Below are 57,671 nucleotides of genomic sequence, written 5' to 3'. Positions count from 1 at the left end.
GGAGGCGTCCGCGGACGGGCACGGCGAGCTGCTCCCCACCGCCTCGACCCGTCGCACCTGGGCCGTGCTCGAAGACGGGGTACGCCGCGCCGGCTGGGGCGCTCCGCTGGCCCTGGCCACCGTGCTCGCGGGCAGCGCCGCCGGGCTGGTCGCCCCCTGGGTGCTGGGCCGGATGGTCGACGACATCTCCTTGGGCAGGGGACTGGAGACCGTGCTGTTCTCGGCCGTCCTGATCGCGGTGACGGGAGCGCTCGGCGGTCTGCTGGTGGGCGTGGGCAGCTGGCTGGTCAGCCGGGTGGGCGAGACCGTCCTGGCCCGCCTGCGCGAGCGCGTCATGGACCGCGTGCTACGCATGCCCGCCGCCCGCTTGGAACGGGTCCGTATCGGTGACCTGCTCTCCCGCGTCGGCGACGACGTCGCCGTGGTCACCACGAGCATCGCCCGCACCGGCCCCGACGTAGTCGTGGCCCTGGCCACCGTGCTGTTGACCGCTGTGGGCATGACCGCCCTGGACTGGCGTCTGGGACTGGCCGGGATGCTCTCCCTGCCGGTGTACGTGCTGGCGGTGCGCTGGTACCTGCCGCGCTCGGGCCCCTACTACGCCCGCGAACGGATCGCCATGGGCGAGCGCTCGCACGCGATGATGGGCGCCCTGCGCGGGCGGGGCACCGTGCGCGCCTACCGGTTGGAGGACGAGCACGAGGGCCGCGTCTCCGACCGGTCCCGCGACGCCATGGACATCACGGTCGCGGTGTTCCGGCTGTTCACCCGGTTCGGCTCCCGGCTCAACGGCGCCGAGTGCGTCGGACTGACCGCGGTGCTGGTGACCGGGTTCTGGCTGGTGCGCGGCGAGCTGGCCACCGTCGGCATGGTCACCGCCGCCGCCCTGTACTTCCACCGCCTGTTCGGCCCGATGATATTCCTGGTCATGAACTTCAACGAGGTGCAGTCGGCCGGTGCGAGCCTGGCCCGCCTGGCAGGGGTGGCCGACCTGCCGGGGGAGGAGGACCCGGAGGCGGAGGAGGGGCCGGCGGGTTCCTCGGTGCGGGTCGAGAGGGTCACCCACTCCTATGGCACCGGCGGCCCGCCCGCCCTGGAGGAGGTGTCGCTGGAGGTCGCCCCGGGTGAGCGCGTGGCCCTGGTCGGGGCCAGCGGCGCGGGCAAGACCACCCTGGCCGCCCTGGTCAGCGGACTGCGCACGCCCACCTCCGGGACCGTGTACCTGGGCGGGATCCCCCTGGACGAGCTGGGGGAGCGTCGGGTGCGCGAACACGTCTTCCTCATCAGCCAGGAGACCCACGTGTTCGCCGGAACCCTGATGGAGGACCTGCGCCTGGCTCGGGCCGGAGCCGCCGTGGCCGAGGCGGAGGCCGCTCTGGAGGCGGTCGGCGCCCTGGAGTGGGTGCGCGCCCTGCCCGGCGGTCTGGAGACGGTGGTCGGCGAGGGCGGGTACGCCCTGACCGCCGAGCAGGCCCAGCACCTGGCCCTGGCCCGGCTGGTACTGGCGGACCCGGACGTGGCCGTCCTGGACGAGGCCACCGCCGAGGCGGGCAGCTCGGGCGCCCGGCGCCTGGAGCGGGCCGCCGCCGCGGCCACGGCCGGACGAACGACCCTGGTGGTGGCGCACCGGCTGACCCAGGCCGAAACGGCCGACCGGGTCGTGGTCATGGACCGGGGTCGGGTCGTCGAGCAGGGCGCGCACGCCGACCTGGTCGCCGCCGGAGGCCGCTACGCGCTCCTGTGGCGCAGTTGGCAGGGCGCGCCGGACGACGACGAACTCGTGCGCTGACCGGCGGGTCCGTCCCGGTTCCAGGAGGGGAGGCCCGTGCCGGAGGGCGACGGGCCCGGGGACGGCTCAGTCCATGGCGGCCCTGCCGTGGCGCCAGTAGCCGATGAAGGCGATGTCGTCCTTGGGTATGCCGTGTTCGCGTACCAGGGTGCGGCGTAGTCCGGTGGGTAGGGCGTTCTCTCCGGCCACGAAGCAGTAGGGGCGTCCCTTGGGCAGTTCGGCCTGGCTCGCGGTCCTCAGGGCCAGTTGTCCGGGTACCGCGTGGGGGTCGGTGCGGGGCAGCCAGCGCACCTCCACCCCGGCAGGGGCCCGCACTGGGCGGACGTCGTCGGCGGAGGGCACTTCCAGAAGCGCCTGTCCCCTCAGGTCCTCGGGGGCCTGTTCGAGGATGGAGAGCAGGGCGGGCACGGCGCTCTCGTCGCCCACCAGCAGCTGCCAGTCGGTGCCCTCGGAGGGCAGGTAGCACACGCCGTCGACGAGCAGTCCGACCTCGTCGCCGGAGACGGCTCGGGAGGCCCAGGCCGAGGCGGGGCCGGCGTCCCCGTGGTCGACGAACTCGATGTCCATCTCCAGCGCGTCGGCGTCGAACCGCCGGATCGAGTAGCTGCGCACGTGCGGCTGACGGCTCGGGGGCATCGCGTAGAGCTGCTCCACCCACCGTTTGTCGGCGTCCGTGGGCATGTGCAGTCGGCCCTGCCCCTCACGGGGGAGGAAGAGGCGCACGAACTGGTCCCGGCCGAGGAAGTCGAAGTCGGCCAGCTCCGCGCCGCCCAGGGTCACGGTGACGAAGTGCTTGCTCAGGCGCTCGGCCCGCACCACGCGGGTACGGATCATCGCGCGGCGGCCGGGCTGTTCGATACGCACGGGACCTCTTTCTTCCTCACCTGGACATACGGGCGGAAAACGCCCTGAGGTGAGGTTAGCCTCACCAACGCCGTTCCGTCGAAGCGGTGACGTGCGGAGCTTGCGCCCCTCCTGGTTTCTCGGGAGATCCCGCTCTGTGCCCGTCGGAAGAAAGCGCGTTCTGATACGCACTGCTTCCAGCGCGTTACCGCGATCGGCTGCGGTGCGTGGGCCGTACGCCGACGGGAGTGGCCCCCGCTCCACGGCCTCACCAATCCCGCCGACTGAGAGGGCCCCGACGAACGCACCGACGGCACCACCCCTCAGAGCCCTGGCGGCCACTGGCGGACCGGTCCTCACGGCGGCTTCCCTGGTCGTCCCTTGGCCGCGCAGGCGTCGCATGCGGATGCCAACGGCCGTCGTGCGTTCCTCGATACCCCAGAAGTAGATCTACACCGTAAAGGCAGTAGTTGTTCTTCTTGTTCCAGAGGGAGGAACGTACCCCCGATGCCATGTGGACCGATACAAGAAGCATCCGGCGAGCGCCCGGAACCAGAACGGCGGTGTCCCCGGGTCGGGGCGGACCCGGATTGTCGTACCCGCGGCGGACGATCGGCGCATGACACAGGGATCACACAGGCACCACGCCATCGACTACCTGGAGCTCACGGTCACCGACCTGGACCAGGCGCGGAGCTTCTACTCCGAGGCCTTCGGATGGCGGTTCAACGACTACGGGCCGCAGTACACGGGGATCCAGAACCCGCGGAGCGCGGACGCACCCGAGGTGGGCGGCCTCGCCCTGGGCGAGCAGGTGCGGCCGGGCGGCCCCTTCGTGCTGCTGTACTCCACCGACCTGGACCGGTCCGCCGAGGCCGTGGAGGCCGCGGGCGGGCGCGTGGTGAAGGGCCCCTACGCCTTCCCGGGCGGGCGCCGCTTCCACTTCACCGACCCCAGCGGCAACGAACTGGGTGTCTGGGCCGAGGACTAGCTGTACTGACCACGGAGGTTAGGAACACCCGCCCCGCCTGACACACGTAAAGAGGGCCTTCGGTATCGGTGTGGATTGCGAGATCTGCACCGACCACCGGAAGGCCCTCGATGGCTCACATTACCCATGCCAACGCCAAACTCACGCCCGCAGGGCACCTGGCCCTGGCCCGCTGCGTGGTCGAGGACGGCTGGCCGTTGCGACGGGCCGCCGAACGCTTCCAGGTAGCGGTCACCACCGCCCATCGGTGGGCCAGCCGCTACCGCGCCCTGGGGCAGGCCGGGATGGTCGACGCCTCCAGCCGCCCGGCCCGCTCACCCCGGCGTACCCCCACCCAACGCGAGCGCCGGGTGGTCAAGCTGCGCTAATTCCTCACCGAGCCTGGTCTGGGCTACCGGTGCCGGCCGGAGGGGGCGGGCGGGGCGGTGGACTCCGGCGGCTGAGCGGGTGGGGGCTGAGCACCGATACCAGGAAGCCCGGCGACCTCGCGTGCCTCACGCGTCCCGGCCCGGGTCAACGCCCCCGTCGACCGGAGACCGCGCGACCTGGTCCGTTGGACCAAACCGCCCCGGCTGACGGTGTGGGCCCTCGCTGCTCCTGGTCGGCGGGGAGGGCCCGCTCCCGGTCAGGGCCGCGGGGCCTCCCCGGGACCACAGCCGCAGGCGGCGTCCTCCTCCGCGGCCGGGCTTCGCCGCTCCAGCAGGACCGTGTCCCGCCACCGGCCGTCCAGGCGGGCGATGCGCTCGCGCACGCCCACGGTCCGGTATCCGGCGGAGTGGTGCAGGGCCAGGCTGGCCTTGTTCTCGGGGAAGACCGAGTTCTGTAGCATCCACAGCCCTCCCGCGTCGGCCTCAGTGACCTGCCGGTGGACCAGAGCCTTGCCCACGCCCCGGCCCCGGGCGTCCTGGGCCACGTGGACCGACGTCTCGGCGACACCGGAGTAGGCCTTGTGGGGGGAGACCGGGGCGGCGGCGGCCCATCCCACCACCCGCCCCTCGTGCTCGGCGACCCACCGGTGCCCGGGAAGCCACCTGGCGAGCAGGTCCTCGGCCTCGGGTACCTCGGTCTCGAAGGCGGCTTCGCCGGTGGCGATGCCCTCGGCGTAGACGCGGCGCACCTCGGGCAGGTCGTCCTCGCCCATGGCGCGCACGGTCACGTCGTCGGGCAGGTCGGTGGGGCAGCACGGACGCGCGGAGAGCAGTCCCATGACGGCGTCGGCGGCGTGCGGCAGGCCCGTGCAGCAGGCCGGGTTGATGGCGACGCGGGTGGAGGTGCCCGCTCGGGTCAGGGTCACGAAGCCGACTTCGGAGAGCTTGCGCAGGTGGTGGGAGGCGGTCGGCTGGCGGATCCCCACCGCTCGGGCGAGTTCGCCCACGCTGATCGCTCCCGGATAGGCGGCGACGGTGTGCAGCAGGCGCACGCGCATCGGCTCGGCCAGGCAGGCGAACCAGGCGGCGTAGGTCTCGGCCTCCCGTGCGGGGAGCGTTTCGGGTACGGGTGCTGGGGCGGAGCTCGTCGTGGCCATGCCCCTATTATCAGCGACGATCTATATCGATGGAAGTCGATGTTGCATTCATCGACCAGTGTCTATATGGTTCTGATTTATAGACGTCAATCGATGAAGGGGTGCGTCATGGTGGAAGAGCGTCCGGTCGTGGTGATCGGAGCCGGCCCTTCGGGGCTGGCCGCGGCGGCGGAGCTGACCGAGCGCGGACTGCCCGCCCTGGTCCTGGAGAGGGGGACCGCCGCGGGGGCGGCCGTCAGCGAATGGGGCCACGTGCGCCTGTTCTCCATGTGGCGCGACCTGGTCGACCCGGCAGCGGAGAAGCTGCTCGCCGCCAGCGGGTGGCGGCGCCCCGCCGACGAGGGCTGTCCGACCGGCCAGGAGTGGGTCGAGTCCTACCTGGCCCCGCTCGCCGAGGCCCTCGGCGAGCGGGTCCGCTTCGACGCAGAGGTCACCGGCGTCAGCCGCCGGGGCCGGGACCGGGTGGTCGACGCCGGGCGCGGCGAACAGCCCCTCACCGTGCGGGTGCGCGGCGCGCACGGGGAGGAGCGGATCCTGGCCCGCGCGGTCGTGGACGCCTCCGGTACCTGGGGCTCGCCCAACCCGGCGGGCGGGGACGGCCTGCCCGCGCTGGGCGAGAGCGCCGCCGGAGAGCGGATCTCCTACCGTGTTCCCGACCTGAGCGTCGAAGGCACCCGTATCCGCTACGCCGGACGCACCACGGCCGTTGCCGGGAGCGGGCACTCGGCTCTGACCGCGCTGGTGGCCCTGGCCGCTCTGGCCGAGGAGGACCCGGGCACCAAGGTGGTGTGGGTACTGCGCCGCGGCGGGATCGGCGACTCCTTCGGCGGGGGAGCGGGTGACCAGCTCGCCGCACGCGGCGCACTCGGGCAGCGCGCCCGCGAGGCCGTCGAGGCTGGCCGCATCCGGGTGGTCACCGGGTTCCGCACCGCTGAGATCCGCTCGGAGGAGGGGCGCCTGGTGTTGGTGGACGAAGCTGGACGCGCGCTGGAGCCGGTGGACGAGGCCGTGGCCCTGACCGGGTTCCGCCCCGACCTGTCCGCGCTGTCGGAGATCCGCCTGGGCCTGGACACCACGTTGCAGGCGCCGGTGGAGCTCGCTCCGCTCATCGACCCCAACGTGCACTCCTGCGGCACCGTCTACCCGCACGGCGCGAAGGAGCTGTCCCACCCCGAGCCCGGTTTCTACCTGGCCGGGATGAAGTCCTACGGGCGCGCCCCGACCTTCCTGGCCCTGACCGGATACGAGCAGGTGCGCAGCATCGCCGCGCACCTGGCCGGCGACCACGAGGGCGCGGCCCGGGTGGAGCTGGTCCTGCCCGAGACCGGTGTCTGTAGCGGCGGGGGCCTGTCCGAGGAGCCGGACACGGCGGCCGGAAGCGGCGGCTGCTGCGACACCGCGCCCGAGCCCGCGGAGGAGTCCGCGGCGGTCGGCTGCTGCGGTGGCCCGGCCGTCTCCGAACCGGCCGAACCGCACCGAGTCTCGTGACACCTCCGCGCAGCCAGGTCTCCGACGCGCCCGCGCCCACTCCCGTGGCCGGTGCGCGCCGGGGCCTGGCGGCACTGTGCGCCACCGTCACCACCAGCTACGGGGTGCTGTTCTACGCGTTCCCCGTCCTGGCGCCGAGCATCACCGCCGATACCGGATGGCCTCTGACAACGGTGACCGCGCTGTTCTCCGCCTCCCAGGTCATGGCGGGGCTGGCGGGAATCCCGGTGGGGCGCTGGGTGCAGGCCCGGGGCCCGCGCCCGGCGATGACGGCGGCCGCCCTGGTCGCGGCTCCCGCCGTGGCGGCCATCGCCCTGGCACCGAACCTGTGGGCCTTCACCGCCACCTGGCTGGTGGCCGGGACGGCGATGTCCGGACTGTTCTACCCTCCGGCCTTCGCCGCCCTGACCCACTGGTACGGGAGGGGGAAGGTGCGTGCCCTGACCGTGCTGACCCTGGCCGCCGGCCTGGCCAGCACCGTCTTCGCTCCCCTGACCGCGGTCCTGGAGGAAGCGTGGGGATGGAGGAGCGCCTATCTGGTGCTCGCGGCCGTACTGCTCGCCGTGGTGGCGCCCCTGCACGCCTTCGCCCTACCTCAGAAACGGGGCCCCGGGAACGGCGGGCACCAGGACCATCGGGAACAGGACGTGCGCACCGTGGTGCACAGCCGCGCTTTCTGGGCTCTGACGACGGCCTTGGCCCTGGGGTCCTTCACCGTCTACGCGGTCGTGGTCAACATCGTCCCCCTGCTGGAGGGCCGGGGCTTCGGCACGACGGAAGCCGCCTGGGTCCTCGGCGTGGGCGGGGTGGGGCAGGTACTCGGTCGCCTGGTCTACGCGCCCCTGGAGCGGTGGACCGGCCCCGTGCTCCGTGCCGTGGCCGTAGTGGGCGCCTGCTCGGCGACCACCCTCCTCCTGACCCTGGTATCCGGCCCCTGGGGCCTGGTCCTGGCGATCGCGGTGCTGGCGGGTATGGCGCGTGGCATCCTCACCCTCCTCCAGGCCACCGCTGTCGCCGACCGGTGGGGGACGGGCCACTACGCGACCCTCAACGGCATCATGCACACCCCGCTCATGCTGGCCGTCGCGCTGGCACCTTGGGCGGGTGCCGCCCTGACCGGCCCGCTGGGCGGATACCCGGCGGCGTTCATGGCGCTGGGAGCGCTGGCGGCGCTCGGCGCGCTGACCGCCGCGGCCACCCGCACCGGGAACGGGCGAGTCCCCTCCGCCGGCCTTCCCTGAACATCTCCCCGGCGCACGTCCCCGTGCGACGGCTCCGCCTCCACACGAACAGAGGACCCCTGCCATGGAAGACGTCCCCCTCGCCGTCATCGGCGCCGGACAGGCCGGCCTGGCCACGGCCTGGGCCGCCAACCGCAGAGGTGTGCGGCCTCTCGTACTGGAGGCGGCCGACCAGCCGGGCGGATCGTGGCCGCACTACTACGACAGCCTGACCCTGTTCTCCCCCGCGCGCTTCTCCGCCCTTCCCGGGCTGGCCCTGCCCGGAGACCCGGACCGCTATCCGGCACGCGAGGAGATCGTGGACCATCTGCGCGACTACGCCTCCCGCCTGGACGCCGACATCCGCTGCGGCCGGCGTGTGGACCGGGTCGAGCGCGACGGGGACGGGTTCGTCCTCACCGTCGCCGACGGGTCCCGGGTCCGGGCCCCGTCGGTGGTCGCCGCCACCGGCGGCTTCGCCCGCCCGCACCGCCCGCCCCTGCCCGGCCTGGAGGACTTCACCGGCACCGTGCTGCACTCCGCCGAGTACCGTTCCCCCGCGCCCTTCGCCGACCAGCGCGTCGTGGTGGTCGGGGGCGGCAACTCCGGGGTGCAGATCGCCGCGGAACTCGCCGGCGGCGCCCGGGTCAGCCTGGCCACCAGAGAGCCCGTGGCCTGGGCGAACCAGCGGCCCCTGGGCCGGGACATCCACTGGTGGTTCGTGCGCAGCGGCCTGGACGCCGCACCGCTGCGCCGGGTGTGGGAGAAGGGGCCCACCCTGGTCAACGACGACGGCCGGTACCGGGCGGCGTTCGCCTCGGGCAACCCCGACCGGAGGGAGGTGTTCACCCGCCTGGAGGAGGACAAGGTCACCTGGGCCGACGGCACGGCGGAGAGGGTGGACACCGTCCTGCTCGCCACCGGCTACCGTCCCGACCTGGGCTACCTCGCCCCCACGGGCGCGCTGGACGCCCACGGCCGCCCGTCGCACCGGGAAGGGGTCTCCACCACAGTCCCCGGACTGGGCTACGTGGGACTGGAGTTCCAGCGCAGCTTCTCCTCGGCCACTCTGCGCGGGGTCGGTCGGGACGCGCGCCGCGTACTGCGGCGGCTCCTCGTCCGCTCCGGCCGATGACCGGCACGGCCCCGCCCCCGTCGGCACGGCACCGAAGGAAGGCGCACCGCGCGCAGCGGACGTGCCCTGGCCCGGCAACGGGCCCTACGCCTCCCGTGCGAGGGCGTCGGCGATCTCGGCGACCGTGGCCTTGGCGGTACGCCCGGCGCCGATGAGGGTGGCCGAGGCGGGGCCGGTCCAGTCGCCGTAGCCCAGCAGGAACAGCCGGGGCTCGCCCACCGCGCGGTTCCCGGCCAGCGCGATCCGGCCGCGGCCGTCCTCCAGGCCCAGCGGGGCGAGGTGGCCCAGCGCCGGCCGGAAGCCCGTGCACCACAGGACCGCGTCACAGTCCAGACCGATGCCGTCCGCCCAGACCACCCCGGTACGGGTGAGGCGGTCGAACATCGGCTCGGCCTTGAGCGCGCCGCGTTCGCGGGCCTCCCGCACGCTCGGCACGACCACGACGTCGCCCAGGTCACTGATGCCCGCCGACGCCTGGTCGCCGTCGCGCTCGGCCCGCTGGCGCCGGGTGGCGATGTCGAACAGGGCACGGCCGTCCACGTCGTCGGGCAGGAAGCGTGGAGGACGCAGCGTGGCCCAGGTGGTCTGCGCCACCAGGGAGAGCTCGGCGAGGATCTGTGCCGCGGAGTTGCCGCCGCCCACGACCACGACCCGCTGCCCGGCGAACTCCTCCGGGGACCGGTAGTCGACGGTGTGCTGCTGCCTGCCCGCGAACTCCTCCTGACCGGTGACCCGCGGGATGTGGGGCGCCCGCCAGGTGCCGGTGGCACTGACGACGTACCGGGCCCGCCACACGCCCCGGTCGGTGACCGCGCGCAGGGCCCCGTCCGCCCGTTCGATCCCCCTGACGCGGACCGGGCGGCGCACGGGTAGTCCGTAGCGGCGTTCGTACTCGGCCAGGTACCAGGCCACGTGCCGTGCGCTGGGGTACTCGTGTCCCTCCTCGGCTGGCATCCACCAGCCTGGCAGCATGCTGTGTCCGGCGGGGGAGAACAGCCGCAGCGAGTCCCAGTACTCCTCCCAGGATCCGCCGGGGCCGGCGCGCTCGTCCAGGATGACGAAGTCCAGGCCGGCCCGGCGCAGGAAGTACCCGGTGGCGAGTCCGGCCTGTCCTCCGCCGACGACCGCGACGTCGACCGTGTGTTCTTCCGTGGCCATCCCTGCTCTTTCCGCCGTGTTCTGGTGGGTCCGCGCACCGGAGCCGTGCGCGGATCCTCGTCCTCGTGTGAAGGCTCCTACCGCAGCTCTGGCGCGAACCGTTTGCGCCAGGCCAAGGAGACGTACACCAGGGCCACCAGTACCGGAACCTCGATCAGCGGTCCCACGACCCCGGCCAGCGCCTGGCCGGAGGTGACCCCGAAGGTGGCGATGGCCACCGCGATGGCGAGTTCGAAGTTGTTGCCCGCCGCGGTGAAGGCCAGCGTGGTGGTGCGGTCGTAGCCCATCCCGACCGCCTTGCCGAACGCGAACGTGCCGAACCACATGATCACGAAGTAGGCCAGCAGCGGGACGGCGATACGCGCCACGTCCAGGGGCTGGCTGGTGATCGTGCCGCCCTGTAGCGCGAACAGCAGGACGATGGTGAACAGCAGCCCGTACAGCGCCCACGGGCCGATCCGGGGCAGGAAGTGCCTCTCGTAGCGCTCGCGGCCCATCCGGCGCTCACCGAGCGTGCGGGTGGCGAACCCCGCGAGGAGCGGGACGCCGAGGAAGATCACCACGTTGAGGGCGATCAGCCACGGTGAGGCGTCCAGGCCGCCGGTGTCCAGACCCAGCCACCCGGGCAGCAGGTCCAGGTAGAACCAGCCCAGCAGGCCGAAGACCAGTACCTGGAAGACCGAGTTCAGCGCGACGAGCACGGCCGCGGCCTCACGGTCGCCGCAGGCCAGGTCGTTCCAGATGATGACCATCGCGATGCACCGGGCCAGGCCGACGATGATCAGCCCGGTGCGGTACTCGGGCAGGTCGGCCAGGAAGATCCAGGCCAGAGCGAACATCACCGCCGGGCCCGCGAGCCAGTTGACCAGCAGCGAGGAGATCAACAGCCGCCGGTCGCGGGTGACGGTGTCCAGCCGGTCGTAGCGGACCTTGGCCAGTACCGGGTACATCATCACCAGCAGGCCCAGGGCGATGGGCAGGGAGATCCCGCCGACCTCCAGTGCGGCCAGGGCCTCGTTCAGGCCGGGGACCAGGCGCCCAAGGCCAAGGCCGAGGGCCATGGCCAGCAGGATCCATACCGCCAGGAACCGGTCCAGCGTGGACAGCTTCGCCACCACGGAGGGGGCGGCGGCCCTGGTCGTCTCGTTGGGGGCGGCCATCAGCAGGGCCTCCTGTTGTCGCGGGCACCGGTGGAGCGGGCGGTACTGGCCAGGTCGGCGAGAGCTGCGGACAGCGACTCCAGGGCCTGGGGACGCAGCCGGTAGTAGGTGAATCGGCCACAGGGCTCGGTCTCCACCACCCCGGCCTCGCGCAGGATGCGCAGGTGGTTGGACAGGTTGGTCTGGCGCGCACCGGTCTCGTTCATCAGGTGCGTCGTACACAGGGTCTCGTGGGCCAGCAGGGTCACGATCCGCAGTCTGAGCGGGTCGGCCACCGCCTTTATCGCATCAGAATCGACTGACATCAGCATGGGCTGATACTATCGCATCATTCTTTGCTGATGTGAAGTGAACGGCCCGCCCCCTGTCGAGGAAGTCCCAGATGACCCCGTTCCGCCCCCGCCCGTCCGGTGACCGGTTCTCCGCGGGGGCCGCCCGTCCGGCCGCACGCCACGCGGGCCGGTTCCGGCCCGAGGACCTGCGCGCGATCCGCGACGAGACCGACACGCACGTCAGCGACCTCCTGGCACCGCTCACCGCACCGACCGTCACCGCCGTCGCATTCGAGGAAGAGTAGAGACCATGACCAGTACAGACAAGCCATCCGTCCTGTTCGTGTGCGTCCACAACGCGGGCCGCTCCCAGATGGCCGCCGCCTGGCTCGCCCACCTGGCCGGGGGCCGCGTCGAGGTCCGCTCCGCCGGATCCGCGCCCGCCGACGCGCTCAACCCCGCCGTGGTCGAGGCCATGGCCGAGGTCGGCATCGACATCACCGACCAGAACCCCAAGATCCTCACCACCGAGGCCGTGGAGGCCTCCGACGTGTGCGTCACCATGGGCTGCGGTGACACCTGCCCCGTCTTCCCCGGCAAGCGCTACCTCGACTGGACCCTGCCGGACCCCGCCGGGCGGGGCGTGGAGGCGGTCCGGCCCGTCCGCGACGAGATCAAGGAGCGGGTCGGGGAACTCCTCACCGAGATCGCCCCCGCCGAGGGGAGCGCCTCTCCACGCTGACACCGAAGCCCGGCCCTGAGCCCGGCGGGAGGATCCACGCTTTAGGGGCCTCAGCAGACGCCGTCACTCGGCTTGGGCACGTTGAGCCCGAACAGGGCCCGGGCCCGCAACCCCGCCCAGGTCCCGGCCAGGGCGAAGCCCGCCCACACCCATCCGTGCAGGCTGCCCGAGCTGATCCCGGCCAGGTAGGCGCCGATGTTGCAGCCTCCCGCCAGGCGGGCGCCCACCCCCATCAGGGCGCCGCCCGCCACTCCGGCGGCGACCAGCCTCCAGTTCAGCCCGGTGTGCAGCTTCCACGCGCCAGCGGCCGCCGCGGCGACCGCCGCGCCGAGGATGATTCCGATGTTGGTCAGGCTGTTCTTGTCCTGGAGCACCGGACCAGCCAGCTGTGCGGCCTGGCCGGGCTGGCTCCAGAAGGCCCAGTCCTCCGGGTGCGCGCCGAGCAGTTGCAGCGCCTTGGCCCCCCACAGGTTGAAGGCGGAGGTGATACCCCAGATCCCGCCGGAGACCACCAGCACCGCCACGCCGAACAGGGACAGCAGCAGGGCACCGGCGGCCAGGGGCCAGCTGCCCCGGACCACGCGCCACAGGCCGGCGGCCGAGGGCGGGGCGCCAGCGGGCGGCGGGACACGGCGGTTCTGTACGGCGCGGCTGCCCAGGACCACGGCCGCCAGCACAGCGACGGTGATGGCCCAGGAGCCGCCCCACCCCACGTGGTCGGAGAGCAGGAAAGGCGGTAGCGAGGGCAGGTCGGCCACCAGCGGCCACGCGGCGCTGTAGAGCACCGACCCCGCGATGAAGCCGAACAGCGTGAGGACGATGGCCGACTGGCCAGAGCCGACCGCGAAGAGGGTGCCCGAGGCGCAGGCGCCGCCGAGCTGCATACCCACACCGAACAGGAACGCCCCCAGGAACAGGGCGATACCGATGGATCCGGCCGCGGGTTCGGGAGTGTTGCCGAACAGCCCGGTTCCGGTGCCGATGACCAGGGCGAACAGGGTCGCGGTGGTGCCCAGCAGGAGGGCGTGCGCCCGCAGGCCGCCGCCGTTGCCCACGGCGATGAGCTGTCGCCAGGCGGAGGTGAAACCGAAGCGGGAGTGGAACAGGGTGAAGCCCAGGCCCGTGCCCAGGAACAGCAGGACGGCGGGCAGTGTGCCGTGGGCGTTCCACACGTGGGCGGCCAGGGCGAGAGCCGCGGCCAGGGCGATACCCAGCGGCCACCAGCGGACGGGCGCGGCCTCGGGCACCCGGGGCGGCGGCGCGGACAGGGCGGGCCGCCAGGCCGGGGCCAAGGAGGGCGAGGCGGACGGGGTGGCGGAGGCGTCAGCCTGGGCGTGCTCGGCACCGGTGGCCGGCGCCGTGGGATGAGCGGTCACGGGAAAGCTGTCCAAACGGTGACGGTGCGGGCGTCGGCCGTGGCCGAGCGAGGGCGCGCAACACCGGTGCCGCGTCGGGGAGGGGCGGACCGCGTAGGCCCGCCGGGGAGGGCGGGACCCGGTCAGCGCATGCTGTCGCGGCACCGGCGGCGACAGAGGCCGTCATCGGTGCTCGTCAGCGACACGGAGATGAGTGCCATGCGCAGAAAGCGGGCTGTACCGGACACGGCACCCAGTATAGGACACGGTGTTCGGAAGGAGGCGCCATCGTGGCGAACCACACGAACGCGCGCCGCGCCCCCCGCGTCCCGCGTCCTGCGCCCCGGGCCCGGAGTCAGCCGGTCGCCTCCGCGTGGCCGGTCGCCTCCGCGTGCCTGGGCAGCACCGCGACGGGCACCGTGGCACTGTGCAGTACGCCCTGGCTGACCGATCCCAGCAGCAGGCCGCGGACACTGCCCCGGCCCCGCGAGCCGATGACGATCAGGTCCGCATCGGCGCCCGCCTCCACCAGCGCGTCCACCGGGTTCAGCTGGGTGCGCACGCCACTGACGTCCACGCCGTCAGTGGCGTCGTCCACGACCTCGGCCAGGACCCCCGACACCAGCTCCTCGGACTGGCGCTCCAGCAGATCGTCGGGCGGAGCCCATCCCGACGCGGTCAGGGACTCGGTGTCGAAGGGCAGCGGAACCTTCCAACTGTGTACGACCACGACCGAGGACCCCTCGTGCGCGGCGGCCCGGTGCATCGCGAAGTCCAGGGCGCGCCGGGAGTCCACCGAGCCGTCCACGCCGACCGCGATCCGCTCCGGCCCCGGGCGCGGGGCGGAGTGCTCCTGGCGGTGGGGGACGACCACGACCGGGCACTCGGCCTTGGCGGACAGCCGCACCCCCGCCGAACCCGCCAGCGCCGAACGCATCAGACCCAGCCCGCGTGAGCCCACGACCACCATGTCCCCCCTCCCGGCGCGGCGCAGCAGCGCCAGCGGCGGCTCCTCCAGGGCCAGCTCCGTCTCCACCCTCGTTCCCGGATGCAGCGACCGCGCGTGCTCGGCGGCCTCCTCCAGGACGCGTCGGCCCTGTTCGGCCATCTCGTGCGAGGGAGGAAAACGGGTGGGGCCGGTGTAGACCGACACCATCAGCGGCATGGACAGGGTATGCACGACGCACAGCGGCAGACCCCTGTGCTCGGCCTCGGCGGCGGCCCACTCCAGGGCGCCGCGTCCCGACGCCGATCCGTCGACGCCCACCGCGACCTTGGGGGAGGATGTCCTCTCGTCAGCCATGCGTCCTCGCCTCTCTTCCGGAAAAGGTGAGCTCCTGGGTACGAGGCCGAGTGGGCCCGCGCCGCCGGGGGCACGTACGGCCCCCGGCGGCGCGACGCGGGAAACACCCTTCCTGCGCTCTCCCCACCCGGTACCCGGTTCGGCCCGGAGACAGTCGTGCCGAGGACTCCCGCCCGTGCTCCGAGCCCTCGTCCGCTCCCGCGGCGGGCGAGGGCCCCGGCCGGAGGCGGGGCCCTGTTCCCGCCGGGGGCCGAGGGGCAGGGCGAGGGTTCCCATGGCCTGCTGGTCCACCTCGCTCACGCCGGCGACCACGGTGCCGTCGGTGCCCACGCGCTCGCCGGGCCGGACCAGGACCGTGGCGCCGACCTGGAGTTCCGAGGTGTCGACGGTCTCCTCGTGTTCGCCGTCGGAGGTGGCGGTCAAGCGCACGGCCCGTTCGGGGCCAGGGTGAGCAGGGAGCTGACGGAGTCGGCGGTGCGCTGGATGACCACGGCCTCCAAGCGCGCCGGAGGTGGCGAAGATGACGATGAGCAGGGCGCCCTGGCCGATGGAGGCGGCGGCGATGGCGGCCACGACCATCAGCAGGTCCACGTCCAGGGAACCCCCTTCGAACCGGGCGACGGCGGATGGGCAGAGGGGCGGACAACGCCTGGAACCGTACGGGTACTTCGAGACGCCTTGATCGAGCTCTGCTCATCAGCTCCGGGACTGAAGCCACGTATAGGAGCGGAAAGCGACCACCAAGTACGTGCGGCACTGGAGGCGGCGCAACCAGGCAGCGGCTCCCACCCCTCCGCGTCCGCGCCCGCTGTAGGCATGCCTGGAGGGCGCGGGGCCGCGGACCCGGATCCCGGATCCCGGATTACGGAAGGCTGCTCACCCGTGGGTGACCGACGAGGCCGCGCATGGTACGTTTATTTGCATGTACATGGAAACTTCGGAGCTGGAGGAGGGGTCCGCGGTCCGCAGCCTGAGCGCGGCGTGGTCCCAGGTGACGGCGTTGGTCACCGCGATGGACGCGACGCTGGGCAAATGGCTGACGGACACATATGGTATCGGCCTCGCCGATTACCGTGCGGTGCTTCACTTGAGCAAGGCTCCGGATCGAGAACTGCGGCTCAACGACCTCGCTCGCAAAGTCGGCCTGAACCAGAGTTCCGTGACCCGGCTGGTAGGGCGGCTGGAAAGCAAGAAGCTGGCCTTCCGTGACACCTGCCCGGATGACGGTCGGGGGGTCTACGCGGTGATCACCGATCAGGGCATGGAAGCCGCCGACGCGATCTGTGAGCCCTACGAGGCGAAGGTCCGCGAACTGCTGCAGAACGCGACCGAGGAATACCCGGAACTCGACCACGGTGGCCTGGGGCGCGCGTTCGAGGCGATCGGTTCACTCATGCGTTGAGCATCCGCACGCGCGCATCGAAACGGGGCCTCCGTGCGTCCAATTAGTTGCATGTACATGCATTTAGTAATGAATCGTCACGGTAGCGAAGGAGAGAGATGACGACCAGAGTCGAAGTCTTCGTGGACTACGTATGCCCGTTCTGCTTCCTCGTGGAGGGAGCCGTCGAGGAACTCCGGCGACGGCGCGACGTGGAGATCGACATACGCCCCTTCGAGCTGAGGCCGGATCCGGTGCCCACGCTCAGGCCCGAGGACAATTACCTGCCCCAGGTGTGGAACGCCTCCGTCTATCCGATGGCGCGGCGGACGGGTGTGGACATATCGCTGCCGACAACCTCCCCGCAGCCGCGCAGCGACAAGGCGTTCATGGTCCTGCAACTGGCCGCGGAACACGGCGTCGCCGAGGCGTACTCCGACGCGATGTTCCGCGCCTTCTTCCAGCAGGACCGGAATATCGGCGAAGACGAGGTCATCATCGACGTCGCCGAGTCCGCGGGACTGGATCGTGCCGACGTCATCGCCGCCCTCGCCGATGAGGACCGGCGCCGGCGCCAGCGTGAGGACCAGGAGTACGCCGTAGGCATCGTCGGGGTCTCCGCGGTCCCCAGCTTCAGGGTCAACGGGCGGCTCGCCCCCGGTGTGCTGGACGCGGATCGCCTCACGCGACTGGTCGACGAGACCGTGTCCCAGGAGGCATGACCGTGGGTTTGACCGTATCGGCGTTGCGGACGCTCATGGAGCAGGCCGTCGACGAATGCATCGCCCATGTCGACGGCGGCGGAATCCCCTTCGTCGGTGTCCTGGCCGACGACACCGGAGCGATCTCCGGATTCTGCGTCAACAAGGTGGCGGAGACCGGAGACCACAGCGCTCACGCCGAGATCGTGGCGATGAGGGACGCGATGGCCTCCCACGGGTTGAACAGCCTGGCCGGAGCCTCGCTTCTGGCCACGGGCGAGCCCTGCGGACTGTGTTATCGGTTCGCCATCGAGCGAGGAGTCGACGCCGTCTACGTCGCGGTCGATCGCGACGCGGTCGCGGAATGGGGATTCGACTACCGCACGAGCTACCCGGCCTCGGGGATCTCCGACGACAAGCTCGACGGCCTCGTACACCAACTCCCCGTCGAGCGGGGCACGGAGCCCTTCGCACGGTATCTGCGAGCCGACACACACCACGGGAGCACACACACGCACCCGTCGAAAGGAACACCATGAGCTGGCTCTACCTGGGAATCGCCGTCATCTTCGAGGTCGCCGTCGGCATCTCCGCGAGCAAGGCACAAGGCTTCACGAAGCTGTGGTGGACGATCGGGACCCTTGCCAGCGGTGTGATCGCCACGTTCTTCCTCAGCTTCGCGCTGCTGAGCTTCGACGTGGGCGTCGGTTACGCGATCTGGACCAGCGTCGCCGGCGTCGGGATCGTCATCGTAGGCGCGCTCTTCCTCAACCAGCAGCTGCACTGGAAGAAGGGCCTCGGCATCGCGGTCGTCATCGGAGGGGTTATCGGGCTCCAGCTCAGCGGAGCCGCATAACCCGTCCCCCTCAACCTGAAAGGACCAACGTGATGGCCGATACCACGATCACCGAGAACACTGATACCGGGAAGAAGGCGGGCCCCTGGCTGATCCTGCTGCTGGCCGGGGTGTTCGAGGTCGGCTATGCGCTCAGCGTGGCCGGCAGCTCCGGGTTCACCGCCCTCGGATGGTCCGTGTCCGCCCTCGTCTTCTTCCTGCTGACCCTGTTCTGCCTCAGCGTGGCCCTCAAGGCGATCGACGTCGGCATCGGCTACGCCGTGTGGGCCGGCATCGGAGCGGTCGGCGCCGCACTCCTCGGGCCGGTCTTCTTCGATGAGATCCTGACCCCGGTCCGTGCCTTCTGGCTGGTCGTCATCATCGGCGGTGTCATCTGGCTCAAGCTCGCCGACAGCCCCAAGCTGCAACGCAACTCAACGGAGGCTTGGGCCACCGAATCCACCCGGTGACGGTCAGGACCGCATCACTCGCCCGCGGCGTGCTCGCCATCGAAGCCGCCGCGGGCGCAGTTCCGCAGCATCCCCTGTTCCTCCGCCGCGGTGCCCGCGGTTTTCGGCCATGCGAGTCCCTCGCCCCTCAGAGGCCACGTTCCGCCGCGTGCCCATCGCCCTGCCTCCGGACGCGCTTCAGGCCACCGCTGGGCTGGAGAAGACCGAGTACGTCTACGACGCTGACGGAGAGCGCCTGCTGCGCCGTGCCAACGGGACCACCACCTTCTATCTTCCGGACATGGAGGTGACCTGGGACCCGGCGGCGGGTAGGAAGGAGGTTACCCGTTACTTCGAGCACGCGGGTGAGACGGTCGCGGTCCGGGAGAACGACGGGAGCCTGCACTGGGTCTTCTCCGACCACCACGGCACGGGGCAGATGACGGTGGACGCGGTCTGGGGCGAGGTGGCCCAGCGGCGGATGACGGTGTTCGGTCAGAACCGCGGGAACACCGGCGAGTGGCCCGGTGAGCGCGGGTTCGTGGACGGCATGGTTGATGCGACCACGGGGCTGACCCAGTTGGGGGCGCGTGCTTATGACGCGGCTCTGGGCCGGTTCGTGTCGGTGGATCCGTTGATGGACCTGACCGATGCGCAGTCGATGAACGGGTACGCCTACGCCAATAACAGCCCGGCCACCTATTGGGACGGAACAGGGTTGTCGGCCTGCACGCATGCTGACGGACTCTGCCTCAGCGGTAACACCGCAGCTGTGGTCTACAAGGAAAAAAGAGTGGAGCAACAAATACTGAAAACTGGCGTTCAGGGGGTAATGGTTGGAGTGAGATATCGTATTCCAAGTATATCCCCGGCCCGGGAGGTGGATAAAATAAAAGGCAATATTCAATCTCCTCGGGGCTGGAGCTGGTGGAAAGCTATTTCCAAGCCGCCTATTCCTCCGAGGGAATTGGAAGGCCATGTGGTAAGTGATACCGTAAAGGCGCTTCAGGATGCTTCTGCGCATACCATCACCAAAGGTTCTGATTGGTATCAGAAGAGTAATGATTGGCTGCATAGCCACGCTTCCGCCGGTGCTACGGGTTGTGTTGGGGGCTGTGTCGGACTGCAGTGTAAGGACGGCGTGTGGAGTCTACAAGCAAGCGCAGTCGGTGTTGGTGGTTGGGGTGGTGGCCTCGGTGTGAACAGCAGGACCCCGGATGAGAAGAATGCGGATTCTCCAGTTGTCTGCCTCGCCTATATTGCCGGTGGTTGTGCGAGTCTCTCTATGCGAAATAGAAAGGGCGGGGGAATGGCCCCAGCGGTGGAGGCGGGTCAGTCAGCCTCGGTAGTGGGCTCCAAGTCGGCTTGAACTACAATGTTCTCGGATTTCGGCCGGATAGGATTTTCGATGGAGAGGGTGGAAATTTGAAGCTCAATAAAACGCCTTTCGATGCACGGGAAAGTCCGTGGTGACTCAAATGTGGATTGCAGCTACGATATTCTTCCTTGTGGCTCTCGCTTTGTTGGGTTTGGCGTGGGCGAATCACAGGTATTTCGATAGAATATTCAATATGATGGATGGGCGTTTTGAGAAGGCTTTTTGGGGGGGCGACGGGGTTCCAGGCTGTATGTGTTGCAGAGAAATATGGCGACACTTTTCCTTGTTGTCTTCGCTGGCTCTTTTCTTTGGTACGCTGCGAAAGCGGTCTTCGTGGCCTTGGAGCGTGCTTGAACAGGGGTAACGGTCTGGGTGATTCGTTCGTACTGCTTCCGTTGGTCCGCGAGCATGGCCCCATGCAACGTTTCCCGATCTACTACTCCAGTTGTAGTTTCGGTTTGCCCTGACCTGGCACCACTTGCCGGAGATGGCAGCACAACAGAACCCTGACCCGGAGCGTTCCCCGGACATGCGGACGGCCACCGCGTGATCATCGATGGTTGTGAAGACAAAGAAGGACCCGGCAGTGGCCGCTGAACTCAGCGTAGCGGCCCAGCGCTGGCCGCATCGGCTGAACGAGTTGATCCAGGCCATCTCCGACCGTCTGGCCCGACCCGAGACCCAACACACCGCCCACGACCTCCTGCGCGGCCTGCTCGCCCCGCTGCCGCGCAAGAACTGCTGGACCCTGGCCGAACACGCCGGCCACCGGACCCCCCACCGCTTCCAGCACCTGCTCTCCCGCGCCCGCATCAACGAAGCAGGGCTGATCGCCGACCTGCACACCTATGCCCGCGCCCACCTGGGAGAACAGGACGTAGTCCTGGTCGTGGACGAGACCGGCGACCTGAAGAAGGGCACCGAAACAGTCGGGGTCCAACGCCAGTCGCCCCCAGCCGCTACGCGGCCGGGAGGTACCCCCGGCACCGCCGGGCGCATCGAGAACGCCCAGGTCGCGGTCTACCTCGCCTACACCACCCCCGCCGGGCACGCTCTGATCGACCATCGCCTCTACCTGCCGCGCTCCTGGACCAACGACTCCCAACGACTTCGAACGGCCGGCGTTCCCGAACAGGCCGCCTTCGCCACCAAGCCCGAACTCGCCCAGCAGATGATCACCGCCGCCCTGGCCGCGCACACACCGGCGACCTGGGTGGCCGCAGACGAGGTCTACGGCCAGAACCCGAACCTGCGCCAAGTCCTGGAGCACCACCGGATCGGTTACGTGATGGCCGTGCCGCGCACCGAGCGCATCGCCTTTCCTCGCGGCCCGGCCACGGTCGCCGAGCTGGCGGTGCTCGCCCCCGCACCCGCCTGGCAGCGCCGCTCCGCAGGCAACGGGGCCAAGGGTCGGCGCTTCTACGACTGGGCGCTCATGGACGCCGAACCCGTTGAAAGGGGATACCGGTGGGTGCTGGTCCATCGCCACCGCACGACGGGTGAGCTGGCGTTCTACCGGTGCTAGGCACCCCAGGCGGTGCCCTTGCAGAGCTTGGTGGCCGTTGCCGGGCGCCGGTGGGCGGTCGAGGAGAGCTTCCAACAGGGCAAGGGCCTGGCCGGGCTGGACGAGCACCAGGTGCACACCTGGTGCTCCTGGCACCGGTGGAGCCTGTTCGCGATGTGGGCCTGTGCCTTCCTGGCGGCCATGGCCGCCATCGAAGCCCGCCAGAGCCCGTCCACGGCCGGGCTGATCGCGTTGACCTGCAACGAGATCGCCCATCTGCTCGATGCCCTGTTCACCACGGATCCCGACATCGAGCACGTGTTGGGCTGGTCGCTGTTCAGACGCGCCCACCAAGCCAACGCCCGCCAGTGCCACTACCGCAGACAAGCGGTCCGTGAATCATGACAAACCGGAACTACAACTGGAGTACTAGTCCTGATGCACTTGCATAAGGGTGAGACGCTCGCGCAGCCTGCACAGGGTTTCGGGATCAGTACCCCGACCGCTTGGCGCTACGTATGTGAGAGCACTCGCCTGCTGGCAGCCCGAGCTCCCACCCTTGAACAAGGGCTACGCCGAGCACGAAGGAAGGGATGGCGGTCATGTGGTCGTGGACGGCACTCTCATCGCCTGCGGCCGCGTCAAAGCCGACCTTCGTTCTATTCAGACAAGCACAAACGCCACGGTATGAACATCCAGGTCGTGGCCGTGGATGGCAAAACGCTGCGCGGATCGTCTATCCCCCGCCCACGCGGCGGTGCACCTGCTCGCCGCCTTGGCTCCCGGCCGGCGCCTGCTCGCCCAGATCCGTGTCCGGGTAGGCGCCAGTTCGATGCGAAGGACGTGTCGGTCGCCGACCCGTCACCGGCTGGGCCCGGCGTCGAGCAGCTCGGGCAGTGGGCCCTTGAAGTCGGGCAGCCGCTCGGCCAGTTCGCGCCAGAAGCCCGGACCGGCTTTGGCAGCAGCCTGTTCGAACAGCTCCGCGCACGCGGCACCCCATGAGACCCGCTCCTGCGTGCTCCGGTGGGAGTCGGCCCCGTAGTCGAGAGCCGCGCTGGCTGGGTGGACGGCCGCCAGTACCTCCCCGTCGGTGAGCACCCCCGCGGCGCGGATCCTTCGGATTGTGTAGCCCAGCTCGAACGAAAGAGTATGCGGACGCTCCAGGTTCGAGCGGCTGGCATGTGCCAGCGCTGCTCGTGCGCTGGCGGGCCCCTGGTCTGCCAGGTAAGACAGGGCAGAGGCGGGCAGCGAGTCAGCCAAGGCGTCGGGGAAACCCGGACGGGCAGCGAGCACACACAGAACCGTCGGCGGCAGGGGCACGGCCGTGTGGGCACCGACCAGGTCCGGCCACGGAGTCCCGGCGTCACCGCAGGCGCTGTTGAGTATGGCCTGTGCCTCGATGGGCCCGGAGCATCCCCGCAGCTCCGTAACCAGGTCCGCGGCCAGGGGCCGTGGACGCCAGCTGGCGGCGATCAGGCGGCGCAGTTCCGCGTCAGTGCGGGCCCGGTCGGTGAGGCCCGCGTCCAGCCGTTCGTCCAGTCCGTACAACCAGGCGCTCACCGCGGTGGGACTGTACCGGTGGGCCCATCGTGCGAATACCTTTCGGCTCGGGACGCCGGCCTGCCGCAGCCGCTCAAGGACGACCGGGAGGAAGGACTCCCGGTTGCGGACGTCGTGCAGGGAGCGGTCGGCCGCGTGCGCGAGGTCCTCGTCGGTGAGTCGTGCGACGGTATCGGCGAGGACCTCGGGCGGAGCCTCGTTGAGGACCCGCAGGTCGGGCGGGCGCTGGTCGGTGTCCGCGGTCGCACGTCCGATTCGGTCGGCCAGGTCCTCCAGGCCGCCACGGTGGTCGGGCAACCGCTGGGCGGCCTTCAGCCAGGCTTCGCGGTCGGAGCCCAGTTCGGCCCGCAGCCCCGCGCCTACCGCCTCCCAGAACGCCTGGCCCTGTCGTTCGTGGTTGTGGTCGTAGCCGTTCACGGCGAGCACGAGCAGGTCGATGCGCGTGGCCGAGCGCAGTACGGCGTGCAGGTTCTGCCCGGTGAGTACGTGCCGCCACAGGGCCGGCCGTGCCTCGCCCATCCGTCGCAGGCCCGGCCACCAGGTCCATTCCGGCAGCTTCCTCCCACGGGCCACCAGACGGTTCGCCACATGGGGGTCCCACGGCGTGAGCAGAGCGGCGGTCACGTCGTCCGGGCAGTCCCTGCGCGCGATCAGGGCCCGCCGCTGGGTTCGTGTGAAGGGCTCACGCTCGTGGGCCGCAGCCAGGGCGGGCCAGTCCACGGGGCCGACGGTGAGTACGGCGTCGCACTCCAGCACCGTGCGGGCTGCTCGCAGTGCGTCGGTGGGATCGACCGTCCCGGTTCTCGGCCGCTCGTTCGCGAGACCCGGTGTATGGCCGCTACGGACGGATCTGACCGCGGCGGCGAAGGCGGTGTCGTCCAGTTCGGAGAACGCATGGTCGCGCTCGGCGGAGGGCATCAGCGACACGGCCCATGCGAGCAGCCGTGCGTAGTACCCGGCACGTCCACGCGTAGCTTCGTCGAGCATCGAGCACCTTGTCCTGCCTCCCGCCGTACGGATCCCCGGCGGATGCTACTCGGCCGGGGCGCCACAGGGGGCGGGAGCTTCACTGTCCTTGTGCCGAGACACGATGGAAGTCGTGGCGGGTGAGGGGATCATCCCCCATCATCCATGCAGGGCGATCCTCCTCTGTGCAAACGTACGGTGGCTCAGCGGTCGTCGCTCCCGCGTGGTGTTCTGGTGTCACCGGCCTGCGCGGAGCAGACGTGGAGCTGGGCTGTGTGTCCGGCTTGGACAATGGTGCCCCATCCGTTCCCGTGGATCGCGTTGCGGCTCGTTCTCTGTCCTGGAGCAGGGTGCTCGGTCCTCTCCAGGCCGTGGGGTGGTTTTCCCGGGCTCAGTCCGGGCCATCGTTGCGTGGCCTTGTGGTTCAGGATCCGCACGAGGATGCCAGCGGTCCCCATAGCGACTTTGCAGGTGAACAAGCCCACGGCGATTACCGGAAAGAGCTGGAGGAGTGTCGCTGGGCTGAGTTGAAGGGCGAGTTTCTGGGCATGCTCCGCTAGATGTGACGGCTCCGGAAAGACGGGGCCAGAGCGCTAAGAGCCAGTGCCTTGATCGTCGCGTATGCCTTTCCGCTCGCCTGATAGCCGACATGAGGTTACAGGAAGGGGATGGCAGCACGCGAGAATGCCTGCGGCCGAGCTTTTGGACGGGGGCCGCCGGGGGCGCCCACGGCGGCCCCGGAACCGGCGGTGGGGGAGAGGGGTGAACCGCGTGATCAGGGACCGGGGCGCCGGTCCGGCAGCCCCGCGGCCCGCCGCAGGCGCGCGAACTCCTCGGTGAGCGGCCCCAGCTGCCAGTGCGCGTTCCTGCCGCTCGGGTTGGGCAGCAGCCACACCCGCGTGCCCCCGAGCTCCATGGCCTGGGGCCCCACCGCCGCGCCGCGGTCGCCGAAGGCGTCCCGGTAGGCGCCGAGGCCGAGGACGGCCAGCCAGCGGGGACGCCACAGCAGGACCTCGCGCCGCAGCCTCCGCCCGCCCTCCACGGTCTCCTCCCGGCTCAGCTCGTTCGCCTGGGCCGTGGTCCGGGCGACGACGTTGGTGATCCCCAGGCCCAGCGCCAGGAGTTCGTCCTCCTGGTCGGGCCGCAGCCGGTGCGGGGTGAGGCCGGATCCGTGCAGGGCGGGCCAGAAGCGCGTTCCCGGGTTGGCGAAGTGGTGACCGAGGGCGCCCGAGGCCAGGCCGGGGTTGATCCCGCAGAAGAGCACGTCGAGGCCCTCCGCCAGGACGTCGGGGACCACCTTGCCCCGGGCCGCCTCCAGTTCCGCCCTGCTCGGGCCGGGCGCCCTCTTCGCACGGGCGCGTACACGCGGGCGCGGGGAACCGGCCTCCGGCGGTGCTTCCCCGGTACGTTCGCTCGCGGAATCCATGGACTCCCCTCTCGTTGCCTGCGGTCGGTGACGCCGAAGCCCCCTCAGGGGAGTGGTTTCGTGTCTCCGGCGTGGTCCTGCGCCCATTCCACCAGCGGCACCAGCAGACCGGTGACCTGCCGCCCCTCCTCGGTGAGGCTGTAGACCACGTGCGGCGGGACGACCGGCCTGGCCTCGCGCAGGACCAGGCCGTCCTCCTCAAGGGTGCGCAGGGTCTGGGCGAGCATCTTCTCGCTGATCCCGCCGATCGTCCGCAGCAGTTCGCTCCAGCGCGACGGGCCCTCGGACAGGGAGATGAGGACGAGGACGCCCCACTTGCTGGTGATGTCGCCCAGCAGCCGGCGGGAGGGGCAGGCGGCGGAGAGCACCTGGCCCCCGACCGGGGAGGCGGGGGCGGACTCGGATGGGAAGGTCATGGGGCCAACTTACCAAAAGGTGGGTACACGACTTTTGGAATGTGCTGATGAGCGGGGAGGTTGCCACTCTCGCACGGCCGGAGAGACCGGCCGAAGGAAAGGAAGTCATGAGCAGCGTCGTCATCACCGGTGCCACCGGCCACCTCGGCCGCCTCGTCGTGGAGGACCTCCTGGCCAAGGGCCACCCCGCCGAGCGGATCACCGCCACCGGGCGCGACACCGACAGGCTGGCCGGTCTGGCCGACCGGGGCGTGCGTACCGCCCGCGCCGACTTCGGGGACCCCGCCTCGCTCAGGGACGCCTTCGAGGGCGCTGACACCCTCCTCCTGGTCTCCGGCAGTGAGGTCGGCAAGCGGGTGGACCAGCACCGCAACGCGATCGAGGCCGCGGGCAAGGCCGGGATCGGACACGTCGTCTACACCAGCGCGTCCAAGGCCACCGACACCACGCTGGTCCTGGCCCCCGAGCACAAGGCCACCGAGGAGATCCTCACCGCCTCCGGCCCGGCGTACACGATCCTGCGCAACGGCTGGTACAACGAGAACTTCGAGCAGCAGCTGAACCAGGCCCGTGAGACCGGCGCCTTCGTCGGCAGCGCGGGCGAGGGGCGGGTCGCCAGCGCTTCGCGCCAGGACTTCGCCGAGGCCGCCGCGGTCGTGCTACGCGACTCCGACGCGCACGCCGGCGCCGTCTACGAGCTCTCCGGCGACACGGCGTGGACCCACGCCGAACTCGCCGCGGCCCTGGGTGAGCTGCTCGGCCGCGAGGTCCTCTACCGCGACCTCACCACCGAGGAGCACGTGGCGGCCCTGACCGGTGCCGGGCTGGACGAGGACACCGCGCGCTTCGTGGCCGCCCTGGACGCCAACATCCGCGACGGCGAGCTGTCCATCGCCACCGGCGAGCTCTCCCGCCTGATCGGCCGTCCGACCACCCCGGTCGCCGAGACCCTGCGCCAGCTGGCCTGACACCGGACACGGGGCCGGGCCGGAGGCCGCCTCACGGGTGGAACCACCCGCCTCAAGGTGCCCAGGCGGTGTGGGCGGCCGCTGAGCCGCCCCGCCGCCCGGGCCCTGCCCCGGGCGGCGGTTCTCAGTCCTGGTCCGCGGGGTCGGCCGCGTAGCGGCGGGCCAGGGCGTGGAAGCCCTCCTTGGGCTCCCAGTGGCCGTCGTCGGGGGAGAGCCCCGATTCCAGGCTGGGAGGGCGCACGATCCCGAAGCTGGCCATGTCGCAGTCCCGGGTCGGGTCGGGGGAGTAGCGGCAGTCTCCCTCGACGAACATGCACAGGAACGCCCCGTGTACGTCCTCGGTCTCGTACACGTCGATCATCCGCTCGATCGTGTCGGCCTGGACGCCCTCGTCGCGGACCAGGTCGCCGCGCATCCGCCGGTCGTCGAGGTCCCGCCAGTCCAGGGGGTCGCCGCCCGAGCCGCCCAGGGCCTCGGCCCCCCGGTAGGAGCAGCAGCCGAACTCGGTGACCACCACCGGCTTGCCCAGCCGGCCGAGGGCGCGCAGTCCCTGCCGGTAGCTGCCCCGGGTGGTCTCGTCGAGGTAGTAGTCCACCCCGATGATGTCGAAGGGGGTCCAGTCCACCGCCTCCCAGACCCCCGACCCGTAGGTGAGGGGGCCGGAGAAGCTCTTCCGTGCGGTGGCGGCCAGTCGGCGCAGTAGCTTGTTGAGCCGCCGGTTGAGGTAGGGCGGAAACAGTCCGAACACGTACAGGGCGAGTAGACGATGACCCATGTGGCGCCCGGGGAGGATGCCGCGGTGGAGGACGCTCAGTTCACAGCCCACACAGAGAACGACGCGTCCGGGGTGCTCGCTGATGAGCCGCTCGGCCAGCTTGGCGGTCCGGCCCACGTGCTCGACGGTCTCGTCGTGCCCGGCGTCCATGGACCGGGGTTGCAGCCACACGTCCAGGCCCTGTTCCAGCGCGAAACGGGCGGCCTGTTCCATGCGGTCCAGATCGCGGCCGAACAGGGAGACGGTCGTGCAGTGCAGGTCCCCGTGAATGACGCGCATCTCCTCACGGACCGCGTCGGGGTTCCAACGCGCGCGTGAGTGCTGGCCGGGAACGTAGCTGGAGCCGGTGTCGTACAGGATGCCGCGGACGGGGATCCTCCCGCGGGGCAGGCTGTCCTGCTCGCCGGGGAACTGGACCAGACCGGGGCGCGCGGTGTACATGAAGCGGATCACGACGTAGACGGCCAGGCAGCTGCCGACGTCCAGCCCCAGGCCCCAGGCCTGCGCGTTCCCGGCGAAGGTGAGTCCGCTGCCGTGCAGCACGACGGCGGTGGCGGTCAGGGCCAGTCGCACGCCCGCGCCGGCCCAGATCCCGCCGGTGACCTGGCGCAGCAGTCCGAGGTAGAAGCCGAGGAGTACGAGGTCGGGCAGCTCCTCGGCGCCACCCGGCACGAGGGAGAGGGCACCGGCGTACAGGGCGGTCTGGGTCAGGAGCGTCGCGATCTGGGAAAGGTGGAACCCCAGCACGTACTGGACGCAGCCGCGAAAGACCAGTTCCTCCGGAAGGATCTGGGCGGTCAGTACCAGCGGGGCCAGGAGCAGGGCGGTCACCGCGGCCGGGGCCAGGGCGCGGGTGTCGAGGGTGGCTGACCCGGTGAGCAGGGCCGCGCCCACGATGAGGGCGCCCACGGCCAAGCAGGTCAGCGTCGCGGTGGCCAGGGGCTGCCAGGCCCGGCCGGGGGTACTCAGGCCGATCTCGGGCAGGGTGGTCCGAGCTGCGCGGCACAGGAACCAGACCAGCGGCGGCACCACCAGGAGGGCCGCGGCCGAGCGCACTGACAGTCCGAGGGGCTGGTCGGGTTCGGTGGGCAGGGCGCCGACCAGCGCGGTGGTGGCCGCACCGGCCAGGGAGAACACGGCGACCAGCAACCCGACCCGGACCAGGGGGCCGCGGGCTCGAGGCGGTTCGGGGCGGGACATGGGCCTCCTCAAAACTCCGTACGCTGTTCGACTAATGTAGAACGGTGTACGGAGTTTCGGCAACGGGGGTCGAGTGAGCACCACGCACAAGAGCATCGAGACCACCCTGGACCTGTTGTGGACCGGGCTCAGGCAGCCCAGACGCGGCCCCCGCCACCAGATGACCGTGGAGCGCGTGGTCGAGGCGGCCATGGCCGTCGCCGAGGCCGAGGGCGTCGAGGCGCTGTCCATGCGCAAGGTCGCCGTCCGCCTAGGGGTGGGAGCCGCCACCCTGTACACCTACGTGCCCGACAAGGCGACCCTGCTGGCGCTGATGAGCGACACGATGATCGCCCAGGCCCCACTGCCGCACACCCGTCCCGGCACTTGGCGGCAGAAGGTCGAGGGCTGGGTCCGGGAGGACATGGCCGCCTTCCGCGAGCACCCCTGGCTGCTCGAGATCACCTCCAGCCAGTTCGTGGGGCCCAACGGCTTCGCCTGGACCGACTCGGCCGTCCGGGTCTTCGACGGCACCGGCCTGAGTGCCGATGAGGCACTGGCCGTGGTGGAGGCGGTGGACGGTCTGGTCCACGGCCACGTCGTCCGGGTGGTGGCCGCCGACCGGGCCGAGCGCTGGACCGATCCTGACGGCCGATCCTGGGCCACCGTGCAGGAGTCCTACCTGGCCACCCGCAGGATCCAGGCGGGCCGCTTCCCCGCCGTCGAACGCCTGCGTTCGCCGCCCGCCCCGATGCGGGCCTTCGAACAGGCCCTGTCCTGGCTCCTGGACGGCGTGGAGCGGCAGATCGCCCAACGCTCCGCCCGGGACTGACCGGGGTTCCCTCGCCGCCCCTTGTGCCCGGCCGCGCACCGCACGTCGCCGTGGCGGCCGACGGCCGCCCGGTGGGGTTCATCGCCCTCGACGGCCACCACGTCGACATGCTGTTCGTCCATGACGACGTCCGGGGCCGGGGAGTGGGCAGGGACCTGATCGGCTGGGCCGCCGAACGGCACCCGGTTCTGACACTGGACGTCAACGGGCAGAACCCGGCCGCGCGAGGCTTCTACGCCAGACTGGGCTTCGAGGAGACCGGGCGTTCGCCGGTGGACGGGGAGGGGCGGCCGTTCCCACTCGTGCACATGCGCCGCGAGACCGTCCCGGCCCCGGGGGACGGCGGCGGGGCGGGGGCACGGGGGGCCTGACCGGCCCCGGGGAGGCCGTTCAGGTCCGTTGGGCGGAGTACACGCTCAGATGGGTGTACGCCAGGGAGAACAGCGGCGTGGGCACGCCCAGTTCGCGCCCGCGCGCGACCAGGTCGCCGATGATGTGGTCGGCCTCCACCGGATTGCCGTGGGTCAGGTCCCAGTACATGGAGGTCGTGGTCGTGGCCGTGGTGTCGGCGATGGTGGCGTTGGCCCGGTCACCGGCCTCCTGGCTGGGCGGGTGGCCCGAAGCGGTGGCCACGGCGATGGCCTCCTCGAACACCCCGGACGTGAACTCCCGTCCGCCCGGCGCGGTGTTGACGCGGCCGATGGGGCCGCGCATCAGGCAGGTGCACGCGCCCAGGCTCGCCAGGAACACCCACTTGTGCCACATCTCCTGGCGGATCTCGAAGGTGGGCGTGGCGGTGTGGGTTCCGGTGTCCAGCGCCGCGTGCACGTCGTCCAAGCCGATGACGGGCCGCTCGCTCAGAGGCCCGTAGATCAGCTGGCCCATCCTGCCGACTTCGACGATCTCGCCCCGCTCATCCAGACGGGTCATGACCATGGCGACCCCGCCGTAGACGCGGTCGGCGCCAAAGCGCTCGACCAGGGTGTCGATGTGCCGCATGCCGTTGAGGAGGGGCAGCACCACGGTCCGAGGCCCCACCGCCGGGGCCAGGTCCTTGAGCGCGGCGTCGAACCCGTAGGACTTCACGGACACGATCACCAGGTCGTATCCGGCCTCCAGCTGGTCGGCGGTGACGGCGGAGACCGGTACCGTCTCCACCCCGCCGTCCACGCCGTGGATGCTCAGGCCGTGCTCGCGCAGCAGTTCGGCGCGCGCTGGCCGGACGAGGAAGTCGACGTCCTGGCCCGCCTGCGCCAGGTGTGCGCCGAAATAGCCGCCGACCGCTCCGGCCCCCACGACAAGGATCTTCATGGCTCTCCAACCCGGTGGTTCACGAACACCGCAAAACGTATGGCCACGGGATGCCTGGTGGCAAGGCGTCCCCGGAACGGCCCGGACACGTGCGCCGCCCGGCTGATCGCCGACGGCCTCGAGGCCCGGTGGTCAGGGGCTCCTGCCCGTCCCGCTGGTATCGGAGCAGTGCGTCTTCTTCGACCGGTCGCGGGTCACGGCGAGCTTCGAACACAGCGGTCTTGTGGAATCGGCGTGTTTGATGGCCTGAACAGGGGCATGGCGGCCTCTGTCCCATATCCCGTGCGGAAGATGGCGTGTTCCGCGCATAGAAGTACACCAAGTGGTCACCCTGATGTTGTTGTCAGCGCGGGCGGGGCAACGATCTCGGACGCGTCCCGGCGGGTGCCCTATGGGGTCCTCGTCCGTACTCTGGGGCTGGGCGGTCCGTCCTGACTAGCGCAAACACCTCCACCTGCCGAGAATGCACCAATCCTGGTGCCGCCCCGGCACTGAAACTCCGTGAAGTACGCTGAAAAGCGCTGTCAATATCCTCTGACCTGCTGACAGCTTCTGTTGACTCTTTGAGCTGGCACGTTCAGAGAGGGGCGTTGGTATTTTTCCGGTGTCCGGATGTGGACACCGGGTTCCCTGTGGCTTTGGCCAGGGGGAATGAAAAACTCCCTCCCCTGGTATTTGCGAAGAGGAGGCCCGGGGCTTCACAGGCGTGTCCCCGGTGCCTAGCCTTGGTGCTGAGTAAAGCGCGGATTTCTCAACCCCTGTGTTTCAGGGGTCCTGATGTGCTGTGCGAAAAGTTCCGGACGACTCTGTTTCTTTTTCTGGCCCTAGTTTTGCTGTTGAGTCATAAGTCGGGAAGTTGTTCTTTATGGGGAATAATGTTGATCGCGGCTCTCTTTCGATGCTGTCCGCCCAAGGCGGTGTCTGGGCGGCTCAGGAGATCGAAGCGGAGGGATCTCGGTTCAACTGCGGGGGATACATCAGAATCCACGGGCCGATCGATCGCGAATACCTGAGCGAGGCCGTCCGGTGGGCTCTGGAGGAAGCCGAACCACTCCGTGTGAGGTTCGACGACGGTCGGCAGCGGGTCGAGGACGGTTCCGGCCTGGGGCTGGAGTACTTGGACGTCAGCGGAGACGAATCCCCCCGGGCCGGCGCTGAACAGTGGATGTCAGCCGACATGTCACGAGCAGTCAGCCTGGGGGGCGACAGCCGGCTCGTGCGTCATGTCCTGATCCGGGAGTCAGAATCCAGCCACATCCTCTATCTGCGCTATCACCACATCGTGATGGACGGGTTCGGTCAGAACCTGCACCTTCGCAGGATCGCCGACATCTACACGGCGCTCGCGGCCGGCGGGGAACCCAAGCAGGGACGCGGCGCCGGGCTCGCGGAGTTGGTCGCCGACGATCGCGCCTACCTTGAATCCGCCGGGCGAGGGGCGGACCGGGACTACTGGCTCGAACTCATGTCGGACCGGACGCCCCTGCCCACCCTGTCCCAGCGGTCGCGGGGAACCCGGAGCGGAGTGCTCCGGCGGGTGCGCCACCTGGAGAACGAGGAGAGCAGGGCGCTGCACGACCTCGCGTCGAAGTGCTCGTCCACACCCTCCGCCGTCCTGTTGGCCGTGGTGGGCGCCTACGCCTGCCGGATCACCACCCGCACGGAGACCGTCCTCAACCTCCCCGTCCCGGCCCGGGTGGGCAGGGCGGCGCGGTCCACGCCCTGCATGCTCGCCAACGAACTGCCGCTGCCCGTGGACGCACCGCGCGGGCACACGTTCGCGGACCTGGTGAAGGGGGTGACCGAACGGCTCAAGGAGGTGATGCGGCACCAGCGCTACCGGGGGGAGGACCTCCACGCGGATCTGGGCCTGGCCGGAAGCGGGCAGAGCGTTGCCGGTGTGACGGTCAACTGCATGAACCTGCAAGGAAAGCTCTCCTTCGGCGGGGTCCCCGCCACCGTGCACCACCTCTCGGCCGGGCCTGTCCGCGACCTTTCCCTGAACTTTCTCCTGGAGCAGGACGGCTCCGCCACGACCCTGGTCATGGACGCGGTGTCCGAGCGGTACTCGCCCGAGGAACTGGCGGCCCAGGAGGACCACCTGTTCGTCTTCCTCCGTCACTGTCTGACCGGGCCGGACCGGCCCTTGAGCTCCCTCCCGCTCATGGAGGCCGAGGACGAACGGGCGGTCCTGGAGGCCGGGCGCGGCCCTGAGCGCGACTACCCGCTTGGGCGGAGTCTCGGGGGACTCATCGAAGCCCAGGCCCGGCGCACCCCGAACGCGGTCGCCGCCCAGGTGGAGGGGGAGTCACTCACCTATGAGGAACTCCTCGACCGCGCCTGGCGGCTCGCTTCGCGTCTGCGGTCACGCGGAGCGGGGCCGGGGGCGATCGTTGGAGTATGCGACAAGCGCTCCTTGGACCTGATCGTCGAACTGCTGGCGGTCTTGCTGTCCGGTGCCGCCTACGTGCCGGTCGACCCGGACCTGCCGCCGTCCCGGGTGTCCTTCCTCGCCGAGGACGCTGGTGTGCACACCTTCCTGGGCAACTCCGGACTCCTCGGACGCTTTCCGTTCCTCGCGGACCGCTCCATCGCCGTTGACACGGTCCTTCCCGAACTGCCACGTGTGCCGCCCGGGACGTGTGAGGCGACCGCGGAGGACACGGCCTACGTCATCTACACCTCCGGCTCGACGGGCAAGCCCAAGGGGGTGGCCGTGCCGCACCGGGGGGTGGTCAACCGCCTGATGTGGATGCAGGAGGAATACGACCTGCGTCCCGAGGACACGGTTCTCCAAAAGACCCCGTTCACCTTCGACGTCTCCGTCTGGGAGTTCTTCTGGCCTCTGCTGGTCGGAGCCCGGCTGCACCTGGCGCCGCCTGACGCGCACCGCGATCCGCGGGCGATCGCCGATATCGTACGGCGGCACCGCGTCGACGTCCTGCACTTCGTTCCCTCCATGCTGGACCTGTTCCTGGCGGAACCCGCCGCTGCCGGCCTGGGATCCCTGCGGCACGTCATGGCCAGCGGTGAGGCGCTCTCAGCGGAGACGGTCGAGCGCTTCCACCGGCTCTACGGAGACTCCGACCCCCCGGTGAGGCTGCACAACCTGTACGGGCCCACCGAGGCCAGCGTCGATGTCACCCAGTGGGAGTGCGCACCCGAGGGGACGGGGACCCCGGTTCCGATCGGGAGGGCGGTACCCAACACCGTCCTCCACGTCTTGGACGCCTATGGCGCCCTCGTGCCCTTCGGAGCCCCGGGGGAACTCTGTATCGGCGGTGTCCAGGTCGCCACCGGATACCTGAACCGGGCCGGCCTCACCGAGCGTTCCTTCGTCGACAACCCCTTCGGTGCGGGCACGCTCTACCGCACCGGGGACGCGGCGACCCTGAGCCCGGACGGAATCCTGTACTTCCTCGGACGGCTCGATTCCCAGGTCAAGGTCCGAGGAATGCGCGTGGAACCGGGGGAGATCGAGTCGGTCCTGCTCGCACACCCCTCCGTCGCCCAGGCCGTCGTCCTGGCCCCGAAGGACGACGGGGGCGGGCACAGGCTGCTGGCGCATGTCGTCCCCTGGGACGGGCGGGAGCTCACGCGCGAGGACATACTGGCCCACGCGCGCGAGCACCTGCCTGAGCACATGGTTCCGGCCACGGTGGGAGTCGTCTCCGAGTTCCCGACCTTGACCAGCGGAAAGATCGACAGGGAGGAGCTGTCGTCCATATCCGCCGAGGTGACGGAACCGTCCGAGACCCTCACACGGCCGGAAGGGGACGTCGAACACCGGCTGCACGAGGTCTGGACCGACGTCCTCGGCCTGGGGGCCGTCGACGTCAACAGTTCGTTCTTCGCGCTGGGCGCCGACTCGATGCACTGCATCCGTGCCCGGTCCGCCCTGGAACAGCGCGGTCTGACATGCAGCGTCGCCGAGATCTTCGAAGCGCCCACGATCCGGTTGTTGGCCTCAGTCGTCAGGCCCAGAGAGGGCCTGTCAGGTACGGAGGGGGCCAAGCCCTTCGACCTCGTGTCTCCAGAGGACCGCGCCCTTCTCCCCGAGGGCGCGGTGGACGCCTATCCGCTGAGCCGGATGCAGTTCGGCATCCTCTACCACTCCGACGACGGCGAGAACACGTCGGTGTACCGCGTCGTGGCGAGCATCGAGGTGCCCCTGGCACTCGACGAGCACCTTCTGCGCGAGGTCCTCACCGCGACTGTGGACCAGCATCCCGCGCTGCGGACCTCCTTCCACCTCAGCGGCTTCAGCGAAGCGCTCCAAGTCGTCCACGGGGTGGTGGAGGTGCCGCTGGAGAGCAGGGACTCCCTGTCGGGCCGTGCTCGTGAGGAGCAGCAGGACCATCTGCGCCGCTGGGTGGAGTCCGCCAAGCACCAGGTCTTCGACCTGACCCGCGCTCCCCTTCTGCGTTTCACCGCCCACCGGCTCGGCCCGGACTCCTTCCAGCTCTCCGTAGTGGAACACCACGCGGTGCTCGACGGCTGGAGCGACGCCGGGATGATGAACGAGATCGTCGAGCGCTACCGGGCCCGGCTCTTCGGGGAGAACCTGCTCCTTCCGGCCGTCCCCTCCACCTACCGGGATTTCGTGGCGGCGGAGCGCCGAGCCGAGAACGATGAGTCCCACAGGGAGTTCTGGCGGGAGGAACTCTCCCAGGCCTCCCCCCGACAGCTGCCCCGTGCCACCGCGGGAGCGGGGCGCGGCGCCCCAGAGCACCGCCGCTACACCGTGCCTCTGGCGGACGCCGACACCGAGGAGCTCTTCGCCGGAGCCAGGAGAGCGGGAGTGCCGGTCAAAGCCCTGTGCGCGGCCGCGCACGTGGCGGTGGTGCGCTTCGTCCAAGCCAGTGAGGACGTGGTCACCGGCGTCGTGGCCAACGCCCGTCTGGAGGAGGCCGGAGGCGACGAGGCGATCGGTGTATTCCTCAACACCCTGCCCCTGAGCCTCCGGGCCGGTGGCATGTCCTGGCTGGACCTGGCCAAGGAGGTCCACGCATGGGAGCGCAGGACCTCGCCCCACCGCAGGTACCCGTATGCGAGGATCCGTGACGACCACGGCGACCTGGAGTTGGACTCCTATGTCAACTTCATGGACTTCCACCGGCAACTGGGATTCGACCCCGCCCGGGTGAACAGCCTGGGTGCGGCCGACACCAACTTTCCGCTCGCCGTCAACTTCCTGATCGACGCCGACCGGAAACGCCTCGACCTCTGGTTGGACTGCGACACCTCACAGCTCGACCAGGGCTTGTGCGGGCAGTTGGCGGTCTACTACGGCAACGCCGTACGCGCGCTCGTGTGGGACCCGGACGCGGACGTTCGCGACGTGTCGTTGAGCCCGGCCGAGGAGGTGGGCCGATTGCGGGAGTGGGGCACCTCAGCGGTCCCCTTCGACCAGGAGGCCACCGTGGGTTCGCTGATCGCCGAGCAGGCGGCCGAGACCCCCGACGCGGTTGCCGTCACGCACGCGGACCGGAAGCTCACCTACGCCGAGCTTGTGGAAGCGGCGGACGACGCCCTGGCCCGCCTGCGGGAGAACGGTGTTTCACCCGGAGGACGGGTCGGGCTGAACCTGGGCCGGGGGCTGGACCTGATGGTCCTTCTCGTCGCGGTGGCGCGCAGCGGCGCCGCCTACGTGCCCCTGGACCCGGATTTTCCCGCGGAGCGGCTACGCCACGTCGCGGAGGACGCCGGACTCGACTGCCTGGTCACCGACAGCGCCGACGGCGAGGGGCTGCCCGCGCGCACCGTGATCAGGTGGGAGGGCCTGGAGCAGCAGGCCCGGCGTGCCCAGTACGGGCACGTCGCCGGGTCGGCCGCGCCGACGGATCCCCTCTACGTTCTCTACACCTCTGGCTCGACCGGTGCACCCAAGGGGGCGCAGGTACGCCACCGCAATCTGGTCAACCTCTTCGCGGGCATGGACGAGCGGATCGGGATGGGACCCGGCGACGCCGTTCTCGCGTTGACGAGTATGTCCTTCGACATCTCCACCGTCGAACTGCTCTGGCCGCTCTGCCGGGGAGCGACGGTGGTCATGGCCGACTCCGGGCTGATCGGCCGCCTCGAACCCGGAGACGGCCCCGGCTCCTTCGCCGAGCTCTGCCTCCGCGAAGGGGTGACCCTGGTCCAGGCCACTCCGTCCTTCATGGCAGTGGTCGTCAGCAGGCCCGGCGCGCTGAACGCCATGCGGGGGGCCAGGGCGGTGCTCTTGGGCGGCGAGGTGTTTCCGCCGGGAACCGCCGCGCGGCTGGTGAGCGAGCTTCCAGGAACACGGATCATCAACGGGTACGGCCCGACCGAGGCCACCGTCTACTCGTCCATGCACGAGCTGGAGGGCCCTCCCGGACAGGAGGCCCTGCCCATCGGGCGGCCCGTGGCCAACACCCTGCTCCGTGTGCTCGCTGAAGACGGCCGCACCCCGCTCCCCCCAGGCGTCGAGGGAGAGCTGTGGATCGGTGGCGAAGGCGTGGTCGACGGTTACCTCAACCGTCCGGACCTGACCAAGGAACGGTTCGTGACCGCCCCCGACGGCGGTCGCTGGTATCGCACGGGTGACCGCTGCCGGTGGCGCGTCGACGGCCGGCTGGAGTTCCTCGGACGGGGGGACCGGCAAGTCAAGGTGGCCGGGCACCGAGTCGAGCTTGACGAGATCGAGAGCATCCTCTCCCTGCACCCCGACGTGTCCTCCGCGGCGGTGGCCGCTTTCCCCGGCCACGGGGAGTCCCCGGAGCTCGTGGCCTACGTCGCCCCTGCGCTGGAGAACACAGCGGAGGTCGAGCAGGCCCACATCGGGACCTGGAGCGAGGTGTGGGACCGGACCTACGACGGCTCCGCGGAGGAGGACCGAAAGGCCGTCCCCGGCCAGGAGGACTTCTCAGGGTGGCAGAGCAGCTATACGGGAGCCCCGATCCCCACGGCCGAGATGCGCGACTGGCTGGACCGAACGGTCGAACGCGTCAGTGGTCTGGGAACCGGGAGCATCGTGGACGTCGGGATGGGTGTCGGCCTGCTCATGGAGGACCTCCTGCCCCGCGTTTCGTCCTACCACGGGGTCGAGCCGTCGCGTGCGGCGCTCGAAACGGCGGCGAGGCGGGTCCCCGGGGACGGCCGCGCACGCGTGCGGCTCGATCAGGGGGACGCGGCCACGCTCGCCGAACTGGACTCCACCGGTTCCGGTGTCGTCGTGCTCAACTCGGTCATCCAGTACTTCCCCGGCCCCGAATACCTGTCACGGGTACTGGAGGATGCGGTTCGGGTCGCGGGACCCGGGGGCGCGGTCTTCATCGGAGACGTGCGTGATCTCCGCCTACTGGAGGCATTCCACGCCGACACGGCCATCCAGTCCTCGAATCCGCTCACACCAGGCGACCAGATCGCCGCCGCGGTCGCGCGCGCCTGCTCCGACGAGAGCGAACTGTGCGTGGACGCCCGGTTCTTCCGGCGGTTCGCTGAGACGTCTCCCCAGGTCGGGGGCGTCCTGGTCGAGCTCAAACGCGCTTCTCACCACACCGAGATGGCACGGTTCCGCTACGACGTGACCCTGTTGGGGCGCGACCGCGCCAGCGGTGGAGCGGCCACCGGAGCGGTGGTGCCTTGGCGCGAACTGGCGGCCCCCGAAGACGGGGCGCCCCTGGACAAGCTCCGGCTCCTGGTGGCGGATGCCTCCGCTGACCAGGCGGTCACCGTCACGGGGATACCCGACCGTCGCCTGGCCAGGCCCCGGGCCTCGGTGGCGGCTCTGAACGAGGGGCTGTCCGGCGTCGACGCATGGGAACTGCAAAGGCGTGTGTGGGGAGCTGACGGGGCCGAGACGGTCGACCCCGAACACGTGGCCCTGCTGGGGGAGGCCGTTGGACGGCGGACACACCTGGCCCCGGGAGGCGCGCCAGGCACGGGACGCTTCGACGCCGTGTTCGATGCGGTCGGTACGACCGGACAGGAAGGGCGATGACCGAGGTGGAACACCTGACCAACCAACCCCTGCCTTCGACGGCCATGAAGGAACTGCGGGGACGGCTGCGCGAGTTCGCCGGTTCCCGCCTGCCCGGCGCGGTGGTGCCCAAGGAGTTCGTCCTGCTCCACGAGCTGCCCAAGCTCCCGAACGGCAAGGTCGACCGTGACCGGCTGCCCGAGCCCCACCGCGAGGCGCACCGGGGCCGGTCCTACGTCGCGCCCCGAACCCTGGAGGAAGAACGCGTCGCGGCCGTGTGGTGCGACATCCTCGGCGTTCACCGGGTGGGAGCCTTCGACGACTTCTTCGACCTCGGCGGAGGTTCGTTGGCCGCGGCCCAGATGGCGGCCCGTCTTCGCTCGGACTCGGGGGCGTCAGTCAACGTCCGCCAGATCTTCGACAACCCGACGGTCGCACGGCTGGCGCTCATGCTGGGCTCGGAATCCGCGGTCGAGGAGGCGGGGCCGCGCCAGCACCCGCGCAGCATTCCCACCGAACAGCTCCTCGACGAGGCCCGACTGCCGGAGGACGTCGCCCCCGCGCCGGGTGTGCTCCCCCCGGCGCGGGCTCCCTACCGCGAGGTCTTGCTGACCGGTGCCACCGGGTACACGGGCGCCTTCCTCCTTCGTGAACTCATCGACCGCTCGCAAGCGCGCGTGCACGTCCTGGTCCGCGCCGCCGACGCCGCGGAGGCCCGGGAACGGGTCGTGGCATCGATGCGTCGGTACGGGGTCGCGCGAGAGGGGGACACAGAACGCATCTCCCTCGTCCTCGGTGATCTCGCCCGCCCATACCTCGCGCTGGACCGGGACGCCTACGAGGAGCTCAGCGCACGGGTGGAGATGATCATCCACAACGGTGCCTCGTCGAGTTACGCGCTGCCCTACCGGAGGCTGAAACCGGTGAACACACTGGGCACGCTGGAGGTGTTGCGCCTGGCCTGCCGGTACCGAGTCAAACCGGTGCACTACATCTCGTCGCTGGCCGTCTACCCCGGAGAGCGGGGGCACTCCCGCTGGGCCGAAGCCCCAGTGCCCGATCCCGAGGGAGTCGTCGGCGGTTACCGGCAGAGCAAGTGGGTCGGCGACTCCATGATGTCGCAGGCGGCCGAGCGCGCCGTCCCCACCTGCGTCTATCGCCCGGGGCTGATCGTCGGCAGCCAGAGCAACGGCGCCTGCTCGACTGACACGCTCCTGAACGCGGCGATCAAGGGATGCATCCAGCTCGGCGCGGCACTGGACTTCGACGCCACCTTGGAGCTCGTCCCCGCGGACTACTGCGCCGCCGCGGTCGCCCACATCGCGCTCGGGGGCGAGCACTCGGACACGATCTTCAACCTGCCGGGCGCCCGGAGCATTACCTGGAACGACTTCGTCGGGCTCGTCGCCGCCCACGGTTATCCCATCGAGAGCCTGCCCTACCCGGTCTGGTACCAGAGGCTACGCGAGGCCGTCGAGCGCGGGGAGGACAACGAGCTCGCCCGCTTCCTGCCACTCTTCGGCCAGCGGCTTCCAGCCGAGGACCTGGGTTACGAGGGAAGCAGGCCCCTCTTCGAGGCCGGTAACTTGCACGCCGCGCTTCGGGGGTCGGGGGTCGCCTGCGCCGAACTCGACGCGACGTTCGTCGGCCGGTTCCTGGACTGGTTCTCCGCGGAGGGCTACCTCCCAGAGCCCCCCGAACGCGGCCACGAAGGTTAGGTCGTGTTTTTTGCATCATTTCGGGCTCGCGTCCACCGGGCTGCCTCTCGCTACGCCTCTGCGCTCGTGAAGCACGACCGGGCTGAACTTCGCACATCGTCTTGCGAGAGATGGCCCGGACGGCCGCTCACCGACCCGAAAGCCTTCTAAAAGAACTCCCTAGCCCGCTCCCCGCCAACACCTGTGCCGGGCAAGGGCGCAGTGGAAAGGCCGACATGGAATCCCTCTTCAGCATAGGTTTCGTCGACGACCCCTACCCCACCTACTCCCGTATGCGCGAAGTCGGCCCCGTCCACCGGGTCACGCTTCCGGGAGGTATCGACGCCTGGCTCGTCACCGGCGACGAGGAGGTGCGTCGCGTCTTCCTCGGCAACGAGGACTTCTCCAAGGACATGGAGACTCACTGGTACTCCTACCGTGAGGGCAAGCTGCCCATGGTGGGTGACGTGGTCATCGCCATGGCCGACAACATGCTGATCGCCGACCCGCCCAAGCACACCCGGCTTCGTGCGTCGGTGGCGAGGGAGCTCACGCGTAAGCGCGTCAACGCGCTCGCGCCCCGTGTGGCGGACACGGTGGACCGGCTCCTGGACGAGATCACCGCGAAGCAGGGTGATGCGGACGCCGGGCGCGCCGACCTGGTCGAGGAGTTCGCCGCGCTGGTGCCCATGAGGGTGATCTGCCCCCTCCTGGGGATCCCCGACGAGGACGGCGAGTTCCTGCGGCCCTTGGTCAGCACGGTGATGAGCAACGACGAGAACGGACAGCGCAACGCGCTGGCGGCCAGCCAAAAGGTCAACGCCTACCTCGCCGACCTGGTGCGGGACGAACAGCGCGGAAGGGGAGACGGCCTCGCCACCGCCCTGGTCGAGCAGGGCGACCTCGGCGACCGGGAGATAGTCGAGATGCTGGCGCTGCTCATGGCCGCGGGCCACGAGACCACGGTCAACCTCCTCGGAAACGCGGCTCTGGCCCTCCTCCGGCACCCGGACCAACTCGCCTCACTGATCGAGGACCCCGGACAGTGGCCCGCCGCGGTCGAGGAGGTCCTGCGCTGGGACAGCCCGGTACAGAACGTCCTGTGGCGCTTCACCCGAGAGCCCGTGACCATCGGGGACACCACCATCCCGGCGGGGGAGGCCGTCGCCCTGAGCCTGGCCGCCGCGCACCGGGATCCGCGGCGCTACGACGATCCCGAGAAGTTCGACATCACCCGGGGACGGAGCGACCATCTTGCCTTCGGCCATGGGATCCACCGGTGCATAGGCGCCGAACTGGCCCGATTGGAGGCCCGGACCGCACTTCCCATGCTCTTCGAGCGACTTCAGGGGATGCGTCTGGACGGTGAGCCCTCCTACCGGCCCTCCACGATCTCCCGTGCACTGAGCCATCTGCCGGTGGCCTTCGGACAGAGGGTGAACACCGTTGCGTAAGCGAGCTTCCACGCCCCGAACCAGAGAAGGAACAGCGATGGCCCGCCTCCCCGAGGAACAGGTAGCGATCGTCGGTATGGCCGGGCGCTTTCCCGGCGCCGATGACGTTGGCGCCCTGTGGGACCTGCTGGAACGGGGTCACGACGCGATCGGCCCGGTACCGGCCGAACGCTGGGACGCCCAGGAGAGCATCGACCCGCGAAGGCACATCCAGGACGTCGGCGGGTTCCTCGACGGCGTCGACCGCTTCGACCCCATGTTCTTCGGGATCTCGCCGCGCGAGGCCGTGGACATGGACCCCCAGCAAAGACTCCTGCTGGAAACCACGTGGCGCGCGCTGGAGGACGCGGGCCAGCCGGCGGACGGACTCCACCGTTCCAGGTGCGGTGTCTACGTCGGAGCGAGCTGGCACGACTACGACCTCCTCCGCAAGGAGACCGGAGCACCGGCCACCCAGTACAGCGCTGTTGGTACGGCCCTGGACATTCTCGCCAGCAGGATCTCCTACCTGCTCAAGACCACCGGTCCCAGCCTCACCGTGGAGACGGGGTGCTCCTCGGCGCTCGTGGCCCTGGACACGGCGGTACGGGCGCTGCGCCACGGGGATGTGGAGTCCGCGATCGTCGGCGGGGTCAACCTCATCCTCACCCCGGACGTCTCGGTCGGACTCACCCACTTCGGAGGGCTGTCCGACAGCGGGCGTAGCCGGGCGTTCTCCGCGCGGGCCGACGGTTTCGTGCGCGGGGAGGGCGTGGTGACCCTCTACCTCAAACGGCTGGACCGGGCGCTGGCCGAAGGCGACCGCGTTCACGCCGTGGTGCTCGGCAGCGAGGTCAACAACGACGGAGGCGGAGAGAGCCTGGTCGCCCCGAACCCCGGGGGCCAGACGGACCTGTTGCTGCGGGCCTACGCGCGCTCCGGTGTCGACCCCGCCCTCCTCGACTACGTCGAGACCCACGGAACCGGGACCCCGAAGGGCGATCCGATCGAGGCGGCCGCCCTTGGCCGGGTACTCGGCCAGGCGCGCGGTGAGCAGGCCCCGCCCCTGCGGATCGGGTCCATCAAGTCCAACATCGGCCACCTTGAGGCCGTTGCCGGTCTCGCCGGACTGGTGAAGGTCCTGCTCGCCATGCGGCACCGCGTGATCCCGCCGAGCCTGTACGCGGACGACCCCAACCCCGACATCGACTTCTCCGGACTCAAGGTGTCGGTGGTCCGCGCCCGGCAACCGCTGCCCGAGGACGGGCGCCTGCACATGGCGGTCAACTCCTTTGGCTGGGGAGGGACCAACGCCCACGTCATCCTGGCGAGCCCGCCCGAGGAACAGGCCGGGGACACGCCGTCCCCCACCCACGTCCCCTCGGCGTTCACACCGGTCTCCGCGCACAGCGAGGACGCCCTGGCACGACGCCGCGAAGACCTCTCCCGCAGTGTGGAGAAGGCAGGTCCCGCCGCACTCGCCGGCACGCTCGCCCACGGACGCGACCACTTCCACCTCCGCGCGGCCTTCACCGCGACCGACGCGGAGACGCTCAGCGCGGACCTGTGCGACCTCACCGAAGAAGCGAGCTCGGAGAACCCCCGGATCGTCGCGGGCAGGGCGGTCGAACACGGGCGTACCGCCTTCGTGTTCCCCGGACAGGGCGCGCAGTGGGCGGGGATGGGACGCGACCTCTACTTCGGACACCCGGTGTTCCGTGAGTGTATCGACGCGTGCGCCCAGGCCCTGGACCCGCACACCGACTTCGACCTGGTCCAGGTCCTCATCTCTGAGGACAGCGCCTGGCTGAAGAGGGTCGACCAGGTCCAGCCGGTTCTGTGGGCGGTCTTCGTCGGGCTCGCCGAGCTCTGGCGCCGAGCCGGGGTGTCACCGGACGTGGTGGTGGGGCACAGCCAGGGGGAGATCGCCGCGGCGACGGTGGCCCGGATCCTGCCACTGGACGAGGCCGCCCGAACGGTCGCCCGCCGAGCCGCGCTCCTGCGCTCGGTGGCGGGGCGGGGACTGATGCTCTTCGTTCCCCTCACCGCGGACCGCGCTCAGGAGGCGCTCGAAGGGTTCGAGCAGCAGGTGGTCCTGGCGGTGGACAACGGCCCCTCCTGCGTGTTGGCGGGTGACGCCGACTCCGTGCTCATGCTCAAAGAGATCCTGGGCGCGGACGGGACCCCCTGTCGACTGGTGGACGTGGACTACGCCTCACACAGCCCTCAGATGGATCCGCTCATGGACGGGCTCACCAAGGAGCTGGACACGGTCCGCGCACAGGAGGGCACCGTCCCCCTTCTCTCCACCCTTCACGCCAGGCGGGTGGAGGGCTTCGAGCTCGGCGCGGACTACTGGTGCGCCAACCTCCGGGGGCGGGTCCGGTTCGCCGAGACCATGCGCGAGCTGGCCAAGGAGGGCGTGACGCACATCGTCGAGGTCAGTACCCACCCCGTGCTGGGTGAGGCCCTCACAGAACTGGCCAAGGAGTGGGAGAGCGTCCCCGTCGTGCTGTCGACGCTGCGCCGCGACGCGGGAACCCCGGCCGACCTGGCCCACGCGTTCGCCCGTGCCTACGTATCCGGGCTGAGCCCTCTGGACCACCTTCCCCCCGGCCCTCCGGACGCGGTCCCGGCCTACCCCTGGCTGCGGGAACGCCACTGGCTTCCGGCGACCCGCCGTCGGGGACCGGCGGCCCGCGGCCTGGAGCCGGAGCTCCTGCCCGCCGCGGTCGAGCAAGGGGTCTGGCAGGGAGAGACCCAGCTCTCGGTCGACGACCAACCCTGGCTGGCCGACCACAAGGTCCACGACACCGCGGTCGTCCCGGCCACGGCCATGCTCGTGCTGGCCCTGAACACGGGGCGCGCCCGGACGGGCGCCATGCCACGGGTGCTGTCCGACGTCCGCTTCGCGGAGCACCTGCGGGCCGAAAGCGAGGCTGAACAGCCCTCCAGGCTGGCGCTCCTGTGGCATGACGACGGCTTGGAAGGAGGCGACCTGCGGCTGCTGTCCCTCCCAGAGGGCGCGCGGACCTGGGCCGAGCACGCTCGGGCCCGCGCCCAGAACCCCTCCGCTCAGGACCATGGGGCTCTGCCTCCGGGCGGGGAGGAGCTCACCCCCATAGACCCGGCGGACTTCTACGCCTCGTGCGCCGAGCGGGGACTGAACTACGGGACCTCGTTCCGCGTCGTGCGCGCCCTCCGGGCCGGCGCGGAGACAGCCGAGGCCACTGTCGGGTTGGCGGAGCGGGAACGCCAGGGCCTGCGCCCGCACCACCTGCACCCCGTTCTCTGGGACGGTGCCCTCCAAGCGGTGACGGCCCTCAGCCAGGAAAGGGCCACCGCCGTGCCCACCTCGGTGGACCGGATCGAACTGTGCGACGACCTGTCCGACCCACCACACCAGGTGCTCAGCAGGACGGTACGTCGCGACGGGCTCGTCTTCGACGTTGACGTGTCCACCACCGACGGACAGCCGCTGGTACTGCTCCGGGGCCTGCGCCTGGAGCGCATCGAACCCCCGAAGACCACGGATCCACTCGCGGGAAGCGCCCACCACATGGCGTTCGTCGAGGCCCCTCCGGCCGAGGCGGACCAGTTCGACTGGTGGGTCGTCGGGGCCGACGGCGACGGCGCCAACGCACTGGCCGAGGCGCTCAGCTCCTTCGGAGCCAAAGTCAGCCGCGCGGACGGACCGGCCGACCTGCCGGACGCGAGCATGGAAGCGGTCGTCTACGTCGCACCCGCCGGGGCGTCGACGACGGGGACCCAACGCGAGGAGCTCTCCACACTGGCAGAGCTGGTGTCCACCTGTGCCAGAGCTGCTGCCCCGCCCCGGCTGGCCGTGGTCACACACGATGCACAGGCGACTCCGGACGGCGTCGTCCCGGACGCGGGTGCCGGGCTCTACTGGGGCTTCACCCGTGTCGTCGCCAGGGAACACGGCGGACTCCGCTGCCGGCTCATCGATGTGACCTCGGCGGACCCCGCCTCGGAGCGCTACCGCGCGTGCGCGGTCGAACTCGCCGGGGCCGACGGCGACGACCAGGTCCTCTTGCGCGGGACACGCCGCCTGGCCGGACGTATCCTGTCCGGCCTCGACGAGACCGCTCCGGACGCGCCCGCATGGAACACGCCGACGCGCCCCTTCCGGCTCGCCACGGACCGTCCTGGCTGGTGGGAGGGGCTCGCCTTCCGCGCGGCCGAACGGCCCGCTCCCGGGCCGGGCGAGGTCGAGGTCGAGGTCAGCGCCATCGGGCTCAACTTCATCGACGTCATGAAGGCCATGGGCACCTACCCCGATCAGAGCGGTGGAGCCGGCCTGTTCGGAGGGGAGTGCGTCGGCAGGGTCACGGCGACAGGGCCCGGGGTCACCTCGCACCGGGAGGGGGACCGGGTGGCGGCATGCGGATTCGGTGCGGCCGCCTCCCACACCGTCGTACGGGCCGAGCACGCGGTGTCCGTGCCGCAGCACCTGTCCGACGAGGACGCCGCCACGCTGCCGCTCGTCGCGGCGACGGCCTGGTACGGCCTGGTGGACTTGGGCCACCTGGCCGAGGGTGAGACCGTGTTGATCCACTCCGCCGCGGGAGGGCTGGGACTGGCGGCGGTCCAGGTCGCCCGCCTTCAGGGTGCCCATGTCATCGCGACCGCCGGAACGGAGGACAAGCGGCGTACCTTGCGCGAGCTCGGGATCGATGACGTCTTCGACTCGCGGGGCACGGACTGGGCAGGGGAGGTCCTGCGGGCCACGGAGGGCCACGGGGCCGACGTGGTGCTCAACTCCCTGACCGGTGCGGCCCTGGACCGCAACTTCGAGGTCCTGGCCGAGGACGGTCGCTTCATCGAGGTCGGCAAGAAGGACATCTACCAGGGGCGCAGGATCGGTCTGGACGCCTTCCGCGGCCGTATCAGCTTCTCGGCGGTTGACCTGGCCGGTCTCATGAGCAGACGACCCGAGCGGTTCGCCCGTCTGCTCTCACGCGTCTGGGACGAGGTGAGGGCGGACAACCTTCAACCGCTTCCGCGCACCACCTTCCCACTCGGCAAGGCCGACGAGGCGCTCCGAGAGTTCGCCAAGGGACGGCACACGGGCAAGTTCGTCCTCACCGCACCGGAGAGTGTTCGCTCCATCGCCCCCGTCGCGATGCCCGACGGCGGATTTCGCCCTGAGGCCGTCTACCTCGTCACCGGCGGACTCGGGGCCCTGGGGCTGTCCCTCGCGGAGTTCATGGCGGACCGCGGGGCCGGCCACCTGGCGCTGCTGGGCCGTTCGCGGCCCAGCGGGCAGGCGTCCGAGCGGATCGAGGAGCTACGCCGTGCCGGGGTACGGGTCCACGTCCACACCGCCGACGTGACCCGCGCGGACGAGGTCGCCGAGGCGCTGTCGCACATACGCCGGGACGGTCTCCCGCTGGCGGGGGTCGTCCACACGGCCGGTGTACTCGACGACTCCACCGTGGACACCATCACCGCCGCCAGCCTCGAACGCGTCCTCGCGCCGAAGGTCGACGGCGCCCGCCACCTCGATGACCAGACCCGGGACGACCCGCTCGACTTCTTCCTGATGTTCTCCTCGGCGGCGGCCCTCCTCGGCAACACCGGACAGGCGGCCTACGCCGGCGCCAACGCCTACCTGGACACCCTCGCGGCCGCCCGCCGTGCCAGAGGGCTGCCCGCGCTCAGCGTGCAATGGGGGCCCTTCAGCGACACCGGCCTGGCCACCGCCGGCGACAACCGGGGGGAACGCCTCGCACAGCGAGGGATGCCGGGGTTCACCACGGACGAGGCCTGGCGGGCGCTCGAACACCTCTTCAACCAGGACGCGCCTGTGATCGGTTACGTCCCCCTGCGGTTGCGGCAGTGGTTCGACTCCTTCCCCGAGACCGCCGCGCTTTCCAGTTGGAGCGCCCTGCTGAAGGCGTCCCGGGAGGGCGGGGAGGACGGCGGGACCGGCGCGGCGTTCCTGCTGAGGCTCCGGGAGAGCTCACCGGAGGCCAGGGAGTCACTCGTGGAGGGCAAGGTCGGCGATCTGATCGGGCGGGTGCTCCGCGTGGCCGACGGACAGCTCGACCCGCGCACCCCCCTCAAGGAGCTGGGGCTGGACTCCCTTCTGGGGCTGGAACTGCGCAATCGGCTGGAAGCGGCGTTCGACCTGAGGCTGCCCGCAACGTTTCTGTGGACCTACGGCACCGCCGAAGGGCTCGCCAGAGCTCTCTGCGAACACGTCGGATCCGACTCCCGCGTGACTCTCTGAGGAGGCCAACATGCAGAACACGGTGAACCCCTCTGGGAACAAGACACCGATGAGCCGTGCGATGGACACGATCCGAGACCTGCGCGGCCGCCTCGCCGAGGCGGAGGAACGGCAGCCGGTGGCGATCATCGGTATCGGCTTGCGGCTGCCGGAAGGCATCGATGACGTCGACGGCCTCTGGCGCCTTCTCTCCTCCGGGCGGGACCTGGTGCGCGCCCTGCCGGCGGGGCGGCGGGGCCCCTTCGCCGATGAGTGGCGGGAAACCATCAGCTCGGGTTCCTACATGGAGGAGCTCTGGGGCTTTGACGCCGCCTTCTTCGGGATCAGTCCGCGTGAGGCACGCGCACTCGACCCCCTGCACCGGATGGTCCTCGAAGTCGCCTGGGAGGCGTTGGAGGACGCCGCGCTCGCGCCGGACCGGAAGAGAGACGAGCGCATCGGCCTCTACCTGGGCGTGACCGGCGATCAGGACGGATATCGGGCGTGGCGGGGTGGCGGCACGGAAGCCCACTGGTCCACCGGGAGCGGACACAGTTTCGCGGCCGGTCGCGTCGCCTACACGCTGGGTCTGAACGGGCCGGTGTCCACCGTCGACACGGCATGTTCCTCCTCCCTCGTGGCCCTGCACCAGGCGGCCCACGCACTGAGGTCGCATGACTGCGAGGTGGCGCTGGTCGGCGGCGCCAACACCATCATGTCGCCCGGATCGACGAAGACCATCGAGGCGACCGGGGCGCTGGCGCCGGACGGGCGTTGCAAGGCCTTCGACGCCAGGGCCGACGGGTTCGGTCGAGGGGAGGGGAGCGGCTTCCTCGTCCTCAAGACCCTCGACTCCGCCCTGGCCGACGGCGACCGCGTCCACGCCGTGCTCCACGGCACGGCCGTCAACCACGGAGGCCGATCCTCCGGGTTCACGGTCCCGAACGTGCTCTCCCAGATCGACGTGCTCGAACGCGCCCTGGCCGACGCCGACCTCGCGCCGAGCGACATGGGCATGATCGAGACCCACGGTACGGGCACATCGCTGGGCGACCCCATCGAGATGGAGGCCATCACACGAGTCCTCGGAGGCGGGGGGCCCGTGCGCGTGGGGGCCTTGAAGAACAACGTCGGCCACCTGGAGGCGGCGGCCGGGATCCTCGGCGTCATCAAGGCTGTCGCCGCCCTCCAGCGCGCGAGCGTGCCGCCCCTGGCCAACTTCAAGACCCTCAACCCCCGTATCGACACGGGCGGGACGGGGATCGAACTGCCGACTTCCGTGGTCGACTGGTCCCCTGAGGAACACGGCGGTTACGCGGGCGTCAGCTCCTTCGGTATGTCCGGGACGAACGCACACGTCATCCTCGGCCCCGGTGCCGAGGGAGCGCCCCCGCCCGCATACGACGTCCCCGGGTTCGAGTTCGGTGCTGACGGCCACGCCGCGCTGAGGGCCCTCGCGTCCGGACTCGCCGATCGGCTCACCCGACCGGGGACCGACTACGGCGCCTTCGCCCACACCGTCACCCTCGGAAGGGCGCGTCGAAGGACCAGGGCCCGGGTCAGGGCACGGGACGCGGCGACCGCGCGCGAGGCCCTCCTCCGCCTCGCCCGGGGCGACCTCTCCGCGGCCGAGGTCCTCGAAGGCCCCCAGGAGGACCTCCCCGCCGAGTTCGCCGCGCTTCCGCGCCAGGTCACGGAGCTGCCCCACTACCCCTGGCAGCGGAAGAGGTACGCGCCACCGCGAGCTGACGAAGAGCTCACGTTCCCGCCTTCCCCTCCCCCCACCGTGCCACCGCTGCACCGCATCGCTTGGAGGAGGGCGGAGGCCGACCGTGAAGCGCCGTCCTCGGTCATCGTGGCCGGCGACGACGCGGAGACCGTGTCCCTGCTCGCTCGGGCCGCCGAGGAGGAGGGCGCCAGGGGTGTCGTTCTCGTACCGGAAGGCAGCGAGGCGCCCTCCGGGTGGGAGCGGCGCCCGCTCCCCGAGGGAGCCGAGTGGAAACGGGCCCTGAGCGAGTTCGGGTCCGGGAGCCGGACCAGCCTGTTCCTGGCCTACGCCGCGCCCGCCCTCGAACCCGGTGACACCTCCCAGGCCCCTGACCTCACCGGGGCCGACGTGTGCGACGCGGTGACCCGTGCGGTCATGCACGCGCATGGCACTGGTGTGCGGGCGGTGGCCGTCACCCGGGGGAGCCGCCAGGTCACCGGTACGGACGAGGTGGCGGCGGGAGGCCACGGGCCCCTCAACGGCCTCGCCTCGGCGCTCGGTCTGGAAGGCGGGGACGGCTGGGGCGGAATCGCCGACCTTCCGCTGGAGGCGACCGCCGCCGACGCCCGTGCGCTGATGCGTGCGCACGCCGGCGACGACGGTGAGGACGTCGTGGCGGTACGGAACGGGTGTGCCTACGCGGCACGGATCGAACCGGTCGAAGGGAGGCCCGAAGGGCTCGTTCCGCGCCCCGACGCGCGATACCTGGTGACAGGCGCCCTGGGCGGTGTGGGACGCGCGATCACCGCTTCCCTGGTCGAACTCGGGGCACGCCACCTCCTGCTTCTCGGACGCCGCCCGCTCGACCGGCTCGGCGAGGACGAGCAAGGGTTCCTCGGGCGGCTGCGCGAGGCGGGCACCCGGGTGGCCTACCGAGCCGTCGACTGCGGTGACCCCGTCGCGCTGGGGGACCTGCTCCGTGCCGAGGAGGGGCCCGGCCTAGGCGGCGTCGTCCACTGCGCCGGGGAGCTGTCCTCCCGCTCCCTGGCCGAGACCGGTCCGGAGGATCTGGCCCGCGCGCTGCGCGGAAAGTACGCGGGTGCGTGGTGGCTGCACACACTAACCCTCGACGAGCCCCTCGACTTCTTCGTGCAGGTCTCGTCCGCATCGGCTCTGTGGGGGAGCACGGGTAGCGCCGCCTACGCGGTGGCCAACGCGGGTGCCGACGCCGTCGCCGACCACCGTCGCTGGCTCGGCCTGCCGAGCACGAGCCTGGCGTACGGGCCGTGGGAGACGGACGGGATGGTCGACCGCCAGGATCGGGAGGCGCTCTACCGTATGGGGCTCGAATCGCTGAGTCCCGAGCAGGGGTGCGCGGCACTCACCGCGGCCCCCGGAGGCCATAGCGCGCACATCCTGGTCGGAGCCGTCGACTGGTCCCGGTTCACCGAGGTCATGGAGGCCACGAGGCGGCGCGGGCTCTTCCGTGAGGTGGCCCCGGCCCGGGCCGGCGGGGGAAACGGAGCGGACCGGGTCGCGCACCAGCTCCGTGGACTCCCGGCGCGGGCGCGGGCCGCCGCCGCCCGAGAGCACGTCGGCCGGGTGCTGGCCGGTGTCCTGGAGCAGGAGGACCCCGCCGAGATTCCTGCCGGAACCGGCTTCCACGACCTCGGGCTCGACTCGATCATGGCGGTGGACCTCGCCCGAGGGCTGACGGGCTCGCTGGGAACAGAGGTGCCCGTGACCGACGTCTTCGAGTATCCGACCGTCGGGGAACTCGCGACCCGCCTGCTCGCCCGGATCGAGGGCACGTCCCAGGACCAGGAGCCGCGCTCGGCGCCGGTCCGCGCCGTGTCCCCGCCCCCGGTACGGGAAGGGCTCCCTTCCGGGAGCGGCGGTTCCGGCGGCTCCGCGCACGGCGAGCCGGTCGCCGTCGTGGGCATGGCGGGCAGGTTCCCCGGGGCGGACGACGTCAAGGGGTTCTGGGAGCTGCTGAGGCGGGGACGAGACGTCGTCACCCTTCCGCCGAAGGGACGCCTCCCGTCCGGCGGTCCGCGCGCTCAAGATGGTGACATAACCACACCGCAGGCTGGTTTCCTCACCGACATCGACGCCTTCGACTCCGGGTTCTTCGGCATCTCCAGCCGCGAGGCCGAGAGCATGGACCCGCAGCACCGGTTGCTGCTCCAAGCGGCGTGGCACGCACTGGAGGACGCGGGGATCTCCCCGGACGACCTGAAGGGCTCGCGGACGGGCGTCATCGTCGGGATCTCCAACTCCGACTACGCCCGGCTGCTGGAACAGGACGGTCCGCAAGGAGTCGACGCCTACTACGGGACGGGGACCGCCCTCAACGCCGCGGCAGGACGCATCTCCCACCTGATGGGACTGAACGGTCCAGCCCTCGCGGTGGACACGGCCTGCTCGTCCTCCTTGGTGGCGCTCCACATGGCCATGCGGTCACTGCGGGACGGCGAATGCGACACCGTGCTCGTTGGCGGGGTCAACGTCTTGGCGCACCCCACCACCTCGATCGCGGTCAGCCGTGCTCACATGCTCTCCCCCACGGGCAGGTGCAAGACCTTCTCCGCGGACGCCGACGGCTTCGTGCGTGCCGAGGGATGCGGAGTCGTCGTCCTCAAACGCGCCGAGAACGCCCGTAGGGAAGGAGACGGCGTGCACGCGCTGCTCCTCGGCAGCGCGGTGAACTCCGACGGCGCCTCCAACGGTCTCACCGCCCCCAACGGAAGGGCGCAGGAAGAGGTGATCACCGCCGCGCTTCAGGACGCGGGCCTGCGGGGATCCCAGGTCTCCTACCTGGAGGCGCACGGCACCGGGACCTCCCTGGGCGACCCCGTCGAGGTCGAAGCGGCGTGGAACGCCTTGGGGGAGGGGCGCGGCCCGGACCAGCCGTTGATGCTCGGATCGGTCAAGAGCAACATGGGGCACGCGGAGTCGGCGGCGGGGATGGCCGGACTCTTCAAGACCGTCCTGGCTCTGCGCCACGAGGAGCTCCCGCCCACGCTGCACTGCGAGACCCTCAATTCCCACGTCCGCTGGGACCGTATGAACACGAGGATCCTCACGGAGCCGACCCCGTGGGAGCGGGGGCAGGGGCCGCGCGTGGCGGGCCTGTCCGGTTTCGGGTTCAGCGGGACCAACGCCCACATCGTCATCGGAGAGGGCGACGCGGGTCGCGCTCCGAGGGACCGGCCGCCCGAGCACGACGTGCTCCTTCCCCTCTCCGCCCCCGACCAAGCGGGTCTGGACAGGCTCGTCGCCTCATGGCGGCACCGCCTGGACACGGCTACCGACGGGGAGATCGAAAGCTTGGCCGTGACGGCCGGGGCCGGCCGTGCCCACCTCGCCCACCGGACGGCGGTCACCGGGCGGACCGCCCAGGACCTGCGCGGTGCGCTGGAGCGGACGGAGGCCTCTTCGCGGCCTTCCCGGGCCCCGAGGGTCGCGTTCCTGTTCTCCGGGCAGGGAAGCCAGTTCCCGGGGATGGGACGGCTCCTGTACGAGACCGAACCCGTCTTCGCGGATGTCATCGACCGCTGCTCCCGGGCTCTGGAAGCACACCGCGATGTGGCGCTCAACGACGTGCTCTTCGGCGTCGGAGACCCCGACCTGGTCCACCAGACGCGCTACACCCAGCCCGCGCTCATGGCACTGGAACTGGCGCTCGCGGCGCTATGGGAGTCCTGGGGCGTGGTCCCGGACGTGCTGCTCGGCCACAGCATCGGCGAGATCAGCGCCGCAACGTACGCGCAGGCCATGGACCTGGACGCGGGGATGGGCCTGATCGCCGCCCGTGCGGACCTGATGCAGGGCACTGAGGCGGGACGCATGCTCGCCGTCTCCGCGAGCCCGGACCGGATCGGCGGTAGGGCGCAGGCGGCGGGGTTGGAGATCGCGGCGGTCAACGGTCCGAACGCGGTGGTCGTGGCCGGGCCTTCCGACCGGGTTGAGGACTTCGCCCGGCGAGTGCGGGACGACGGGCTCAAAGCCCGTGAACTGGCGACGCGGCACGCGTTCCACTCGCGGCTCCTCGACCCGGTCGTCGACGTGCTGGAGTCCGCCGTCCGGCCCCTGCGCTTCGGTCCCGCGCACACCCCGATCGTCTCCAACGTCACCGGGGAACTGGCCGGATCCGACCGGTTCGACGGGAGGTACTGGGCTGAGCACATGCGACGCCCCGTGCTCTTCCACGACGGGCTGCGCACGACCGCGCGGGCGGGAGCCGACGTGTACGTGGAGATCGGCCCGGACGCCACCCTCGCCACGCTCGCCCGCGCGTCCGGAGAGCTCGGCGAAGGGGCGGTCGCGGTGCCCTCCCTGCGCCGTGGCCGCTCCGACCGTTCGACGATGCTGGAAGCCGCGCGAACCCTGTACGAACACGGACAGGACATGCGCTGGTCGGCGGTGTACGCCATGGCCGGGGAGCGAGGGACGTCAGCGCCGCCGTATCCGTTCGCCGACACCCGTCACTGGGTCCGCGGCACCACGGAGACGGGCGGGGCCCGCCCGGTCCACACCGAGCACCACGGAGGGAGGAAGCTGCGCTCCCCCGCCTTGTCCGGACGCGTCTTCTCGTGTGAGCGTTCCGCCCGCTTCCCCTCCTACCTCACCGACCACCGCATGTACGGCACCGTCGTGACGCCCGCGGCCTCCCACCTCGGCACGATCCTGTCCGCTCTCGCCCCCGAAGGAGCCCCGATGACCTTGGAGGACATGGTTTGTCCCGCCGCCCTGGTCATCGGAGACGACGAGCAGTACGAGACACAGCTCATGGTCGAGGACAACGAACGTCCACGGCTCCGGGTCCAGAGCCGATCCCTGGCCGCTGACACCGCCTCGGAGTGGCCCACCCACCTTGAGGCCCGCGTCGTCGAGACGGATCCGGCACGGTTCCGGGGACCGGCGATCGACCGCGACCGATTCGTCGAATCCGCCCAGCGCAGGATCGCGGGAAAAGACTTCTACGCCTACTTCCGCACGCTCGGATACACCCTCGGTCCCTCCTTCCGCTGGATCGACGAGATCTGGACCCGCGGTACGGAGGCCCTGGTCAGGTTCGCCCAGCCAGAACTCCTGCCGGACATGGCCTTCGGGATGGAGGTCCACCCGGGGCTGATCGACTCCTGTTTCCAGAGCATCGCCGCCTTCATGGTCGAGGACCACGCCTCCGAGGCGGAGGCCCTGGCGATTCCGTTCGCCGCGGAACGGTTGAGGTTCACGGCGAGGCCGCGCCCGGGGGAGAGCGTGTACGGGCACGTCCGAGTCCGCAGATCAACCGACTTGCCCGGTGGCCGCCTACGGGTGGAGTCGGCCGACTTGGCGCTGTTCACCGACGAGGGAAAGGCGCTGCTCACGGCGGAGAACTTCCGTGTGCGCCCCGCGCCGCGTTCAGTGCTTCGGCCCCCGGAGAGGGAGCCGGGCCGCCTGGGCGTCCGCAGGGTGGACTGGCTGCCGCTGAACCGTCTGTCCGCCGCTTCCGCCCCCGCGCTGACACTGGTCGGGGGGACGGAAACGGCCGCACGGCTCCGGGACGACCTGGACACCCTGGGCTCCCCGGTCCGCCTCGTCGACGGTTGGGACGACCCGGCCGGCCAGGATGAGGTGACTCCGATCGTCGACCTTCGCTGGGCGGAGACCGGCGCCCGCGCCGGTGCCGCGGAAGTTCAGACGGTGGTGTCGGACCTGGCGGCCGAACTGCGCCGGGTTCCCGCCCGGCGCCCCTACGTCTTCGTCTGCGACGGCGGAGCGGAGGCGGCACCCGTGTCCGAAGCAGTCAGGGGAATGCTCAACTCGATGGAGGCGGAGGACCCGCGTCGCAGAACGGTGTGGATCGCACTCGGCCCGGGGTGGACCACCTCGGCCCTGGCCCGTGAGCTGTCCCACCTGTCCACCGCCGGAACCGATGAACCCCGCCTTCGCGTCGACGGGACCTCCACGAGGACGGCGCGCCTGGTCGAGGCCGGGGCGTCCGCGAAGGCCCGGCAGTGGAGCGGGAGCGTGCTCGTCACCGGTGGCCTTGGCACTTTGGGCCTGAGCCTGGCCCGCCTCCTCGTCGCCCAGGGCGCACGGCACGTCACCCTGATGGGGCGCCGTGAGCCGGCGCCGTGGGCGCGAACGGTGATCCGTGAGCTGAAAGGCGCAGGGGCCGACATCACGGTCGTCACCGCAGACGTCACCGACGAAGACGAGTGCGCACGTGCGGTCAAGGAGGCGTCCCGACGGGCTCCCCTGGTCGGGGTCTTCCACCTCGCCGGATCCCTGCGTGACCGTGCCTTCGAGAACCTGGAGGAGGCGGACTTCGCCGAGGTCTTCTCCGGTAAGGCACGGGGAGCCGAAGCCATCGTCGCGGCCACGCGCGCCCATCCGCTGGAGGCGCTGGTGTTCTTCTCCTCCGCCTCCGCGGTTCTGGGGTCAGCCGGTCAGGTGAACTACGCGGCGGCCAACGGGTTCCTGGACGGCCTGGCCCTGCGGCTGCGAGCGGAGGGGGTCCCGGCATCAAGCATCGCGTGGGGACCGTGGGTGCCCGAACGGGGCCGGGGGATGGCGGGCTCCCCGAGTGCCACGGCTGCGGCAGGACTGAGAGGGGTTCGTCCGCTGGACGACTCCGACGCCGAACACCTGCTCAACCTCTCACTGTCCGCTCGACAGACCGGGATGGTCGCCATGCGGATGGACACCGACGGCCACACGCTCCCACGTCGCACGGCACACGAGACCGCGCTGATGGCGGGCAGGGAAGTGCCGGAAGCGGGCCCGCGGCCGGGAACGGAGAGCGGCGGGCACGGCGCTGAAACCCTGCGCGCCTCCCTCGTGGCACTCAGCTCGTCAGAGAGGGTCGAGCGACTGCTCGCCGAACTGAGGGCACTGGTCGCCGAAGTCCTCGGAGGCTTCGAAGCCGTCGACGCCGAAGAGGAGTTCACGGACATGGGAGTCGACTCCATCATGGCGATCGACATGCGCACACACCTGGAAGAGGGGCTCGGCGTCGAACTGCCGGCCACCGTCGTTCTGGACCATCCGACTCCGAAGGCCCTGAGCGAGTACCTGGCCCTCCTCGTCGACGAGGACGTGTCCGAGGTCCATCCCCCCAGCGCCTCGGAGAAGGAGTGACGATGGGCATATCCGGATTCCGCCGCCCCCGCCCGGTGGACGGGCCACTCGTGCGGCTGGTCGGTTTCCACCACGCTGGGGGCTCCTCCGCCACGTACGTGCCACTCGCCAAAGAACTGCCCGACGGATGGGATCTGCTGCTCTACGACCTGCCCGGGCGTGCCAAGAACCACAAGGGCGTGCCTCCCAGCTCCTTGGAAAGCCTGGTGCGGAGGCTGGTGGAGGACCTGCGCCCCTGGATGGACGCGCCGGTTGGCCTGCTCGGACACAGCATGGGCGCTCTTGTCGCGGCCGAGCTGGGGCGCGAGCTGTGCGCGTCGGGTACCCCACCCGTGTGGATCGGCGTGTCGGGGAGGTCAGCCCCGGGAGAGGAGCCTCCGCGTTCCCGACGACTCCACGGACTGAGCGACGGGGACCTCCTGAAAGAGGTGAGCATGATGGGAGGGCTGCCGGACCGATGGGACGAGTTCCCCGAGCTTGAGGACATCTTCCTGAACCTCATGCGTCAGGATCTGGAGCTCCTACGGGCATACCAGCCGTCCGTGTCACGTCCTTCCATCACGTGCCCGGTGACCGCCTTCGGAGGCGGTCAGGACCTCTGGGCCCCTCCCGCGACGATGCGTGGATGGGGGAAGGAGACAACCGAAATCTTTCACACCTGTGAGTTCGAGGGTGGGCATTTCTACTTCGTCGGCGGGGGGTTTGCGCACTTTGCCCGTGCCGTTGTCAGTGAGATGGGAATAAATATCAGGCCGGCTACATTGAGGGATTCAGGCAGGATGTAAACTGGGTGCGGGTTTTTTGTGCATGAGCGGCTTTGGAGTGTGGGTGTGACGATGTGGACGGTACTGGGTATT

The 57,671-nt window shown here is 70.5% G+C and carries 34 protein-coding genes and 4 pseudogenes (1 of these 38 running past the window's edge); 25 read left to right on the top strand and 13 right to left on the bottom strand.

Translation table 11 applies throughout. The features are described from left to right. Nucleotides 1-1,789, top strand: the 3' portion of a protein-coding gene (locus AC0T5L_RS09525; RefSeq protein ID WP_476165037.1) for an ABC transporter ATP-binding protein. Its footprint begins 14 nt before the window's first position; 1,789 of the gene's 1,803 nt are visible here — the last part of the coding sequence; the start codon falls outside the window, past its left edge; it ends in the stop codon at nt 1,787-1,789. A 66-nt stretch (nt 1,790-1,855) separates the two neighbouring features. Here AC0T5L_RS09525 and AC0T5L_RS09520 read toward each other — a convergent pair whose 3' ends face one another. Then, complete coding sequence (locus tag AC0T5L_RS09520) at nt 1,856-2,653, bottom strand: siderophore-interacting protein (protein ID WP_476165036.1); 798 nt, start codon at nt 2,651-2,653, stop codon at nt 1,856-1,858. 598 nt (nt 2,654-3,251) lie between these two features. Between AC0T5L_RS09520 and AC0T5L_RS09515 the strand changes: the two genes are divergently transcribed. Beyond that, nucleotides 3,252-3,623, top strand: coding sequence for a VOC family protein (locus AC0T5L_RS09515; RefSeq protein WP_476165035.1), 372 nt, complete (start codon nt 3,252-3,254; stop codon nt 3,621-3,623). Nucleotides 3,624-3,742: 119 nt separating this feature from the next. Continuing rightward, nucleotides 3,743-3,988, top strand: a pseudogene (locus tag AC0T5L_RS09510) (leucine zipper domain-containing protein); the annotation flags it as partial. Between the two features lie 260 nt (nt 3,989-4,248). On the opposite strand, the gene AC0T5L_RS09505 reads toward AC0T5L_RS09510, so the two are convergent. Next, nucleotides 4,249-5,148 carry a helix-turn-helix domain-containing GNAT family N-acetyltransferase gene (locus AC0T5L_RS09505; RefSeq protein ID WP_476165034.1) on the bottom strand — a complete coding sequence of 300 codons (900 nt, stop codon included), beginning with the start codon at nt 5,146-5,148 and terminating at the stop codon, nt 4,249-4,251. A 93-nt stretch (nt 5,149-5,241) separates the two neighbouring features. Between AC0T5L_RS09505 and AC0T5L_RS09500 the strand changes: the two genes are divergently transcribed. The 3 genes from AC0T5L_RS09500 (at nt 5,242) to AC0T5L_RS09490 (ending at nt 8,991) form a co-directional block, all read left to right on the top strand. Then, a complete protein-coding gene (locus tag AC0T5L_RS09500; protein WP_476165033.1) occupies nt 5,242-6,636 on the top strand; it encodes an NAD(P)-binding domain-containing protein in 1,395 nt (464 codons plus the stop codon). Beyond that, on the top strand, nt 6,633-7,877 hold the full coding sequence (locus tag AC0T5L_RS09495) for an MFS transporter (RefSeq protein WP_476165032.1): 1,245 nt from the start codon (nt 6,633-6,635) through the stop codon (nt 7,875-7,877). Before AC0T5L_RS09500 ends, AC0T5L_RS09495 begins: the two co-directional genes overlap by 4 nt. A 64-nt stretch (nt 7,878-7,941) precedes the next feature. Beyond that, nucleotides 7,942-8,991, top strand: coding sequence for a flavin-containing monooxygenase (locus tag AC0T5L_RS09490; protein ID WP_476165031.1), 1,050 nt, complete (start codon nt 7,942-7,944; stop codon nt 8,989-8,991). An 84-nt stretch (nt 8,992-9,075) separates the two neighbouring features. On the opposite strand, the gene AC0T5L_RS09485 is transcribed toward AC0T5L_RS09490, so the two are convergent. From AC0T5L_RS09485 to AC0T5L_RS09475, 3 genes are all read right to left on the bottom strand, one after another. Then, the gene (locus AC0T5L_RS09485) at nt 9,076-10,149 is read right to left on the bottom strand and encodes an ArsO family NAD(P)H-dependent flavin-containing monooxygenase (RefSeq protein ID WP_476165030.1); all 1,074 of its coding nucleotides are present in this window, start codon (nt 10,147-10,149) and stop codon (nt 9,076-9,078) included. A 77-nt stretch (nt 10,150-10,226) separates the two neighbouring features. Next, a complete protein-coding gene (arsB, locus tag AC0T5L_RS09480; RefSeq protein ID WP_476165029.1) occupies nt 10,227-11,309 on the bottom strand; it encodes an ACR3 family arsenite efflux transporter in 1,083 nt (360 codons plus the stop codon). Further along, on the bottom strand, nt 11,309-11,620 hold the full coding sequence (locus tag AC0T5L_RS09475) for an ArsR/SmtB family transcription factor (RefSeq protein WP_476165028.1): 312 nt from the start codon (nt 11,618-11,620) through the stop codon (nt 11,309-11,311). Before AC0T5L_RS09475 ends, arsB begins: the two co-directional genes overlap by 1 nt. Nucleotides 11,621-11,691: 71 nt before the next feature. Here AC0T5L_RS09475 and AC0T5L_RS09470 point away from each other — a divergent pair, with 71 nt between their 5' ends. Together AC0T5L_RS09470 and AC0T5L_RS09465 are read left to right on the top strand one after the other, a co-directional pair. Next, entirely contained in the window at nt 11,692-11,886 is a 195-nt protein-coding gene (locus AC0T5L_RS09470; protein WP_476165027.1) for a hypothetical protein, read from the top strand. Between the two features lie 5 nt (nt 11,887-11,891). Then, nucleotides 11,892-12,323 carry an arsenate reductase ArsC gene (locus AC0T5L_RS09465; RefSeq protein WP_476165026.1) on the top strand — a complete coding sequence of 144 codons (432 nt, stop codon included), beginning with the start codon at nt 11,892-11,894 and terminating at the stop codon, nt 12,321-12,323. Nucleotides 12,324-12,373: 50 nt separating this feature from the next. Here AC0T5L_RS09465 and AC0T5L_RS09460 read toward each other — a convergent pair whose 3' ends face one another. From AC0T5L_RS09460 to AC0T5L_RS09450, 3 genes and pseudogenes are all read right to left on the bottom strand, one after another. Continuing rightward, complete coding sequence (locus AC0T5L_RS09460) at nt 12,374-13,699, bottom strand: YeeE/YedE family protein (protein ID WP_476165025.1); 1,326 nt, start codon at nt 13,697-13,699, stop codon at nt 12,374-12,376. A 334-nt stretch (nt 13,700-14,033) separates the two neighbouring features. Next, nucleotides 14,034-14,981 carry a universal stress protein gene (locus AC0T5L_RS09455; protein WP_476165160.1) on the bottom strand — a complete coding sequence of 316 codons (948 nt, stop codon included), beginning with the start codon at nt 14,979-14,981 and terminating at the stop codon, nt 14,034-14,036. 288 nt (nt 14,982-15,269) lie between these two features. Continuing rightward, a pseudogene (locus AC0T5L_RS09450) lies at nt 15,270-15,560 on the bottom strand (P-type ATPase actuator domain-containing protein); the annotation flags it as partial. Between the two features lie 307 nt (nt 15,561-15,867). Between AC0T5L_RS09450 and AC0T5L_RS09445 the strand changes: the two are divergent. The 8 genes and pseudogenes from AC0T5L_RS09445 to AC0T5L_RS09410 form a co-directional block, all read left to right on the top strand. Next, a complete protein-coding gene (locus AC0T5L_RS09445; RefSeq protein WP_476165024.1) occupies nt 15,868-16,383 on the top strand; it encodes a MarR family winged helix-turn-helix transcriptional regulator in 516 nt (171 codons plus the stop codon). 98 nt (nt 16,384-16,481) lie between these two features. Continuing rightward, on the top strand, nt 16,482-17,084 hold the full coding sequence (locus tag AC0T5L_RS09440) for a DsbA family oxidoreductase (protein WP_476165023.1): 603 nt from the start codon (nt 16,482-16,484) through the stop codon (nt 17,082-17,084). A 2-nt stretch (nt 17,085-17,086) separates the two neighbouring features. Then, on the top strand, nt 17,087-17,602 hold the full coding sequence (locus tag AC0T5L_RS09435) for a tRNA-specific adenosine deaminase (RefSeq protein ID WP_476165022.1): 516 nt from the start codon (nt 17,087-17,089) through the stop codon (nt 17,600-17,602). Next, a complete protein-coding gene (locus AC0T5L_RS09430; protein WP_476165021.1) occupies nt 17,599-17,919 on the top strand; it encodes a DMT family transporter in 321 nt (106 codons plus the stop codon). Before AC0T5L_RS09435 ends, AC0T5L_RS09430 begins: the two co-directional genes overlap by 4 nt. A 32-nt stretch (nt 17,920-17,951) precedes the next feature. Beyond that, the gene (locus tag AC0T5L_RS09425; protein ID WP_476165020.1) at nt 17,952-18,368 is read left to right on the top strand and encodes a DMT family transporter; all 417 of its coding nucleotides are present in this window, start codon (nt 17,952-17,954) and stop codon (nt 18,366-18,368) included. 148 nt (nt 18,369-18,516) lie between these two features. Continuing rightward, on the top strand, nt 18,517-19,716 hold the full coding sequence (locus tag AC0T5L_RS09420) for an RHS repeat domain-containing protein (protein WP_476165019.1): 1,200 nt from the start codon (nt 18,517-18,519) through the stop codon (nt 19,714-19,716). Nucleotides 19,717-20,311: 595 nt separating this feature from the next. Next, a pseudogene (locus tag AC0T5L_RS09415) lies at nt 20,312-21,634 on the top strand (IS701 family transposase). A gap of 33 nt (nt 21,635-21,667) precedes the next feature. Beyond that, a pseudogene (locus tag AC0T5L_RS09410) lies at nt 21,668-21,772 on the top strand (transposase family protein); the annotation flags it as partial. Between the two features lie 318 nt (nt 21,773-22,090). Here the strand turns inward: AC0T5L_RS09410 and AC0T5L_RS09405 are convergent. The 3 genes from AC0T5L_RS09405 to AC0T5L_RS09395 all read right to left on the bottom strand — a co-directional run bounded on the left by AC0T5L_RS09405 (nt 22,091) and on the right by AC0T5L_RS09395 (nt 25,597). Continuing rightward, nucleotides 22,091-23,776, bottom strand: a complete 1,686-nt coding sequence (locus AC0T5L_RS09405; RefSeq protein WP_476165018.1) for a hypothetical protein — start codon at nt 23,774-23,776, stop codon at nt 22,091-22,093. Nucleotides 23,777-24,530: 754 nt separating this feature from the next. Beyond that, nucleotides 24,531-25,073 (bottom strand): G/U mismatch-specific DNA glycosylase, encoded by a 543-nt coding sequence (gene mug / locus AC0T5L_RS09400; RefSeq protein WP_476165159.1) that lies wholly within the window; start codon nt 25,071-25,073, stop codon nt 24,531-24,533. 152 nt (nt 25,074-25,225) lie between these two features. After that, nucleotides 25,226-25,597, bottom strand: coding sequence for a winged helix-turn-helix transcriptional regulator (locus tag AC0T5L_RS09395; RefSeq protein ID WP_476165017.1), 372 nt, complete (start codon nt 25,595-25,597; stop codon nt 25,226-25,228). A gap of 107 nt (nt 25,598-25,704) precedes the next feature. On the opposite strand from AC0T5L_RS09395, the gene AC0T5L_RS09390 reads away from it, so the two are divergent. Further along, on the top strand, nt 25,705-26,565 hold the full coding sequence (locus AC0T5L_RS09390) for an SDR family oxidoreductase (RefSeq protein ID WP_476165016.1): 861 nt from the start codon (nt 25,705-25,707) through the stop codon (nt 26,563-26,565). Between the two features lie 124 nt (nt 26,566-26,689). Here AC0T5L_RS09390 and AC0T5L_RS09385 read toward each other — a convergent pair whose 3' ends face one another. After that, nucleotides 26,690-28,540, bottom strand: coding sequence for a CPBP family glutamic-type intramembrane protease (locus AC0T5L_RS09385; protein WP_476165015.1), 1,851 nt, complete (start codon nt 28,538-28,540; stop codon nt 26,690-26,692). Between the two features lie 73 nt (nt 28,541-28,613). Here AC0T5L_RS09385 and AC0T5L_RS09380 point away from each other — a divergent pair, with 73 nt between their 5' ends. Then, a complete protein-coding gene (locus AC0T5L_RS09380) occupies nt 28,614-29,351 on the top strand; it encodes a TetR/AcrR family transcriptional regulator (RefSeq protein WP_476165014.1) in 738 nt (245 codons plus the stop codon). A gap of 23 nt (nt 29,352-29,374) precedes the next feature. Further along, on the top strand, nt 29,375-29,722 hold the full coding sequence (locus tag AC0T5L_RS09375) for a GNAT family N-acetyltransferase (protein WP_476165013.1): 348 nt from the start codon (nt 29,375-29,377) through the stop codon (nt 29,720-29,722). 19 nt (nt 29,723-29,741) lie between these two features. Here the strand turns inward: AC0T5L_RS09375 and AC0T5L_RS09370 are convergent, their stop codons facing one another. Then, nucleotides 29,742-30,662 carry a ketopantoate reductase family protein gene (locus AC0T5L_RS09370; protein WP_476165012.1) on the bottom strand — a complete coding sequence of 307 codons (921 nt, stop codon included), beginning with the start codon at nt 30,660-30,662 and terminating at the stop codon, nt 29,742-29,744. 898 nt (nt 30,663-31,560) lie between these two features. Between AC0T5L_RS09370 and AC0T5L_RS09365 the strand changes: the two genes are divergently transcribed. The 6 genes from AC0T5L_RS09365 to AC0T5L_RS09340 all read left to right on the top strand — a co-directional run bounded on the left by AC0T5L_RS09365 (nt 31,561) and on the right by AC0T5L_RS09340 (nt 57,599). Continuing rightward, the gene (locus tag AC0T5L_RS09365) at nt 31,561-38,631 is read left to right on the top strand and encodes an amino acid adenylation domain-containing protein (protein WP_476165011.1); all 7,071 of its coding nucleotides are present in this window, start codon (nt 31,561-31,563) and stop codon (nt 38,629-38,631) included. Continuing rightward, the gene (locus AC0T5L_RS09360; RefSeq protein WP_476165010.1) at nt 38,628-40,328 is read left to right on the top strand and encodes a thioester reductase domain-containing protein; all 1,701 of its coding nucleotides are present in this window, start codon (nt 38,628-38,630) and stop codon (nt 40,326-40,328) included. Before AC0T5L_RS09365 ends, AC0T5L_RS09360 begins: the two co-directional genes overlap by 4 nt. A gap of 215 nt (nt 40,329-40,543) precedes the next feature. Continuing rightward, a complete protein-coding gene (locus AC0T5L_RS09355) occupies nt 40,544-41,761 on the top strand; it encodes a cytochrome P450 family protein (RefSeq protein ID WP_476165009.1) in 1,218 nt (405 codons plus the stop codon). 37 nt (nt 41,762-41,798) lie between these two features. Further along, a complete protein-coding gene (locus AC0T5L_RS09350; RefSeq protein ID WP_476165008.1) occupies nt 41,799-47,996 on the top strand; it encodes a type I polyketide synthase in 6,198 nt (2,065 codons plus the stop codon). 10 nt (nt 47,997-48,006) lie between these two features. Then, on the top strand, nt 48,007-56,814 hold the full coding sequence (locus AC0T5L_RS09345) for an SDR family NAD(P)-dependent oxidoreductase (protein ID WP_476165007.1): 8,808 nt from the start codon (nt 48,007-48,009) through the stop codon (nt 56,812-56,814). 2 nt (nt 56,815-56,816) lie between these two features. Beyond that, nucleotides 56,817-57,599, top strand: a complete 783-nt coding sequence (locus AC0T5L_RS09340; RefSeq protein WP_476165006.1) for a thioesterase II family protein — start codon at nt 56,817-56,819, stop codon at nt 57,597-57,599. The last annotated feature ends 72 nt before the right edge of the window (nt 57,600-57,671 follow it).

The organism is Nocardiopsis sp. TRM 82005 (assembly GCF_056312425.1).
Note: the sequence above shows the minus strand (reverse complement) of the source record. Positions and strands in the feature narration are given on the sequence as shown.

Bases quoted from the DNA above. Each gene is read 5' to 3' on its own strand.
- AC0T5L_RS09505 (WP_476165034.1), bottom strand. From the start codon at position 5,148: ATGGCCACGACGAGCTCCGCCCCAGCACCCGTACCCGAAACGCTCCCC.
- AC0T5L_RS09475 (WP_476165028.1), bottom strand. From the start codon at position 11,620: ATGCTGATGTCAGTCGATTCTGATGCGATAAAGGCGGTGGCCGACCCG.
- AC0T5L_RS09370 (WP_476165012.1), bottom strand. From the start codon at position 30,662: ATGAAGATCCTTGTCGTGGGGGCCGGAGCGGTCGGCGGCTATTTCGGC.
- AC0T5L_RS09440 (WP_476165023.1), top strand. From the start codon at position 16,482: ATGACGACCAGAGTCGAAGTCTTCGTGGACTACGTATGCCCGTTCTGC.
- AC0T5L_RS09340 (WP_476165006.1), top strand. From the start codon at position 56,817: ATGGGCATATCCGGATTCCGCCGCCCCCGCCCGGTGGACGGGCCACTC.
- AC0T5L_RS09390 (WP_476165016.1), top strand. From the start codon at position 25,705: ATGAGCAGCGTCGTCATCACCGGTGCCACCGGCCACCTCGGCCGCCTC.
- AC0T5L_RS09355 (WP_476165009.1), top strand. From the start codon at position 40,544: ATGGAATCCCTCTTCAGCATAGGTTTCGTCGACGACCCCTACCCCACC.
- AC0T5L_RS09490 (WP_476165031.1), top strand. From the start codon at position 7,942: ATGGAAGACGTCCCCCTCGCCGTCATCGGCGCCGGACAGGCCGGCCTG.
- AC0T5L_RS09515 (WP_476165035.1), top strand. From the start codon at position 3,252: ATGACACAGGGATCACACAGGCACCACGCCATCGACTACCTGGAGCTC.
- AC0T5L_RS09485 (WP_476165030.1), bottom strand. From the start codon at position 10,149: ATGGCCACGGAAGAACACACGGTCGACGTCGCGGTCGTCGGCGGAGGA.
- AC0T5L_RS09350 (WP_476165008.1), top strand. From the start codon at position 41,799: ATGGCCCGCCTCCCCGAGGAACAGGTAGCGATCGTCGGTATGGCCGGG.
- AC0T5L_RS09425 (WP_476165020.1), top strand. From the start codon at position 17,952: ATGGCCGATACCACGATCACCGAGAACACTGATACCGGGAAGAAGGCG.
- AC0T5L_RS09405 (WP_476165018.1), bottom strand. From the start codon at position 23,776: ATGCTCGACGAAGCTACGCGTGGACGTGCCGGGTACTACGCACGGCTG.
- AC0T5L_RS09430 (WP_476165021.1), top strand. From the start codon at position 17,599: ATGAGCTGGCTCTACCTGGGAATCGCCGTCATCTTCGAGGTCGCCGTC.
- AC0T5L_RS09500 (WP_476165033.1), top strand. From the start codon at position 5,242: ATGAAGGGGTGCGTCATGGTGGAAGAGCGTCCGGTCGTGGTGATCGGA.
- AC0T5L_RS09395 (WP_476165017.1), bottom strand. From the start codon at position 25,597: ATGACCTTCCCATCCGAGTCCGCCCCCGCCTCCCCGGTCGGGGGCCAG.
- AC0T5L_RS09385 (WP_476165015.1), bottom strand. From the start codon at position 28,540: ATGTCCCGCCCCGAACCGCCTCGAGCCCGCGGCCCCCTGGTCCGGGTC.
- AC0T5L_RS09465 (WP_476165026.1), top strand. From the start codon at position 11,892: ATGACCAGTACAGACAAGCCATCCGTCCTGTTCGTGTGCGTCCACAAC.
- AC0T5L_RS09455 (WP_476165160.1), bottom strand. From the start codon at position 14,981: ATGGCTGACGAGAGGACATCCTCCCCCAAGGTCGCGGTGGGCGTCGAC.
- arsB (WP_476165029.1), bottom strand. From the start codon at position 11,309: ATGGCCGCCCCCAACGAGACGACCAGGGCCGCCGCCCCCTCCGTGGTG.
- AC0T5L_RS09365 (WP_476165011.1), top strand. From the start codon at position 31,561: ATGCTGTCCGCCCAAGGCGGTGTCTGGGCGGCTCAGGAGATCGAAGCG.
- AC0T5L_RS09360 (WP_476165010.1), top strand. From the start codon at position 38,628: ATGACCGAGGTGGAACACCTGACCAACCAACCCCTGCCTTCGACGGCC.
- AC0T5L_RS09470 (WP_476165027.1), top strand. From the start codon at position 11,692: ATGACCCCGTTCCGCCCCCGCCCGTCCGGTGACCGGTTCTCCGCGGGG.
- AC0T5L_RS09345 (WP_476165007.1), top strand. From the start codon at position 48,007: ATGCAGAACACGGTGAACCCCTCTGGGAACAAGACACCGATGAGCCGT.